Genomic DNA, 57,671 nt, shown 5'->3' with positions numbered 1-57,671 from the left:
AGTGCAATTAACGAAGCAACACCAGCAATGATATAGAAGAAATACGTTACGGTAACATTGGCGTAGTTGAGCGACTTATCTGCTACTGCGAGCTCGCGATCGGTCATCTGAATGGTGAGACGTCTTTCAAGATCCTGCTGTTCGATTCTCAGCTGCTTCAACTCATCCAAGATATAACGTTCCATCAAGGGTCTATCCAAATACTCTTGATCCGAGTATTTATTTTCTTCGCTTGCAAAACTCATCGCGCTGAACACTGAGATAACTGCAATCAATAAGATTCGAAGCATTATACAATCCTTATATATTTAGCTTTAACCTAACTGTATCTCGTTATAGGCATACAAGCTAGGAAGTCGGCAAGTTTGCCTTATCCATATTGGAATTAACACTCTAAAACATCATTGATAATTATAAAACACCTGAAGCAACATCATTAATTTCTAAATTATAAAAATACCAAGTAATACTGTTCTATATAATTAATTCGCGATGCGAATATAGAGTCATTTGATTTATTGCATCGAGATGAAACTTATATTAATAACGATCAGAGCGAGGTTAATTTGAATAATCCAAGATACGATTTAGTAAGCCGTGTACTGCACTGGGTAATGGCTTCTGTAATCATTTATGCCACAATCGCAGGTTATGTGATGCACTATGTGACCAGTCATCCAGAGCTGTTTTCATTCTTATCAGTGCTTAACATGTCATTGGCGACCGTTGCGACACCATTGCTCATGGTTCGTTATATCTGGAGCCACTTTCGCTCTTCTCCAAGCATGCCGACATCAATACCAGAGGGGCAAAAGTGTGTGGCTAAGCTAGCTCACTCTTTAATGTACCTCGCCATGTTTATGGTGTTCAGTACAGGCTACTTGATGTTGGAACAACCTTACTCATTATTCTGGTTAACCACAGTCGAAAATCTAATTACCAACTCAGCAATCAACAGCTTCTTCTTTTATTTACACCGTGCCAGTTGTATTGCCCTAGCTTGTTTGATTGTTTTACATATTAGCGCAGCACTTAAACACCACTTCGTCTCTAAGAACTATGTATTAAAAATGATGATTTAAATAATACTGTGAGACTTTGGACTTAAAGCTCGACCAACAAAAAAGCCATAGCACTTCTGCTATGGCTTTCTTTTTCGGCGTGATTAATTGGATTGGTTATCCAGCATCACTTGCCAGTATTCACATTTAGCAAGAAACTCTTTTAGGTAGAGTTCAGGGTTAGCTAGCTTCTCGCCGCCCTTAACATCAGCACCAGTCACTCGCCAGAAACTGCGAGTCACTACGTTTCTATGATAAATAAAATCGCTAAGTTCGTTTTTTTTCAGCGGTAGTTGTTCACCGAACGTCTGCTCATACAAGCTGAGCGTTGCTTCTTGGTGGCTCGCCTTCTCTCTCAAAAAAGTATCTAGGTCTAAACCTAGCTCTTTCTGAGCATCTTTTGACAAGGTTTTCGATAATTTAGAGATCACATTAAACAGCGCCAACTCTACTTTTTGGGCCGCTAGTAACGATGCACCCAAAAGTGCATGTTCATTGGAGATCTGTTGCTCTGTTGCTGAAACGGTAGCTGTTGTCACTGTGTTAACCTCAAATTGTCATAACGGATATTATTGAGCGTTTCTGATTACGCGCTTTTGCTAAGCTGAGCTCGTTCAGCGTCAACGATCACAAAGCCAGTTGCGTCTTCACTTTTCTCTACTTGCACTAAACCTTTGAAGCCAATTTGCGACAGTTTCTTCGCAAGATGCTCAGGTGCGGTTTCAAAAACCACCGACATGAAAGGTAAATGCTCTGCGGAAACAAAGCCATGCTCGTTAAACAGGTCCATTGCGTGAGATAAATGGTCTGAGTCGGTTAATTCAATGATTTCTACAACTTCTTCCAACAACATTTTCGATTCCATATTCGCCAGAAAGTGACTGACACAAGCACGTAAATTTGCTCGCATACATCCCGATGCCCAAAGACACCCCTTTAGTAGTAGGGAGATCATAACATATTAATAATCGAAAAATATGTTTAATTTCCCTAACCTACTGGGAATATTAGAAAACAAGAGAAATTGGTGAAGCATAGACAAGACCAATTCGTCTTATTGAAAGCTACAGCCTGATTTTAGGCAATTAGGCTACCGTAGCTTGAGAATCGCCAGTTTCTACAATCGATTCTTGTAACAAGCCAGCATAAATACCATTGTGCGCCACCAGTTGTTGATGATTACCTTGCTCAACAATTTCCCCCTTTTCCAACACCAAAATGGTGTCTGAGTGACGAACAGTACTCAAACGGTGGGCAATCGCAATCACGGTTTTCTCTTTGAACAGACGCTGCATCGCTTTTTGAATGAGATCCTCGGTAATCGAATCTACCGAACTTGTTGCCTCATCCAGCATCATCAGTTGTCCCCCTTGAGCAACGGCTCTTGCAAACGAGATAAGCTGAGTTTGTCCAACCGATAGATTTGCCCCGTTCTTATCTAGTTGGAAGCCATAGCCTTGAGGCAGCTGTTCAATAAACTTATCGGCATAAACATAACGCGCCGCCTGCTCAATCTCGGTACTTGATAAATGCTCTTTACCTAGTGCGATATTGAAAGCAATCGTCTCTTCGAATAAATGCACATCTTGCATCATCATCGAGAACAGGTGTGCCGAGTCTTCACTAGAGATCTGCGACAGCTCAATGCCATTCAGCAGTATGCTGCCTTCATAGTCTTGGTAGGTTTTCGAGATCAAACGCAGAATCGTTGACTTACCTGAGCCTGTAGAGCCCACCAGTGCGATTTGATGCCCTTTCTCCAATACAAACGAGACATTCTTTAGAACGTACGGAGCATCGTCTTTGTAGCGGAAGCTTACGTTCTTAAACTCAAGGCTTTCAAACTGCTCTAACGGTTTAGCAACCTTCTCTGATGGCAGTAAGTTACGCCCCTCTTCTTCAGTCGGTTCAACAAACAGCTCTTCGATATGGTCGAACGCGGCAAATGAGCTCTGAATTGATGCAATTTGCGAAGTAAAATCTCGAATCGGCACGAACACTTTTTCTAAGGTGTTGATGAACGCAATCAGCACACCCAAGGTGAGCGCCCCTTCTATCACTTGCTCAGAACCGTACCAAATCATTACCGCGATGGTGATGGATGTGATACCAGAAATGAATGAGAACAGAATAGCGTCGTATTTATTGATCTTTTTCTGCGCTCTCAAAAACTCGTCGGTATAGCCTTGGTAACTTTGTTCGACTTGCTCTTCTGCTCGGTACATCTGTACAGTTTTCATACCAAACAGCACTTCTTGCAAGAAGCCAATACCTTGAGCCAGTGACGAACGAGTCACCTTATACAGAGCACGAAGTCGATTTCGAACATGTACAGTCAGATACATGACCGGAGGCATGATGATCAATACGATCAGCGTCAGCTTCCAATCAATTAAGAACATCATGATCAGCAGCGCAATGGTGTTAATGCTGTCTTTTACCAAACCGACAACCGACTGAACAAACGTCTCACCGATGGTTTCTAAATCACTGGTTAGACGCGATAGCGTGACACCGATTGGTGTATTGTCAAAGTAGTTGCGTGGCAATTTCAAAACACGAGCAAACAGAACTGAGCGCATGTCAGTAATCGTGTATTGACCTGTTTTACGTAGGTTATATGCGTAAGTGGTATCCACGACATAACTGACGATTAGTACAGCAACGAGGTAGAAAACGTATTCTAATAGCCCGTCCATATCACCATGACTCAACTGAACGTCGATCACTTGAATAATCAACCAAGGGAACAACAAGCTTGTGATGACAGAAAGCGGAAGCATCGCAATGCCCAAAATCGCCGAGCCTTTGTATTTCTTAGCAAACTTAAAGAAATGCTTGAGGTACTTGAGGTCAACACCTTTTAACATGCTGCTGCCTCCGTTTCATTTTGCTGTAGTAGCCATGTCTCATAGTAGTAATCGCAAGTTTTCAGTAGGGTTTTATGGTCGCCCTTAGCAATCACTTTTCCTTCATTCAACACGATAACTTCATCCATATATTCAAGTGCATTAACACGATGTGAGACAACAAGAACCGACTGATTTTCCAATCGCTTAAATAGGCCTTCTAAGATTTTTCTCTCTGTCTCATAGTCAACGGCAGACAGAACGTTATCCATAATGATGAGATCGGTTGGTTGTAATAGAGCACGAGCAATGCTCAGGCGCTGTTTTTGCCCCCCTGACAACATAATGCCCTTCTCACCGACTAAAGTTTGGTCGCCCTGCTCAAAGCGCGTCACATCACTGGCTAGTTGGCTAAGCTCTAACACTTCATCAACCTGGCTTTTTGCTAGCTCGGTATCGGCGCTACCAAAACGAATATTCGCTTCAACAGTGGCTGAAAACAAATACGGGTCTTGGGTGACCGTTTTAACGTAACGACGTAAATCGCTACGCGAGAAGCTAGTGATATCTCTCTCACCAAGCAGTACTGAACCTTGTGGAGTGTCTAAGTGATGGTTCAAACAGTTCACCAACGTCGTTTTTCCCGCACCGATACCACCTAACACACCGACTTTCTTCCCCGCGGGGATATCAAAACTGATGTCATCCAGAATCAGACGCTCCTCGCCCGGATAGCTAAAGCTAAGGTTACGAACGGAGAACGTTTTTCCTTTTAGGGATTCCACATCGAGCTCAGACAGTTTCTGCTCATCCAATTCTGGTATTTTGGCATTAAGAATAGTCTGGGCGCTTTGAATACCGACCATGCCACGCTGATAAATCGTCGCGATTCGTCCTAATTGCATAAGCGGCATGGCGAGCAAAACTGAGTAAGTTAGGAATGCAGTGATTTCACCTAGAGTCAGTTCCTGTCTCATCAACATAAAACCACCTAGACCTAGAATAATGATTTTCATCAGGTCATTGGCGTAATCGAGAACTGGCATAAAGAAGACTTGAATACGCGTGATTTTAAGGCGGCATTCAAGTAACAACTGATTCAGCTTCTCAGTCTCCGCTTTTACCCAGGGTGACATTTGCTGGCTTTTAATCAGATCAATCCCAGACAGATAACTCATCAGTTGCGCAGACAAGTTTTGTAGTCGCTTCATATGCTCTAGATGGAGCGTTTTCATACGCTTAAAGCCAACTCGGAAAATCACGAAAGCGATTGAAATCGGAATGATCGAATACAGGGTTAGTTCTGGCGATATACGCCACATGTATAGCGGCGTTAGCGATAGAGCGAGCAACGCATTAAAGAATTGCAGAAAGCCAACACCAAACATCAAACGAATACCACTTAGGTCATTGTTGATGATTGAGATTAAACGGCCAGAAGCAAAGCGCTCGTGAAAGCTGTTTGGCAAGCGATTCAGTTTTTGTAGAAGAGTGGTCTTAAGTGAAGCTTCTGTAATTCGCCCGGGGTTAAGCGCGTAAATGCGAGACAGAATCCTAACAACGACCATAGCAACCGACATACCAACGACAATCCACACATAGGACTGCAACTGTTGATGTCCACTTGAAGAGGCGTCATCAATCAGGTCTATTGCCAATTGAATATAACGAGGGATTTCTACTTGTAACCAGTTAACGAGAAAAATGAACACAACCGCAAGTAAGTACGAGGTGCGATTCATGCGCAAGTAATGGGCAATAAACTGTCTTTTATTCATAACATTCTTTATTGAGGGCAGGCGTATAGCTATTTGGTGATTTTGCTTAGAAAGCACTTCACGATATGGCAAAGATACATCAAAAACACTTAGTTGACAATATCAACCACATTCAATAATTCGTCATCGCTATTCATTTTTCGTATTGTAGAAACAACTTTGCCGCCAAATAATGGCGGCAAAGTTATTAGAAGTGATAATTAAAAGCTAAGGCTCCAATCCAGTAATGACTTTAAAGAAGCACATCCACTTTATCATTTTCAATATTATATGAGCTCTTCACTTCACTGCCCAATGCTGATGGGTACCACACCTCGACCCAAACTTTATCAACATGGTTGGGCAACAATAGCGTTGTTGAAAAGTCAGTGTCTTCATTAATAGGCATTCTTAACACTTGTGAGGTGTAGTCGACAACGTCCCCATCAAACTCAGTGTACAAGCTCATAAAGCCCCGCGAACTTTGTGAACTTGCGACATCGACCGTCACAGCGACTTCCCTCTCAGTTGAGAAATCAAAGCCTTCCGGTATGGTCAGCTCGACCGAACTCAACACTTGTGCCGCAGGCGCGATGCTAGACGTCACTGTGTTATTAGCAGATGACGAGTTACCTGATGAAGAATCATCCGCTGGTGGGACAGAGCTTGGAGCTGATGTGGTAGAGCCACCACCACCGCCGCCTCCGCCACACGCAGCAAGGAAGACAAGAGTCACACTACTTAGCATTAGTTTTGATAGTTTCATAAATCCTCCTTGATTAATCTTCAGTAGACCAAGTTTTGTCTGAGTTAGGGTTTAGATACCAAGTCGGTTTAGAAGAACCGCCAGACGTCGCCCACTCCGCAAAATCTGGGAACGCTTCACTGATATCAATGTACTCGGATGGGTGATTCCAAGGAGATGAAATCAAAATACCCCAAGGCATGTTTTGCGTAGTTCGGTAGTATTTTCCACTATCTGGGTCTGAATCATCTTGTGCCACACCGTAAAAGTCGCTTACTAACGTACCACGTGACGTTGGTGGAAGATCCGCTGTGTGAATTTCAAGATCTTTACCCGGAGAGCCAGTAAAACTAGAGCCATGATAATAGCCTTCACCTGGACCAAAGATGAACGGGTCGAAGCCACTCAATGGTAGCAGTGAACTTACCGTTGGTTGATCGTCGTCGTTAAACGGTAGTGAGATACTGAACGTCATTTGGTCAGACTCAAGAGACGGATTACAAGATGGATTCGTACGGTGGAACATACACTCATCGTTAATCGGGATATCATTTTTTAAGTTCAACGAAGCGACAACAACAAGGTCACCTCCTGGCGATGCAACCGATTTATCTTCGCCCGTAAACGGTGAGATATTCACACGAGTTGCGCCGTTTTTCTGCACTCTGGCGGTCTGCAAGTCGACATCCGACTCATCAAAGCCACTCAATTTCCAACCTAAGCCGTTACCATAAGAGGCACCGTAGGCCATAATGCTACCGCTGATATCCATACGCAATACAGCATCGTCTTTACTCAGAATGGTGGTTCGGTAATAAACAACAACATCGTTTAAATCGAAGTCACCAACTTCAGGCCAGTTATCTTCGAACGCTGCAGTGTAGTAGTTAGAGTGTTGAATTGTGGTTCCCGGATCAGTCACGTTAAACACGTAATCCTCGACTTCCCCGTCACCAACGTAACCATCACTTGGGATGTTAGGGCTGCTCGCTAGACGGAAACGTGTCTGTACAGTCCCCACACTCGCATCATCAGCCACTCGAATTGGAACCACTTGGCCCCCTTCAACAACCGAATGGTTTTTCAAGATTTGTTCATCATCATCGAAAGTACCACTCAAGTCCCAGTCAGCCCAAGCTTGTAGGTAACCATTACCCACAACGTTAACGTTGATGAGACTATCCAACCCAATTTCTAAGTTAGTAAGTAGCGTAATACCGTCGTCATCATTCCCGTCAACATCTAAGTCATCACCGTTTGATAAGGCGCCCGGTTGTCCGTCAGAGTCTGTATCGATACTGGCCCCTAGATAAAGCGTTGAAGAGACAGCATGTTCAGCACCATTGCTTGCTTGTAACGTTCCATAAGTGTCCGGCGCATCACCAAAATCAGACTCGTCAGAACTCTCAATTGGCGTAGTAAAGCCACTTAAGTCCCAGTTACCATCAAACGCTGAAAAGATTGGGTTAGGGAAACCACTGCCACTCGTAGTAACAGTTTCAAACTGAAGCGTAACAATAGAGGTATTTTTGTAGGTAAACTTAACCGCACCTGACGTATCCGTTTCAGAATAATTGGTGCCTGGTCCGGTGAAGAGGACTGAATTGCCATCAGCACTCTCTTCGGCGGTCAAGCTGGCACTTGCACTCCCCAATTGATAGCTGAAAAAGCCTTCACTTTTGAATACTCGTACTTGCTCTGACTGAACGGGCTCGCCATCAATGTCATAACCGATCATTTCAAATTCAGGAATAGTGTAAGGGACCGAGAAAGTACCTGACAGACCATCTGTTCCGTCAAAGAACTCAAAGGTATAAATCAAACCTGCAGAACCGGCAGAGTTAGTCTGATAGAGGAATCCAATATCACCAGAGGGCTGAGTTGAGCCTTCTTTGTAATTAGGTGCATGAAACACAAATGTCGCATCACCAAATACGCTACTGGATACCTTGGCATCAATGGTCTTTCCATCGTGTGTACCGACATTTAGGAAATGCATGGAGGCGCCATCGTAGGTCGGCCCCGCCCAACCACTACTTCCGTTCGTTGACTCTATGTGGTTTGAAAAATCCAAATCCACGATGGTTGCGTGGACTGGGACGCTAACTATTGCGCCAATGAGATAGATAAGTTGCTTGTATTTCATAGTAAACCTCGACTTCTTCTTCGCTTGGGCGATTTCCTTGAAAAGTACGTAAACTCTGAACGGCAAAGCTAAATAAATGTCTCCCTAAAATCTGATGCTGCGAGACAAAGGATGTCTACTTTTTTATTTTGGTGCCGACAAAACGAGCTGCATAAGACAAAGAAGCAAGAGAAGAGCCAAGTTTTTGAACACTTAGAAAATAAACCTAAGCCATTGAAAGTATGTCTTTATTTCTCTGTAGACTTATTAAGATCAAAAATAAACAAACACTTTCTTCAAAATAGGAATCAATTTGATGAAGGAATAAGTCAACTTGACAACTTGTCATTGAAAGGAGTGTGATAAGTAGACTCCAAGCAAATAAACATGTCGCTCAAACAGCAGGGAGCTGCGTGAAACTGGAGAAATAATGACTATTGGCTGTAAGCAAAGTTGGGGGGACTGAAAGCGCTAACGATGAACTGCTTAAATGCGGGGTGAAATTAAACAGTTCAAAGATCAATGTCGGCTGCAGTACAGTTACAGCTGAACAATTACTGCTGTGCTATTACTGCAATATAAGCTTGGGTGAGATTAAAGCATTTCTTTTGCGATCAAATGCAACAAAAAAGTCTCGCGCTCAATGCTCATACCCTTTTTAGGACTTTCGGCCATCGTCTTTTCATTATGAGCAATCGCTTCATGGATGTTCATCCACACAGGCTTCATTCCGTTTTTAAATTCGTAATCTTCGTAAGCTGTCTCACCCAGCTCGCGGTCAATCTTGCACGAATAGCAGTAGGAAATCATATGCATTATATCTGCATCATCTTTGTACCAAGGGCGAAACTCTTCAAAAATGCCAAACGGCTTAATGCCATGAATGTTCTTTGCACCCGTCTCTTCTTCAAGCTCTCGGACCATGCCCGCAATCACATCTTCGCCTTCATCTAAACCGCCACCAGGGATGGTGTAGTCGTGGTAACGCTCGGTATACAGCATCAGAATATCTTCACCATCTAAGACAATCGCTCTGGCGGCATTACGCTTATAAACTGTTTTGTTATCTAGGTGATCGATATCTGGGTGAATGGTGGTTTTTAGGTGTCTCATGGCTCTAACTGCTCAACTGAATTTGGCGGCATCATATCATAATCATTCATAGATTCGAGGTTCATAGCGGTTCACATCAACACGCCTTCTAACTTTGTACCTCATAGCCGATAAAGCAAGAAAACATCACATAGCCTCTGAAAAGCCTTCACTCAACAATTCATGCCCTTCTATCGCCCGGCTAGCTTAGCTTGATCTAGCCCTCAAAAAGCAGCTAAACATGGCTAAATATCAACCTATTTCAATATCTTGACCAAATTAGAACAACCTTTTCTGAAATCTAAAATATACTCATTTGATAGAGCTTCTAATTGGGTTCTGTAGAACTTAACGTATTCAACTATAGAGTTATCACGTAGGAGATAAACATGAAGAAAATTGGTTTGATGGCTGTATTTGCCGTTGTATTAGGTGGTTGTGCAAACGACTATGCAGAGTATAGCGAAGGCCAACGTGTTTCAGTCGCTAATCCAGCGGCCGTTTATTGTGTTCAACAGGATGGCGAATTAGACACGGTCACAGAAAACAATCAACGCACCACTTATTGTGTTTTTGATGACGGTGAACGTATTGAGCAATGGGAATATTACCGAAATAATCATGAGCAAGACTCAGAAGCTAAAAGTGAATAGCGCTCCACTCTGATACCCACCAATCCCTTCCCCTCTTTAATTCAACCAATTACGTAAACTGGCTGCCAATTGGCAGCGGTTTACCGTATATACACACCAATTGTACACTGTTTCATTGCTGACATTTCTCTGACATTGTCAAATTCCAAGCAGATAGAATGCCGGCCTGTTAAAAACATTTACAGGTTGAATTGAAATGAAGAACCATTCCAAAACGGAAGAGCAAACTCACATGTCTTTTGAACTCCCTGAGTTCACCCTTTCTCAATCGACCTCTCAAGTGATCTACAAGCGTTGCCAAACCGCTTTAGTCGTTCTCGCTATTGGTATTATTGCTAACTTAGCGCTAAGAATTGATTTTGTATTGTTGAACGGAAATGTTGGTGAGATCTCAGTGACAGAAATGTTCCAGCAGCTGCTACTTATCGTAAGTTCAGGTTCTTTTGCTTACCTAGCGAGAAAGAGAGGTGAAGTGAAACACGCTGCGGTTCTCATTAGCGCCTTCTTCGCTGTAATGTTCATTCGTGAAATGGATTTTTGGTTCGATAAGATCGTACACGGTGCATGGGTAGTTCCTGCTGCGCTAGTTGCTGGCTGCGCTATTTTTTATGCTGTAAAAAACGGTAAGCGCACTATCGATCAACTTGCCCTTATTTTGGCTTCTCCGCACATGAACCTTTTAGTGACAGGCGTAATGCTACTGCTAGTATTCTCCCGCCTATTCGGTATGGGTAGCTTTTGGCACAATGTGATGGGCGATGATTACGTTCGTGCCGTTAAAAACATTGCAGAAGAAGGCACAGAACTACTCGCCTACTGCTTAATTGCGTTTGCTAGCCTAAAAACAGTTCTTGGCATCACCAGAAAAAAATAACGATTTATCGCCACCAGCGATGCGTATGATCCGATTCAGGGTCTAACAATCGATTCAGAAAAGTTAGGTTGGTATCTAGTAACGCTAGGTACTCCCTGACTTTTTTTGTATCCGTACCTACTGGAGTACCTCGAATACAGCCTTCCAATACCGGAAGCAGACTTTCCACAATACTAAACTGAGGTGAACTTCCTACTGAGCCTTTTGCTTGCGTCAAGGCTTCCAAGGAAAGCCTTTCTGGCTCCGCCCTCACCATCTTCAAATCTCGCTTAAACGCCCCGGCACATACACCTTCGAGATACACTCGGTACGTTGTAAGCACATCCATCAATAAAAACAGCTGACCTTGAGTCGTTTGGTGAGGGTATGGGACTGCAACATGAGCCTCCAACTTGCGATCTATCTGCAGTTCTACGCCAAGCGCCGAACACTTTTCAATGAGAACTTTGAGCAAACCTTGCTCATCCATTAGCGTTTGAATCTCAAAGATTCGTTGCAAGTGATAGTCATTCGACACAAACGTTACCTTTACATCTTGCCCACGAGTAAACAGACCACTCTCTATCATCTCAGCAGCTAAATTTTGGATGTTTTCTACAGTATTGGTTGAATGCTGCTCTAATAAAATCGCTCCCAGAGTAAACGGGACTTCGCGGAGGCTTTCCAACTCTCGAAAGTATCGGTGCATCGCATCTGCTTCCGAAACACTCTGCCCTTTGGTTACCCCACCACAAAAAGCGACCGCTGTGGACGAGTGAGACTCTGCGTTCAAGGACTCCACCAGATACTTCACCAAAGCATCAACTCGACTGACTCCTTCCTCAGTCAATTCATTCTCATTAAGCCGTTTACCCAGCACAATAAGGAGGTTATTAATGCTCATTTTATGTTCAAGTCTCGTTTTGGGGATTAGATGGAGTGAATTATGTATACAATACTTGTGAACAAAAGTATTTTGAAATTCTTATAAGTTGCTCGCAATAATGCTCACTATTGCAAAGCAACACAATAAGGTACTCGACAATCAAAGTGCAGCTTAAAAGCACAATAGCACGATCATAGGGTCCACAGGGCTACGCTAGTTAGCGTTAGTTTTAAACAGAGAACGCTTTCACACATATAAGTGAAACGAACAAAATACAAATTTTACACAGAGTTCGTCCATCGAACCGTCTTCACAGGAAGTTACTATGCTGTCTATTTTTGATATCTATAAAATTGGGGTTGGGCCTTCTAGCTCCCATACAAATGGACCAATGATCGCAGGGTTTAATTTTACCCAAAAGATTGAATCTGTACTTGACCAAGTTACCCGTATTCAAATCGACTTATACGGCTCACTATCATTAACAGGTATCGGCCACCACACTGACCGAGCAACCCTGTTAGGTCTACTTGGCAACCGCCCTGATACCATCAAAATAACCAGTGCTAATCTAGCAATGCGCAAAGCGATTGAAGACAAGTCTCTTATGGTGAGTGGTCACCATGAGATTCACTTCGATGTAGAGAGCGACTTGCTCTTTCACAAAACCAATCTGCCGCTTCATGAAAACGGTATGACAATCTCTGCGTTTGATGCGAGCGGTAAGCTTCTGGATATGGAGACCTACTACTCGATTGGTGGTGGTTTCATCGCAACTGCAGATGAGCTGCAAAACGGCAAACAAGAGTCTGAAACCCAAGTTGAATTCCCTTTCTCATCTGCTGACCAACTCCTTGAGCTCGCTGATAAGAATGGAATGAGCCTTGGCGGATTAATCCTACGCAACGAAGTATCCTTCCAAGATATGGAAGCTATTGACCAAAAAGCAGATCAAATCTGGAAGGTGATGTCACTGTGTATGCAGCGTGGCTTTGATACTGAAGGTATCCTAGATGGTGGCCTTGAAGTCACACGTCGAGCACCCGCTCTTTTGAAAAAACTTGAAGCGAATGCCTCCATTGAAAATGATCCAATGGAGATCATGGATTGGATTAACCTATTTGCCTTTGCCGTGAGTGAAGAAAATGCAGCAGGTGGCCAAGTGGTCACATCGCCAACCAACGGTGCGGCTGGCGTTATTCCTGCAGTATTAATGTACTACCATCGTTTCATCAAAGAACTGGATACCAAACAGCTCAAAGACTTTTTAGCGGTATCTGGCGCTATCGGTATTCTATACAAAACCAATGCGTCTATTTCAGGTGCAGAGGTAGGCTGCCAAGGTGAAGTTGGCGTATCTTCTTCAATGGCAGCGGCTGGCTTAACGGCCCTTCGTGGTGGCAGTAACGAGCAAATCTGTATCGCAGCTGAGATCGCGATGGAGCACTCACTGGGTATGACCTGTGACCCAATTGGCGGACTGGTTCAAGTCCCATGTATTGAGCGTAATGCGATGGGCGCCATGAAGGCGATCAACGCATCGCGTATGGCACTAAAACGCACCAGCAAGTGTCTTATCTCGTTAGACAAGGTTATTGAAACCATGTACCAGACAGGTAAAGACATGAACAAGAAGTACCGAGAAACGTCGTTAGGCGGCTTAGCGGTGATCCACATGGCGCCACCATGTGAATAGCAGACAAGAACACGAGTTCACAATGCCCTTGTAGAAGGGTCATTCTTGTAAACTTAGTTTTCAATATCAAAACAAAGCCAGCCACCAAGCTGGCTTTTTTATTGGCTCGAACCCAACCGGCAATTGAAAGTGATACTCACTTAAAAGCATTTACCGAATGAATCTCGCTAATTTTCTCTTTAATAGTTCATTACTTAGCCACAAATGAAACCGACTAATTTTCACACAATCATGCATCCACTAGCAAAATCTAATATTGCAAATTTCATTCATGAGAAATATGAATGTACTCATAAGAAAAGATATATCGAGCAAAGTCCGGTTTGGGATAGATGTTTCAGTTTATGTATTACTATCAATGGTATTATAATTGGGTAATTACACTACATATTAATACTAATGTGAGAATAAAATAATGTGGAATAGATTAAACAAATCAATGATGTTCTGCCAAATGATGTTTGGACTTTCGTTCTATGGCGTCATGGTGATCTTGACTCGTTTCTTCCTTGAGGACCTGAACTACAACGAAGCCGACACCATGATGGTGGTTGGTGCTTTCTCTGCAATCGGGCCGCTGTTTGCTATTGCCGGTGGTTTCATCGCCGACAAATTCTTAGGTGCTTACCGATCTCTAACTATCGCTTTCCTAGGATTCGCGAGTGGTTACGTTTTACTGGTACTCGGCGCAGCAGCAACCAATGTTCCTATGGCATTGTGTGGTATTGCGTTAGCAAGTTATGCACGTGGTTTGATGTCTCCTTCTTACCCAAGTCTCTACAAACGCACGTTCAAAACACAAGAAGATTTTGAAAACTGCTACCCTATCAACTACTCAGTAAACAACATTGGTGCACTGCTAGGTCAGTACTTATTCCCTATGCTAGTGCTTGTTGTTGGCTTCCACGGTGGCTTCCTTCTGTCTGCTGTTCTAGCAGGTGCAGCACTACTGATGATGTTGTTTGTCCGTAAAGGTCTTGTTGAAGCAAGTGCTGAGATCGACCAGCAACCAGTAAGCACTAAAAACTGGGCTGCTTTCCTAGGCTTATCTGCAGCAATGATCGGCTTAGTATTTTTCATGTTCTCTAACATGGATATCGGCCAAAACATCGTTTACGCGATCGGTGCTGCAGCCATTATCTACTTTGTCTCTTTGATGGTGAAATCAAAGAAATCAGACATGCTGAAAATGGGCACGATCTTAATCATCACATTCCTGACTACATGTTTCTTCGTGTACTACGGCCAAATGATGACATCGATGACAATGGTAGCGATCAACACCATGCGTGGTGACCTATTTGGCTTCATTCCTGTTGCACCAGAAGCGTCAATGGCAATGAACCCACTATGGTGTATGGTGGCTGGCCCTATCATCGCCGGTATCTTCTCTAGCCTAGAAAAGAAAAACATCAACTTCTCTACAGCAACGAAAGTAGGTTTCTCTTTCATCCTGACGGCTATCGCTTTTGGTATCCTGACAATGGCAGTGACTACCGTTGGTGAAGACGTCCTAATTCGCCCTGAAGTATTCCTAGCGATCCATTTCTTCCTAGCATTCGGTGAAGTAATTGTGGGCTCTATGGTAGTGGCGTTCATCCTGTCTGTGGCACCTAAGCACATCGAGAACTTCTCTGTAAGCTTATTCTCTGTAGCAATCGCACTATCAGGTATCGTTGGCGCGGTATTCTCAACATCAATTGCACTAGAGAAAGGTCAAGAGATCACACAAGAGATCGTTCAAACAGTTTACGGCGACTACTTCCAAATGCTGACTGTTCTTGCGGTAGTAATGGTAGGTATTGCAATGGGTGCATCTTTCATTATTCGTAAGATGCTAGAAGCAGCAAAAGCCGCTGATGAAACGATTGAACTAGAACAAGCTAACAGCTAACTACTCTCACGTTCAACCGACCTAACCCATCAAGCCCTTCAGTTTTCTGAAGGGCTTTTTTGTCTATATTTTTAATGATTTATAAAAATCCCACCTTTGGATTTTCATTATGTAAATTATAGTAAATGATAATTATTAGTATTGAGTGTTTTCTGGTTCGAGATTATTATGTGGGCATCAAAATCTAAGAGAGCCTTATATGAGCAAGCCTAGCCCTATCACATTAACTGTTACTCAAACCTCAACCATTACTCCAAACATGCAGCGTATGACGTTTAGCGGTGAGGGATTAAGTAAGTACCCTGCTGAATGTGTAGGCGGCTACATCAAGCTACTATTCTCGCCACTAGGCACCACCGACTTGAGTCAATTAGACGAAGGTGATCGTCCAACCATGCGCACCTACACCATTCGCCACTACAATCCTGTAGAGAAGTTCATCGAAGTCGATTTCGTTCGCCATATCACTAAAGATCTTCAATGTGGCTTTGCTGCGAGATGGGCAATGAGCGCACAAGTTGGTGATACTATTTCAGTGGCTGGCCCAGGTTTAATTCAGGGGCTGAACCTAGAGTCAGATTGGTTCTTCTTAGTGGCAGATATGACTTCACTCCCTGCGCTCTCCGCAAAAGTAAAAACACTGCCAAAAGACGCAACAGGGCACGCTGTTATTCAGATCAATTCAGCAGCAGACAAGCAAGAGCTAGAAGCCCCTGAAGGCATCAAGATCACTTGGCTAATTGAAGATGAAACATCAGAAACACTATCCCAAACGGTTCGTAGCTTAACGTGGTTAGACGGTCAGGTTTCAGTATGGACAGCGTGTGAATTTGAAAGCATGCGTGAACTCAGACAGTACTTCAGAAACGAAAAAGAAGTCGCAAAAGAGAACATCTACATCAGCAGCTACTGGAAACGTGGCGTCAGTGAAGATGGGCATAAGGTAATCAAGCAACAAGATGCTCAAGCACTAGCAGACTAAGCCTATCACCACATCGCCTGCCTCAAGACCAAATAAGAAAACGCCCTTAACGACAATCCATCGTTAAGGGCGTTTTACTTTCTAATGCCAGAGAGCATTTTCTATCTCTCAAAGCAAGATAGCCTAGTAGGCGCTTTTTAAATCAGTGAGGTAACTAGACCTATAAGAATCAAAACAACGCCTATACCGCGGGTCATGTGCCACTTTTCCTTTAAAAAATAGATCCCCATCACCACACCGAAGATGATACTCACCTGTCTAAGAGCAACGACCAAGCTGACGTTCTCTGTCATGGTCATTGCAAACAGCACCAACCCATAAGTCGACGCCATCATGATACCAGCCACCGTGGCTTTCTTGCGTAGTACCCAAGCATTCGTAAACTCGACTCTTTGGTTGGTTATAAATAGCCAAATACTCAGCGGAATCACTATTGCCCAAAACTGGATACCTAAATAAAAAATTGCAGTGTGTTTATTGGTAATAACCGGCGTACTTAAAGGCTCCAATAACAGAAGCGCCTCTTTATCAATGATTGAATAGCCAGTGGTGCCGATAGCGGCGATTAACGCCCAAAGTACGCCAAGGTTTAGGTAAGCCTTGAGCCTCAGGTCGGAGAACTGTTTCAATGGAACAAACAAACAGCCTAATGTGATCAGTGCAAAGCCAATCCATTGATTCAGTGACAACTCATAGCCAATCAATACTGTTCCCAAACCAACCATCAGCACTGGTAGCGCTCGTGCCATTGGATAGATAACACCAATATCAGCTTGCTTATAGGCGATGCCTAAACCAATTAGATAAATAATTTGGCAGATCCCACTCAGCAAAACTAATTGCCAAAATGGAAGAGAGATATTTGCAAAGCCAACATTCTCGACATACCAGATAAGATAAGGAGTCAATATCGCGGCAGCGGCAAAGCCAGACGCTAAGAAGAAGGATGAGCCAGAGCCTTGGTTTGATTTACCTAGAACATTCCAGCCCGCATGCAGTAGAGCCGAAATAATCACGATGATGATGGCAGAGAATTCCATTTCGTTCCTAAATCATTAGTAAATATAAAATAAAAGCAACAAGCTTAATTGAAGTGATAAAAAAGGTCTCTGGATGAGAGACCTTAAATCATTGAAACCGGACGCACCTACAGAATTATCAGGGACCCGTTAGTTAACTAACACAGTGTCAAAGTGATTAGCGTTCGAGTTGAGCTATCGATTCAATACTGATTGCATCATGACGCCAATACTCAATATCACAGTCAATCAAATCGCCGTTTTGATTGTAGTTAACACGCTCTACCACCATTGCAGGAGAGCCAGAAGTTGCACGCAGTGCTTGCGCGGTTTCACCCAGCAAAGACGTTGTACTCACACGGTAACGAATCTTCTGATACACCACACCAAAGTGCTCACGGTAGATGTCCGTTAGTGATTTAGACAGGTCATAATCGAGCAAGTTAGGAAATAGCTCTGGTCGAATGTAGTTTGTCACATACACAACAGGCCTATCTTCAAGATAACGAACTCTATCTACGCGATAAACATCCGAGAAAGGAGGCAGTTCAAGGAGCTTAGTCGCCTCCTTCGTGGCGAGCATTCCCTTGGCAGAGATCAGCTCAGTTTTCGGCTTACGATTCTGCGCCAGAGCCATATTAGTGAAGTTCAATGTTTGTGTTGGATCGTAACGAAGTGGTGCTGGCGAGATAAACCAACCTCGTCGATCTTCTCGATAAATGCGCCCTTCCGCTTCGAGCGAAGATAACGCTTCACGTAACGTAACTCGTGTTGTATCAAACGACTCAGCAAGCTTACGTTCCGCAGGCAGCTTTTGTCGCGGTGTTAACATCCCAGACTCTATCTGCTCTACGATGACATCTTTGATTTTTACGTACTGCACTTAATTTCCTTCATTCTTATTCTTGTCGTCAGCCACTCCTTGGCCAACTGCAATCTACAATGGTTCGCTAGCGCTTGCGCCAAGCTTGGGTACGCTTCTCAAATAACTTATTGATTAACATATGAATCAACTTCGCACTCGCTGCAGATATCATGATCATTACCGCCATGGCTGCTGCTGCACCGGTTTGCCCCGCGTCGTCCATATTCAGTACTGAAACTGACGCAGGTATCGTATCGGTAGAATACAAGAATACTACCGCAGATGTGGTGGTAAGTGCATTAATAAACAGGTATGTCGCAATATCTAAAATCGCAGGCAGGCAAACTGGTACCGTTACTTTAAAGAACAACTTGTATTGCGGTAAGTTTACCGAGGCTGCGGTGGCTTCAATTTCCGCAGGCAGCTGCTTCAATGCAGTTAATGCCGTCATGTGCCCAACCGTGTAATAGTGAACCACGGTATTGATAACCAAGAACGCCATTGTGCCATATAAGAAGTTAAGTGGATTGCTCAAGTCATTGAAATAGAAGATATACCCCAAACCCAACACCATCCCAGGAACGGCCATTGGCACAACACTGAGCATCTGCATCGCCTGACGAACAGGACCAAATGCTCTGCCTTTCTCAATGCAGTACGCACCTAAGAAAATCAATACGGTACCGATAATGGCAGTCCATGCGCCTAGCGTTAGTGAGTTGAAGAATGGAGTCCAACCATAGGTACTCATCTCAGCAAAGTTGTAGTTGTTCAATGTCAGCGCTTTGTTCCAAGGCCAAAAGGTGACCATAGAGCCGTATACCGCCATACCCAACACGATAACGACAGCAGCTGAGATGATCGTGCAATAAAGGAAACACAATCCATCACGCACGGTATTTGGTTCTGGTTGGTACGCGACAGAACGAGTATCAAATAAGCTCTTCTGCTTCTTTTGTACCCAGCGGTCCACTGTAAACGCAAGCAATGCAGGCAATAACAACAAGATACTGGTTACTGCACCCATTGAGAAGTTCTGCTGCCCTACTACCTGTTTAAAGATATCCGTCGACAAAACATTGTAGCTACCACCAATCACCTTCGGTACACCAAAATCACAAACCACCAGCGTAAATACCACGATAAGGGTGCTGATTAATCCGTATTTTGCTGCAGGTAAGGTAACCATAAAAAAGGTTTTGAGCGACGACGTATTCAGTGCACGTGCTGCCTCATAAAGACGGGCATCGGACGTTCTGAGTGAAGTGGTTAGAATCATCAAGGCATGTGGAAACGTCCAGAATATCAGGCCTAATGAGATGCCAATTAAGCCATATACCGAGTTGCCACCGAGGAGTTCTTTGGCAATGCCTTGGTTACCAAATAAGAAGATCAGACTGATTGCAGGAAGTAATGAAGGCGCAAGGATCGGCGCAGAGCCTAATACCTGAAATAGCCCCTTAAAAGGCATACATGACCGAGTCAACGCATAAGCGTAACCAAACGCTAAAACACCAACCACTGTCGTTACCAACAAGCCCAACGTAAAAGTGTTACCCACAGATTGCCAAAGGCTTTGAGAAGCGAAATACGTAGCGAAATTCTGTAAACCTACAAATTCACCATCAGCATTCTGAACACTTTTTTTCAACATCGCCCACAATGGCATCAAGATAAACAGTGTCATGACTACAGACAAAAATGCCAACAGCCCAAATAGAATCACGTTGTCCTTACTTAGCCGAGCCAAAAAAGGCTGTACTCGTCGTTGAATTAGCAGCTTAGGTTGCATCATTTGAGTCGATTCCATGATTCTTTACGCCGCCTCGTCTTTCATCACTTGAACACTTTTCGATGGATAAGCTCGCAAGCCTTCTTGATCAAACGCCACATAACGAATATCACTGCGGCGCAGCTTCAATCTATTGAACTCTTTGACTGGCACATCAACGATAATCTCTTTAGCGGTAGAGTCATGCTGCAATTGGCATTCGACGCGGTAAAACGCGCCCAAAAATTCGCTCGAAACGATTCTGACTGGTAGTGACTCATTAAAACGGTCAACGAACTGGATTTGCTCAGGACGCACCGCAATATCGAACACATCCCCCTGCTTTGGAGTCAGATTGTCTAATCTAGGAAGTGGTAACATAGACTCAGCAATACGCATCTTGCCTTGAACAGCCACAGAGGCTTGAATGAAGTTCATGCTGCCGACAAACTCAGCAACAAAACGACTCGCTGGCTTTTGATAGATCTCTTGAGGCGCCCCCACCTGTTCAATAACCCCATGGTTCATTACCACGATGCGGTCTGCCATAGTCAAAGCTTCGTCTTGATCGTGTGTCACCATGATAGTGGTGATGCCCAACTTGCGCTGTAATTGGCAAATCTCATCACGCAGGTGTGTTCTTACTTTTGCATCGAGTGCAGACAGCGGCTCATCAAGCAGAAGTAACCCAGGAGACAAGGCCAGTGCGCGAGCTAAAGCCACACGCTGCTGCTGACCGCCAGATAATTGATTCGGATACTTCTGACCAGACGTTGGCAAGCCGATGGTTTCTAGCCAAGACTCCACCGTTTCTAGTGCTTCTTTGGTCGACATGCCTTGGTTTTTCAACCCGATTGCTATGTTTTCTTCCACCGTCAGGTTAGGGAAAAGAGCGTAAGATTGGAACACAATGCCGAAGTCACGCTTTTCTGGCGGTAAAAAGGTCGTGTCGCTACCATTTTGCTCAATGGAACCTGAGGTTGGTAAGTCTAAACCTGCAATCGCACGTAATAAGGTGGTTTTTCCACAGCCAGATGGGCCAAGGAAGCAGACGAACTCGCCTTTTTCAATCGATAGGGAGATGTCTTTTAGCGCTGTAAATTGGCCAAATTGCTTTACAACGTTTTCAATATTCAAATAAGTTTGGTTGCTCATACTACAGCACTCTTTATATGGTATATACCAAATTTAAACTTTGAATATTTCAGTTGAGTGACAAATTTATAGAAGCTAAATGACAGTTATATTGCAGAAATAAAATTCATTCTAACTGAGGGTGACGAGATCAAAACAAGTAATAATATTCAATATCTTACAGAAACCCACTAGTCCTCAGATAGGTATTTGGCGATGAAAGCCAATGTGCTTTTCACCGCCAAATATCAATGCTTGTTTATGGTTATATCTATTGTTTCTTCCAATACTGAAATCAGTAGACCGCACGCCATGGAGCAGATTCCAAGCGAGCGCTTAAACGTTCGTGTGGATTAACCAAGTGAGGGCGATCCGCCACTTCATATTGAGGTAAATCATTAATCGAGTCAGCACCATTTTGACTATGGTTGTGCGAAGGGCCGTGTTGCTCTAACCACTCATTCAAACTAACCACCTTGCCATGCGGATGACTCGGAAGCCCCAAAATCTTGGCAGAGTATTGACCCGACGATTCCATGAGTTCAATACCGACAACATTGGGAATATTGAGCCTTTTTGCCACACATGCAGGAATGAATGACACAATGGCAGAGATGATCACCATCGGCTGCCCTTGTGTTGTTGACGACCAGCTCCTCTTTGCAAGATGAGGAAAGATCTTGCTGAGAACTTTACGATTAATGCACTCTTCTAATAAGGCACACACCTCTTGATAAGTTTTATTGGCTAGTGAGCGGGTTGCAAATTCAAGGTAAATATCTTCATCGAGAATACCTTGAACATACAGCGTCATAAGCCTGCGTTCTTCGTTCAAAAAGCTAGGTTCATTTGCCAAGCCTTTCTCAACCAAAAACTCATTCCAAATCATGGCGCTGTTTCCATCCATGAGTGCTTCATCTAAATCAAATACATACAGCGGGGTCGTCATATCAATTCTCACTTCAAATCAAATTTAACTTCCAATTCAGTTGCCACTTGAAGATCGGATCTCGCTTAACCTGCAAAGCACAATCTACAACAAAGATTCACTCAACCTTGTCGGCTTTACCTGCCGCACCAGCTAGCTTTGCCAACTGCTTATCGAGCCACAATGGCGTGTTACCAGAATCTTCTGCGTTCTCTTTTCTTCGAACTGCATCACGCACCATCATTGCTCCTACCCAACGAAATGGCTCTGGCGGGAAATGCCCAAGCGGTCCGTTAGTTAATCCGCAACAGGTCCAACCGTTATCAGTACCGAGTGCCATGGACGACAATATCTTTCCGCCCATACGAGTTTGCGCAACACCATTACCTGAGTAACCGAGCCCATAATAGATGTTGTTTTGGCCTTTTAGATTACCGAAAAATGGCAATCCTGTTACTGAGCGATCAGAGCCCCCAGACCAGTTGTAATCGAACTCACTTTGTTCCAATTTAGGGAACAATTTTTCGAATGATTGATTTAGAATCGACAGGTAGTTTGTCTTTTGGTTAAACATGCTTTCAACTTGATTGGCAAACGAGAACTTATTGCCACCTTTACCCAACATCAGGCGTCCATCTTGGGTGTCTCGGTAATAGTGAACAAAGATACGTGAATCCACCACTGCCGCCCCTTTCTCTGGGCCAAATTGCTGAAGCTTTTCAGGGATAGGCTTAGTGACAACCATGTCTGACGAAACAACCACAATACTGCGTTTAAACTCTTTAAAGTGATCGAGCATCCATGCGTTGAGTGCCAAAATCACTTTGTCGGCAAAAACAGAGCCACCTTTGGTTTGGATTCGAGCCGGGGCTCCATAATCAAGCGAAGTCATCTCCGTGTTTTCGTGAATTTCAACCCCTAAATCAATAGCAACTCGACGTAACCCTCTCGCCAGTAATGCTGGCTGCACACTGCCCGCGGCTTCTGAGTAATAACCTTCGATATGACGCTCCGATCCTGCTTTATCAGACAAAGAGCTGTCACACTTCTTCCAGCTATTGATACCCTGCTTAACCAACTCATTCACTACGGGCTCCATTCCACCTTGTTGTGCTTCATTGGTTGCCGTGTAATAAGTCCCGCTACGATACAAATGCGCGTCGATATTATGTTCGTTACAGAAAGCTTCGATCTCGTAAATGACCTTTTCCGATTCTTTTACCAGCCATTTTGCTTGCTCTTGTCCGTAGAGCCTCTTCAACGTGGGATACTTAGTCGACCATGTCAGCATACAGCCACCGTTCGCACCAGAAGCGCCGCTGCCACACAAACCTTTTTCAATCACCACAACATGCTTTTGAGGTTGCTGCTGCTTGATCAAGATCGCCGTCCACAGCCCTGTGTAACCGCCGCCAACAATAGCGATGTCGCAATTAATGTCTTTTGGAAGTGGCTTCGCGGATTCTAGACCTGCATCTATGCTGCCAAATTCCTTTTCTAGTGCTTGTTTGAACCAATATGAGTAGTGTTTTGTCATTTGTCGTACCTTACTTAAAACCTAAAGGCGTAAAACTAAAAAAGGAAGACCGAAGCCTTCCTTTACTGATTTCTAACTTCTAATGAACTTAATAGTTAATTAACTGAGTAGCTCGATAGATTAAGATTTTGGCTCTGATTTAGCGTCAAACTTCTCAGACCATGTTTTCAATACATCTGCACGCTCGCTGCCCATACGTGCAAAGTCCATTTTTGCCATGTTCTTTTCGACGTTAGGGAAGTTTTCAATTGTTGCCGTCACATCTTGGTGACCAACAACTGGATACATTTCGATGTAAAGCTCATTTGCTGCTTTAGAGATAGACCAATCAACCACACGTTGCGCAGCATCGGACGGCTTCACAAGACCTACCGCTTCAGATTCCCAACCAATACCCTCAGGTGTAATTACAGAAAGCGGTGCACCTTGAGTTTTCAGCTTAGCGCCACGGCTCGCCATAGAAATACCGATAGCGACTTCACCCATACCCGCTTGAACACATGGCTTAGAACCAGAGTGCGTGTAGTGAGCGATGTTTTGGTCTAGCTTCTGCATGTAGTTCCAACCTTGGTCTTCACCCATGTTTTGTAGCCAAGCAGACACTTGCATATAACCCGTACCAGAAGACGCTGGGTTTGGCATCGCAATATGACCTTTGTAGATAGGCTTGGTTAGGTCATCCCAAGATTTAGGTGCTGGTAGGTTAAGTTGTTTCGCTACCGCTTCATTGAAACAAACCGCATTGAAGAATGCATCGTTGCCATACCAAGCTTGAGTAGATTGCGGATCGTTGAGGTTTGAGCGCAGCGCTTCTACACCTTGAGGAGTGTAATGCTTAAGAATGCCCTCTTCTTTAAGTAGAGCCATTGAAGAACCCGCAAGACCCCATACCACTTCTGCACGAGGGTTGTTTTTCTCAGCTAATAATTTTGCCGTCATGATCCCAGTTGAATCACGTACCCATTTGATGTTGATATCTGGGTTTTCGCTTTCAAAAGCATTTTTGTACTTCGCTAAGATGTCAGTTTCAAAAGCGGTGTAAACCGTCACTTCCTGTGCCGCATAAGCGTTACCAGCTAATAGTGTGACTAATGCTGCAAGTGATCCTTTCATAAAACGGTTTTTCATCATTTTCTCCAGTCAGGCTCAACTCTAAAGTGAGAAGTTGCCAAAATTAAAAATTGCCAAAGTTAAAGTTGTTAAGGCTAGAAGCTCCATCTAGAGGCTTCTATTTCCATAAATTCATTTAGGTTATTAGCACACACCTCCAGCTTGGTATGTACCAGATTTCGAGTATTAAGCTAACTGGCTTTTGTGACGATTAAATGAACGAAAAATGGCAGTTTAAAGATCGAAAACTTTCTCAAGACAAGTGACCATTTTTAATATGAAGCTTTTGTGAAAATGATGTTTGGGCTATTTACGACCGTTTAAATTGGTTGTTAAAGTAGTCCCAAATATTGGTATAGTCCAAAATTAAATCACGAGAGTTGAACATGAGAAACGAATACTTACTGCTGACACCGGGCCCTCTATCTACTTCTGAAACCGTTCGCCAAGCGATGTTAAAAGATTGGTGTACTTGGGATGATGAATACAACAAAGACGTTGTTGAAGTGATTCGTAACAAGCTAGTGACTTTAGCGACTAAGCAAGCGGGATATACAAGCGTATTAATGCAAGGTAGCGGCACCGCTTCGGTAGAAGCAACAATCGGTAGCGTTATCTCTAAAAATGGAAAACTTCTTGTTGTTGATAACGGTGCGTACGGCGCTCGTATTGCTCAAATCGCAGAATACTTAAACATTCCATGCCATGTCGTTTCCCCAGGTGAAACATCACAGCCTGACTTGAACGAAATCGAAACGGCATTGGCCATGGATTCAGACATTACTCACGTTGCGATTGTGCACTGTGAAACCACGACAGGCATGCTGAATCCAATTGAAGACATTGCCAAATTGGCAAAACAGCACAACAAAACCGTCATTCTCGATGCAATGTCGAGCTTTGGTGGCATCCCTATGGATATCGCTGACTTAGGTATCGATTACATGATCAGCTCAGCAAACAAGTGCGTCCAAGGTGTACCGGGCTTCGGCTTTGTAATTGCTAAGCAATCGGAACTGGAAAAGTGCAAAGGCCAAGCTCGCTCATTAAGCCTTGATCTGTTTGACCAATGGCACTGCATGGAAATCAATCACGGTAAATGGCGCTTCACCTCTCCAACTCACACAGTGCGTGCTTTCTACCAAGCCCTACTTGAACTTGAACAGGAAGGCGGCATCGAAGCTCGTCATAATCGCTACCAAACAAACCAAACCGCACTGGTTGCAGGTATGCGATCTCTTGGTTTTGAACCTCTGTTAAATGATGAACTTCACTCGCCTATCATCACCTCTTTCTATTCTCCAACACATAGCGATTACCAATTCAAGGAGTTCTATGACCGTTTGAAAGAGCAAGGTTTTGTGATTTATCCGGGTAAGGTTTCAAACGCAGACTGCTTCCGCATCGGTAACATCGGTGAAGTTTACCCTTCAGACATTGAAGCCCTCATTGGCGCAGTGAAAAACGCTATGTACTGGGACATCAAATAATGACGATAACCAATCAAGAGCCAGTTCTAAAGGCGACACACTTTCGAAGCGAAGGCGATGTGAACACCACGCCAGCACGCGAAAAATGGAACGAGTCGCTAAACGATAATGCCACTCAAGCGATGTTAAAACGCGACTCAGACGTGTTTCTTCATCAAGCGATGTCAACGCCTTGCCTAGACACACTTGAAGCAGCCGAAGGCATCTACATTCAAGATACGACCGGTAAGAGATACATGGACTTTCATGGTAATAATGTCCATCAGCTGGGTTATGGCCACCCTCACATCATTCATAAAGTGACTCAACAAATGGCGTCATTACCATTTTCACCACGTCGCTTTACCAATGAAACTGCGGTTCAGTGTGCTGAGAAACTCACACAGATCTGCGGTGGTGATTTGAATCGCGTGTTGTTTGCTCCCGGTGGTACGTCAGTTATTGGTATGGCACTCAAGTTAGCTCGACATGTCACCAACAACTTCAAAGTTGTTTCATTGTGGGACTCATTCCATGGCGCGTCACTGGACGCAATTTCAGTGGGTGGTGAAGCTTGTTTCCGCGAAGGCATGGGGCCATTAATGGCTGGCGTAGAACGCATTCCACCAGCCGTCTCTTATCGTGGCGCTTTACCGCTTAAAGGAGGTAGTTCAGGCGATAGCAATGAGACGGCATGTGATGTGCACTACGCCGATTACCTTGAGTATGTGATTGAAAAAGAAGGTGGCATTGGTGCCTTCATTGCGGAAGCAGTGCGTAACACAGACGTTCAAGTACCAAGCAAAGCTTACTGGAAGCGCATCCGTGAGATCTGCGATAAGCATAACGTCATGTTGATCATCGACGATATTCCAAACGGTATGGGTCGCAGTGGCGAATGGTTCACTCACCAAGCTTTTGATATCGAACCTGACATTCTTTGTATCGGTAAAGGTTTTGGCGGCGGCTTAGTACCAATCGCAGCCATGATCACTAAAGACAAATACAACACGGCAGCGCAAGTATCTCTTGGTCACTACACCCACGAAAAAAGCCCAATTGGTTGCGCGGCAGCACTCGCCACCATGGAAGTGATTGAGCAAGAAAACCTACTTGAAAAAGTACAAGCGGACAGCGCATTCGTGCGTGAACAGCTGCTTCAAATGAAAGAGAAATACCCAGTCATTGGTGACATTCGCGGCATCGGCCTGCTCTGGGGGGTGGAATTGGTCACCGATCATATCACCAAAACCCGAGCTTTCGATGAAGCGGAAGCAGTACTTTACCAATGTCTAAACGATGGCCTGAGTTTCAAGGTGTCACAAGGTAATGTGATTCAGTTGAGCCCACCATTGATCATCAGCCGCAGCGAACTAGAAATCGCTCTGTCTGTATTCGAAAAAGCGATAGCAAAAGTCTGCAAAGACTTTGAGTACCTTTAAACCATCATCTAACCAATAACTTAAGACAATCATTCATCTCCCAGAACAACTTGAGCTGGGAAAGAACAGAAATAGGACACGACTATGAACACAACATCACCTATCCAAGCGGTTATCTTTGACTGGGCTGGCACTATCGTTGATTTTGGATCATTTGCTCCAACCAGTATTTTCGTTGAAGCATTCAGACAAGGTTTCGACTTTGATATCGACTTAGCAGAAGCGCGTGAACCTATGGGGATCGGCAAATGGGACCACATCCAAGCAGTGGGTCGAATTCCAGCTGTTGACGCTCGTTGGAAGGCTCAGTTCGGACGCTCGATGACAAGTGAAGACATTGACGCGATCTACGCGGCATTCATGCCTCTTCAGAAAGCGAAAGTAGCCGATCACGCAGCACCTATTTTGAATGCAATAGAAGTGGTCAATAACCTAAAAGAGAAGAACGTGAAGATCGGGTCTTGTTCAGGTTACCCACGTGAAGTGATGGATGTTTTAATTCCTGCTGCTGCAGATTACGGTTACCGACCAGATAACGTGGTAGCGACCGATGACTTACCTCAAGGTGGTCGCCCTGCTCCATTTATGGCACTGAAAAACGTAATCGACCTAGGTGTAACTAGCGTTGCTGCGTGTGTAAAAGTAGACGACGCAGCACCGGGGATCGATGAAGGTCATAACGCAGGCATGTGGACAGTAGGCCTTGTATTATCAGGGAACGAAGCAGGCTTAACGTATCAAGAATATTTAGATGCAGACGAGACAACACTTGCGGCTGCACGTGAAAAAGCAAGCGTTAAGCTAAACAAATCAAACCCACACTACCTAATCGATACCATTGCAGACCTACCTGGTGTCATTGCGGACATTGAAAAACGTTTGTTAGCCGGAGAGCGCCCATAACTCCTGTAACTTCCGCAAATCAGGGCCTATAGCCCAATAATCCGCACACATAAAAAGAAACCTCGTATCACCTAAAAATGATACGAGGTTTCTTCGTTTCCAATATTTGAGACAACAATTAATTGACAAAAACCTCTGTAAATAGCACCTTAAATATATAAATTATAACAACTTCATTGACTCCAATAAGCAACTACACTAACAATGTAACAACAGTTCCAAGATAGGTTCGAACTGGATCAACGCCTTGATTTACTTACATTTGCAGTGTGCCTATCAGTAAGAAATCGTTTTAAAGGACTGATTCAGATAACAATAAGAGTTAATCCAAGGATAAGATTATGAAAAAACTCTCAAAGATTATGTGTGCCGTCATTGCAGCTTCAGGCTTTGCTGCTGCTCCTTCCATCGCTGCAACCACTTATGTTGGTGCGAAAGTCGGGATGGGGTGGCTCGATAGTGCTTGTGTAGACAGTGTGAACTGTGAAGATGATTCAGTTGCCGGTGGTCTTTACGGTGGCTACAACTTTACCGATAACATTGCACTGGAATTAAACGCAGACTATTTAGGTGACTACGACACAAGTTTTAATTACAACGGAACAACTCAGCGCTACAGCGATTCCATTATTGCAATATCGTTGAGCCCAGTGTACCGATTGGCGATCAAACAAGAGTTTGATGTCTTCTTTAAAGCGGGTCCAGCTTACATCATGCATGACGATGAAGATGATGTGGTACTGGCTCTGGGTATCGGTGCTGAGAAACAGTTTTCAGACGACTGGGCAGTGAGAGTGGAATACCAATACTTCGATGATTTTGACGATAAGATCATCCAAGATCTAAACTCCAACCTTGTCACAGTAGGTCTTAGCTACAATTTCGGCACAGGTAATACAACCGCATCAGCGGCTACAGCGGCGGCGGTTACTCAAGCACCTTCTGAACCAATCACAGAGCCAGAAACTGTGGTTGTTGAAGAGGAAGCTGAGGTAGTGGTTACCAAAGCGCAAACTGAGAGCTTCTCTCAAGGTACATTTGCGACTAACAGCACAGAGCTTTCAGACGAAGGTAAAGCCGCTGTACAGCCAATTGTGGAAGTCTTACAAACATACCCTCAGTCTACCGTTAACATTGTCGGTCACACAGATTCAACAGGTGCTGCCGAGTACAACATGATGATATCTAAGAAACGTGCTGCAGCTGTTGCAGCATACATCGAAGAGCAAGGTATTGAAGCTGACCGCATTACCGCTTCTGGTGAAGGGGAAGAAAACCCAATCGCATCAAACGATACGGCTGAAGGTCGTGCTCAAAACCGTCGTGTGGAAGCAACAATCCCAAGCTTCGAGTACCAAGAAGATGTTCAAGTTGAAGAGGTTATCGTTGAAACAGTGGAATAATCATATTCTAACGTAATAACGACTTTCTTAATAACAAGGGCGGAGCACTGTTAAGTGCTCCGCCCTTTCTTTATCTATGTTTGCTCATAAGCCGAAAAGTAATGACTCAAAGCCAAGCTATACGGCCAGAAGACTAGACTATTTCCCAGCTGTGCGTCATTTCTACGCCAGCACCTAGCATTAGGCACACTGAACAGTATTTTTCTAATGAATCAGCGCATACTTTTGCAACCAACTCAGGATCAAGGTTGTCACCTGATACTTCAAAGTGAATGTTAATCGCGGTAAAGATTTTTGGCGCGGTTTCACGACGAGTAGTTTCAAGTTTTGCGTTACAGCCTGTAATGCTTTGACCAGCAGATTTCAATCCATCCACCACATCAACGGAGCTACAACCACCAGCGGCCATAAGCACCATTTCCATCGGGCTTGGCGCCGTCGCACCACCGCTGCCATCCATAACAATAGAGTGGCCTGATTGAGATTGACCCAAGAATTTAAAACCTTCGACCCATTTAACTTCTGCTTGCATGCTGTTCCTTAGATGACCGATAACCGCCATCACTGTCTGTTATTTATTGTTAGTACCGACACCCTACTACTGGCAGCATTCATGAGCAAGATTTTCTCTGACACATATTTTTTTCATGAATGGTGCAATTTTTTCCATCTAAAACCTGTCTCTATTCGTACATTCAAAATCGAATGAAAAAGAACGTCAAGATGAGGTATCTATGAATAAATTATCTAAAATATTGGTATCACTCGTGGTTGCACTACCACTGATTTCGTTGTTTGTCAGCCAAACTGGCACTGCCAATACAATGGATAAAACGGCTAATTCAGGGAAAAGTGAAATCGCGACACTTGCGGGTGGTTGTTTTTGGTGTACAGAGTCTGACCTAGAGAAACTAAAAGGCGTAACAGACGTTATCTCTGGATATTCTGGTGGCGAGCTAGAAAACCCAACCTATAAACAAGTTTCTTCAGGTAAGTCTGGTCACATCGAAGTGATCAAGGTGACCTATAACCCTGATGTTGTTAGCTATGAACAGGTACTTGACCAATTCTTCCGACATATCGATCCAACCGATGACAAAGGGTCATTCGTAGACCGTGGTCCGCAATATCGACCTGCCATTTTCTATCATAACCAAGAGCAAAAAGACGTTGCTCAGAACTTTATGATGGAGATCGACAAGGCTCAAATCTTTGGTGCACCACTAAAAACAGAACTGATCAAATTTGAGAAGTTCTGGCCAGCAGAAGATTACCATCAAGATTATTACAAGAAGAGTAAGGTTCGTTATAACTACTACCGCTACGCTTCAGGTCGTGATCACTATTTAGATAAAATCTTCGGTGATGATAGAAAGGACAACCCTAAAACACTACGTCAGATCATCGACAGTAAAAATGCGACAGCGAATGCTAAAACATACGTAAAACCGTCTGATGCAGAGATCAAAGCGAAGCTTACAGCACTTCAATACGATGTAACGCAAGAAGACGCTACTGAGCGCCCATTTGACAACAAATACTGGGATAACAAAGAAGAAGGTATTTATGTTGATATCGTTACCGGTGAGCCTTTGTTCTCGTCAAAAGACAAATACAAATCAGGTACAGGCTGGCCGAGCTTCACCCAACCAATCAACGAAGCTTACGTAGTGACAACCACAGACTACAAACTGTTGTACCCACGCACAGAAGTTCGTAGCCGATTTGGTGATTCTCACTTAGGTCATGTCTTCAAAGATGGTCCTAAACCAACAGGCTTACGTTACTGCATGAACTCAGCGGCGATGCGCTTTATCCCAGCAGACAAACTGGCTGAAGAAGGGTATGAAGAATACGTTGAGATGTTTGAGGGCTAAGCACTCAGCGATTAACGCTACACCTATAACAACAAAGCCAGCATAACGCTGGCTTTATGTTTTCTGATTCATTAACAAACGCTAGCCTGTTAGAACAGTGTCTTCTGGGTATTTGAGCAGTGAAGGCTCTGGGCGAGCTAACATATACGCCAACGTCAAAGGACCGATACGACCAATAACCATCACAACAATCATGATGTATTTTCCAGGCTCAGTCAGGTTTGCAGTTAACCCTGCCGTCAGTCCCACCGTTGCAAAGGCGGAAATCACCTCGAACATGACTCGATCAAACGCGGCTTTTTCGGTAAGCATTAACAAAAACATCGCCGTAGTTAATAACGCCCCACTGACCACGATAATGGCCAATGACTTGGTTACCGCCTGCCATGTAACAGTACGTTTAAACATCACGACGTGCTTTTTCTGACGTAGGAATGTCCAAGTCGCGACAAAAGCAACTGCAAAGGTCGATACCTTAATACCGCCACCGGTTGAGGTAGAACCAGCACCAATCAGCATTAACACAATCATCACCAATAAAGCAGGCTGCGTGTACTGAGACAAATCCACACTGTTAAAGCCAGCGGTACGAGCGCTTGCTGATTGAAAAAACGCCGCCAGCCATTGGCCTTGAGTTGATAACCCTTCCATAGTCGCAGAGTTATTTCTTTCCAACAGCCAAAACAATACCGTACCTACCAACAATAGAGTCGGAGTTGCGGTTAGCATGATCTTGGTATGTAAATGTAGATGCTGAAAGCCTTTGCGCCAGTTACTCGATAAGTCACCGACAACCGTAAATCCTAAGCCACCAAAAATGAACAGAGCCGCTAAGGTAAAGATAACCAATGGGTCGTCAACAAAGCTCATCATGCTATCTGAAAATAGAGCAAAACCTGCGTTATTGAAGGCTGATATCGCATGAAACAGTGCATAAAAGCTTCCGGTTGCCCAGCCCATTTCGGGAACCCATCGGAAGCAGAGCAATACAAAACCAATAAATTCAGCCACTAATGCGAAGACGATTATCTTCTTGACCAATTTTCGAAGGTTAATCTTACGATCTTGTCCCAATGCTTCTTTCGCTAATGCCTGTTGCTTCAAGCTTAACCGAACACCAAACATGTAAAGCAGTACCGCAGATAAAGTCATTTGCCCTAGCCCACCTACCTGCATCAAGAACATCAGCAAGATTTTTCCAGCTAAAGTAAAGTGCTCGCCCGTATCGACGACCCCTAACCCTGTCACGCTAATCGCAGAGGTCGCGGTAAACAGCGCATCCGTAAAACTAAGCCCCGTGACAGAGAAAACAGGCAACGTCAGCAAGATGGCCGAGGGAATGAGAACACCTAAGAAACTGGTCAGGATTATCTTAGGTTCAGAGCCCTTACGAGGCTTTTCATCTCTCTTAAGGGTATAAAAAGTACCTTTTCGTTGAAACGAATTCATACTGTTACCTTATTGCAGTTACCATTACCAATTACGTAATTTTCTAGATAAGGTCTCTTTAGGCCCGGCGATGATCACCACATCCCCGATTTCTAAACTAATATCCAGCTCCGGTGCTTTAGTAAGATTAGGACCGCGCTTAAATCCAAGGACTTCGACACCTACCTCTTTGCAAAGCTTCAAATCACGAAGTTGCTTGCCCAAGAGTTTTGAGCCAATGACAATTTCAGTCATCGCCAAATCACTGCCAAGGTCAATAAATTCAAGAACACGCCTGTCCAGCATCTTACGCGCAACCCGAATTCCCATGTCTCGCTCCGGCATGATGATATGGTCAGCGCCAATTTTAGAAAGGATCTTGCCGTGAAACTTATCGTTCGCCTTAACCCAAACCATTTTAGCCCCCGACTCTTTTACGACGAGAGTAGTCAAAATGCTCGAGTTCACATCAGAACCAATCGAAACCATTACCATATCGTACTCGTCGAGCCTGAGCTCTTTAACCGTCTCTTCACTCGTACAGTTAGCAACAATCGCTTGTGAAACAAAGGCCGCGGCTTCTTTCACTCGCTCTTCATCAATATCGACGGCTAATACCTGCGCGCCAGAACTTTGCAGCTCTTTACACACAGATAAACCAAAACGCCCTAAACCGATAACTGCATATTGTTTGTCGCTCATTTGAAATCCTGTTTAGAAATTTTAATTACACGTGATAGCCAAACCTACATTAGTTTCTATCTCAAAAAAAGTCAGTTCTGCAATAAATAGAGTTATACTATTGCTATAATCGCTTGATTTATAAAGGTAGAGAACATCTCGAGTTTCTGCTAATTTCCAATTCATAATTTCTGCGGCAGCACACACAATGAATGAATTATTGACCCAAGTACAAACCTACATCAACCAGACCCATAGTGACTGGGCGAATAGCGTCCTATTCATCACTATTGCGAGTTTTCTCGCTTGGGTAGCTTGGCGAATAATCCATAATCGCTTGGAGGTTCTGGTACAGAGAACCCACTTTCACTGGGATGACCTACTTCTAGAGGCACTGAAAACCCCTGTCAGTACGTTACTTTGGTGTTGGCCAGCGACCGTATCTGTCGGGTTGATTCTTCAAGATCAGTTTGGCAATGAAATCAACTGGTTAAAAACTCTCAAGCACATATTGATCATATGTACCTTCGTTTGGTTCACCTTACGAATGATCACCAATGCTGAAGCATACGTCTTAGAGCAAAAAAACAGGGATGAGACAACTGTACAGGCGATTGCAAAAGTAGCTCGTCTGTTCTTTATGGTCATGGGCGGCCTGACAATCATGCAAGCGTTTGGACTCAGCCTATCAGGCTTGCTGACCTTTGGTGGTGTGGGTGGTTTAATTGTCGGTTTGGCAGCAAAAGACCTACTCTCGAACTTCTTTGGTGGCATGATGATCTACTTCGACCGACCTTTTAAAGTCGGTGATTGGATTCGCTCTCCCGACCGTCAAATCGAAGGTACTGTCGAACGTATTGGCTGGCGCATGACCATTATTCGCACCTTTGATAAACGACCTTTGTACGTGCCAAACTCAGTATTCAGTAACATTGTGGTGGAAAACCCATCGCGAATGCTAAACCGTCGAATTAATGAAACCTTTGGGCTTCGTTACGAAGATGCGAACAAGTTAGCTGTTATCGTGGATGACGTAAAAGCCATGCTTGAAACGCACCCAGACATCGATGCTAAGCAGACGCTCATCGTCAACTTCGATAAGTTTGGCCCATCAACGCTGAACTTCTTTATCTACACTTTCACTAAAACCGTCAACTGGGTAAGATACCATGAAGTGAAACAAGATGTGCTACTGCAGGTACTGGCGATTATTCATAAGCACAATGCGGATATCGCTTTCCCAACACAAACACTCAAAATCGACCCACAAGGTTTTAGCGAAGTTCAAGATATGGCTATTTCGAATCCATCAGGTCATCAATAAGCAGCGTCTCTACTGTTTATAGGTAACTAAATGGGTTATCGATAATTAAAAAGAGTGAAGCGTGGTAACATGGCGCCAGTATTTTAATGCACCCTGTACCACGCTATGATTTTACCTGTCATTCTAGCTGGCGGCTCTGGTAGCCGCCTCTGGCCCCTGTCTCGCGAGCTTTACCCAAAGCAGTTCCTCAATATTGCTGGCGAACAATCGATGCTCCAGCAAACCCTTATACGCCTACAAGGTCTTGAAGCGCACTTGAGTAATGCAGAATGTGCGGCTCCCTTCATTATCTGTAATGAAGAGCACCGCTTTATTGCTGCGGAACAGGCTCGCTCGGCCAACATCCAACACAGTGGTATTTTGCTAGAACCTGTCGGAAGAAACACAGCTCCCGCCATCGCACTCGCTGCATTACAGGCTTTAAATCACACCAGATGTAACCAACAAAATGAGTCAGATCCAATATTATTGGTACTGGCTGCTGATCATCACATCGCTAAAACAGCGGAATTTCAGCAAACGGTGGCGAGAGGTGTTGAATACGCAAAACAAGGTAAACTGGTTACTTTTGGTATTACTCCAAGCGCACCAGAAACTGGCTATGGTTATATAAAACAAGGAGATCCACTCTCCCACCGTGGTTTTGCCATTGAATGTTTCGTTGAAAAGCCAGATCTAGCCACCGCAGAACAATACGTTAATTCGGGCCAATACCTCTGGAACAGCGGTATGTTCATGTTTAAAGCCTCACGCTACTTAGAAGAGCTAGCAAAACATCATCCACAGATCCTTGAGGCCTGTAAAAGCGCTCTCGAAAAACAAAATACTGACCTCGACTTTATCCGTATTGACGCTGAAGCATTCAAAAGCAGTCCAAGTGACTCTATCGACTATGCCGTGATGGAAAAAACGTCAGATGCTGCGGTAATTTCGATGGATGTTGGTTGGAATGATATTGGCTCGTGGTCTGCGATTTGGGATGTCAGTGATAAAGATGAACACAACAATGTGATTGAAGGCGATGTGCTAACGGTTGATTCTCAGCACAACTACATCCACGCTGAAAACAAACTGGTTGCGACTGTGGGTGTCGAAAATCTCATTATTGTCGAAACAAAAGACGCCATACTCGTCGCGAACAAAGACAAAGTTCAAGGCGTGAAATCGATAGTCAGTCAGCTGAATCAAGCAAATCGCACAGAACATGTTCATCACCGCGAAGTGTTCAGACCTTGGGGTAAATACGATGTAATTGACCTAGGCAAACGCGACAAGGTTAAACGCATCACTGTAAAACCCGGTCACAAGTTATCCCTACAGATGCATCACCATAGAGCAGAACACTGGGTTGTTGTAGCAGGAGTTGCGAAGGTGACCAATGATGAGAAAACCTATCTCGTTGAAGAAGACCAATCCACTTATATTCCGCTAGGACACATACATAGCCTAGAAAATCCAGGGGACGCTCCACTCGAAATGATCGAAGTACAAACCGGTAGCCATTTGAGTGAAGACGACATTATTCGATATCAAGATAGTTACGGGCGAAGCGAACAACCTAGCTCACCTCAAATCAACAAATCGAACTAAAGCAGCGACGATAGAATGAAACAGGATTTAGATCTCAGCTGCTTTAAAAATAACGATATCCGAGGAATCATTGGTAAACAAATCAATGAGCGCCTAGCTTACCTGCTTGGTATAGCATTTGGCGAATATGTCCTTGCAGAAACATCTAAAACGTCACTCAATAGCTTGGCTAAAGTAGCCATTGGTCGTGATAATCGTGAAACCTCATTGCTCCTGCAGAAAGCGATGACCAAGGGTTTGATTGAATCAGGGATAACCGTGGTAGATCTCGGTATGACAGGCACAGAAGAAGTCTACTTTGCGACTCGCCACCTACAAGCCATTGGCGGAGTCCAGATTACGGCAAGCCACAATCCAATCAATTACAACGGCATGAAGTTAATCGGTCTAGACGCTAATCCAATCAGTAAAAACAATGGGTTAGATGTAATTAAACAGCGTATTGAAGCTCTACAGTATGAGGGCGTCAGCGAACAACCGATCAGCCATGAACAAGCCGATAATTCCGTTAGAACGACCAGTATCCTAGCTCCTTATGTGGAGCACCTACTCTCTTACATAAAGCCGTCAAAGCTATCACCGATGAAGATTGTGGTTAACGCGGGAAACGGCGTTGCTGGGCATGTCATTGATGCGTTAGAGACCAAATTCAATGAACTGAATGCTCCAATCACCTTCATCAAGGTTCACCACATTCCTGATGGGATGTACCCAAATGGCATCCCTAACCCTTTACTCAAAGAAAACCAAGCTGCGACTCGCGATGCCGTTTTAGAGCACTCCGCAGACCTTGGCATCGCCTGGGATGGTGATTTTGATCGTTGTTTCTTCTTTGATGAAAAAGGCAATTACATTGAAGGTTACTACATCGTCGGTTTGCTAACCGAAGCCTTCTTGCTGAAGGACTCCAATGCAACAGTACTACACGACATGCGCATGACATGGAATACAGTAGAAGTTGCACAAAAACTGGGTGGAAACGCTGTAGGCGTAAAAGCAGGGCATGCTTTGATCAAAGAGAAAATGCGAGAGCTCAACGCAGTGTACGGTGGAGAAATGAGCGCACATCACTACTTTCGTGACTTTGGGTACTGCGACTCAGGGATGATTCCTTGGCTACTCGTCATTGAACTCATCAGTAAGACTCAACAATCTCTTAATCAACTTATCAGCTCTAGCGTAGAAAGATTCCCCTCTTCTGGAGAGATCAATCGTAAGGTAGCAGACCCAGAACAAGCTATCGCTCGTGTACTTTCATGCTACCAAAAGCGTGCTGTAAACATAGATCATACCGACGGTATTAGCATGGATATGGGTACTTGGCGCTTTAACTTAAGGAAATCCAATACCGAGCCACTAATCCGCCTTAATGTAGAAACCAAGCAAGATAAAGATTTGTTGTCACTTAAAGTCGACGAGCTAGTGTCTTTCCTAGTTTAAAAATACAGGTCACTTCCTATTAGCGATTAGGGACTATTAAAAAGCCCTTACTCACAAAAGCGAGTAAGGGCTTCAATTGTCTAAGTCGTTCTAGAGACTAATTAAAGTCACTAATTTACTTGTTACGGCGAGCTTCAACTGCATCTGCCAGTTGACGAAGTACTGTTTCAGTATCTTCCCAACCAATACAAGCGTCAGTAATTGACTGGCCGTATGTTGGAGCTTTGCCGTCAACCAAATCCTGGCGACCTTCAACTAGGTGAGATTCGATCATCACACCAAAGATAGCTTTATCACCACCCGAGATCTGTGCACTTACGTCATCAGACACATTCATTTGACGCTTGAATTGCTTAGAACTGTTTGCATGGCTGAAGTCGATCATTACTTTCTGCGGTAGACCAGAAGCTTCTAGCTCTTGCTTGATCTTACCAACGTGCTCTGCGCTGTAGTTTGGCTCTTTACCACCACGTAGGATGATATGACAATCTGGGTTACCAGCCGTTTCAACGATAGCTGAGTGACCGTACTTAGTTACCGATAAGAAGTGGTGAGAAGCACTTGCAGAACGGATTGCGTCTGTTGCGATCTTGATGTTGCCATCGGTACCATTCTTAAAGCCAACAGGGCATGAAAGACCAGAAGCTAGCTCACGGTGAACTTGAGATTCGGTAGTACGTGCGCCAATTGCACCCCAGCTAATTAAGTCTGCTACGTATTGAGGCGTGATCATGTCTAGGAATTCACTTGCTGTCGGCATACCCATGTCTGTTAGATCAAGAAGTAGCTTACGTCCAAGGCGCAGACCATCGTTTAGTTTGAACGTGTCGTCCATGTAAGGGTCATTGATCAGACCTTTCCAGCCAACCGTCGTACGTGGTTTCTCAAAGTAAACACGCATTACGATTTCAAGCTTATCGCCTAGCTCATCGCGTAGTACTTTCAAACGCTTACCGTATTCAAGAGCCGCTTCTGGATCATGAATAGAACATGGGCCAACGATAACCAATAAACGGTCGTCACTTTCTTCTAGAATGTTGTGAATTGCTTTACGGCTTTCAAAGGTTGTCGAAGAAGCAACTTCTGTCGCTGGAAACTTTTCTAAAACAGCAACAGGGGGTAATAACTCTTTTACTTTGTTAATTCTTACATCATCAGTCTGGAACATTGCTTACTTCTTCCTATTTTCTAACCTTGGGCTGAATGTACGTTATCTCACGTAACTTTCCATCAGCACATATCTTCTTGTTCCCTGTAACTTAACTAGTAAAAACGCCAGTTTCAATCACTATTTTAAAAAGAACGCAATTTTTTTTGTGTTTTATATTTAAAACACCCTGTATAACTTTATTTACACGCTATCGATTGCGCAATTTCAGGTAGACAAGGTTGAAGGTTTTTCATCCACCACTTGTTAACAAATCTCCTCTACCAGCAGAAACAAAAAAGCCCACGCTGTTAACGTGAGCTTTAAAGTTAATTACATTCTTTTCAATGGCTTGACGACACTGTCGAGCCCTTCTATTTTTAGCGCGAGGCACAGCTTGAGCAGGTCACCTAGCTCACCAGACGGAAAGCCTTTTTTATCAAACCACAATAAATATTCTTCAGGTAAGTCAATCAGTGTGCGGCCCGCATACTTTCCAAATGGCATCTGCATTCGAGCCAACTTAATCAGATTCTCTTTCTCTAGCATTGTTCGGTCTTTCTATGCGTCATCGATGTTCTGTAGAGTATCACCTAAACGTTCAACCCAATAGTTGATTGCATCTTTGGCGTCGTCAAGTGAATCAATCATAGTCGAAAAGTCCTTATTCCCCGCCTCACGATCGATCGCTGCGAACAGTGGTGTGCCATCTTGAGCGTCACTCACCAACAGCTCGACACTCGCACTACCGACATTGGTGTGCTCACCTGTCGCAACTTTGGAGATGGTCGACATAGCAAGCCCAAAAGGCAAAACGCTGCTGGTTACAGCTAAGATAGGATTTGGCGTTTCAACGTTACTCAATGCGATACTTAGGCGTAACGTTTTGCCCGTCGGCTCGCCAACGATCACTTTGTGAGGTGATATTTTCTCTTCTAATCGGTTCACCATGTGGTCGGTAAGTTCCTGAATTTCTTCTTGATCTAACGAACCTTCTTCGGCGAGCACAAAAATTTGGTCAATGACGACAGAATCATAATCATCCAACTTACTCTTCAAGCGATCGGCGTCACGCAGTCCTAACCTTGCCCAAACGAGATCAACTCCCCCGTCAGGACCTGGCTGAAAATCTTCATAAGTGGTGAATTTGGTAGCAGTCTTGATTGGGCCGCCTGCACAACCAAACAAAAAGATGCTGGTTGCGACAAGCAAAAATAGTTTTAGAGGATTCATAGCGCACTTAGATTGGAAGAAAAACACCCAAGTATGCTATACCATATGTGAAAAGTTTGTAGAAAAAGGGGCTATAACTCAGAGCTAACTCTAAAATTAGTTGTGTTGAACAGTGTGAGCATACTCTACGATAACTTGATTTCCTTCGATATAAGCATTTTGGATCTCTCCATCAACACTCATTCTACTTTTCAAGTAGACCACTTTAGGACCAGAGTCATTTCCTTCTTTAAGTGACGGGAATACGTTTCTTGGTTCCAAATGAAGTAAACGACAGAAATGGCTCACAAATGACATAGTTAGCGGTGACTCCCCTCGCAACACATTTGAGAAATCAAGCTGACTCATACCAAGCTTCTTTGAAAACTCCATTTGTGTGATTCGCATTCGTGATTTTTGTGACATCCACGTTTGGTATAACGCTTCTCTATCTTGTTCAGTGAATTCCATACTGACTCCTTTATATAATTCATACCAATTAATTGTCCGGTTTTTCATACATAGCGTGTCAGGGTTCGGTTAGTGGAAGCCAAAGGTTTGGTTTTGATATGCGTTCAATTGTTATCCAGCACAAAACTAAAAAGACGAAACCATTCACAAAAACAATTAGAGCAAATACTTTCTTAATTTATTTCAATCACTTATAGGTAAATAAAGAATACATTTAGCAAGTTAATTTGTGACAAGAATTAAAAGTTCGAGATTAGCATTCCACATTTCAATCTATTCATTCGCATTTATAAAACGCGTTGACTACATTTCGCTTGCTTAAACGCACTTCTGGCAAACTATTTGAAAGAATAGGACGCAAAGCCACCGGTCTGTCGACAATTATTCTGTCTATGATAGCGGAGCTGCCACTTAATAGGATTTAAGTGCAAATGCGTGCCGGAGTGTTCTCTTTTTTGTCGGCCAAATACAGTAAGGACAAATAATGAAACAACTCCCAAAAAAATCACTCATCGCTCTATCGCTACTAAGCGTTAGTGGTGCAAGCTTCGGTCACGGTTATGTCTCGGCATACAATAATGGCGTCGCTGAAAGCCGTGTAGCGCTGTGTAAGTTCCCTGCGAGTGATACACAAGAGAAGAACACCAACTGTGGAGGTATCCAATACGAACCGCAAAGTGTCGAAGGTCCTGAAGGCTTCCCAGAGGTTGGCCCTGCAGATGGAAAAATCGCTAGTGCGCAATCTTCTTTAGCTGCTGCGCTAGACGAGCAAACAGCAGACCGTTGGGTTAAACGCCCTATCCAATCTGGCTCTCAATACTTTGAGTGGACATTCACAGCAAACCACGTGACTCACGATTGGAAATACTACATTACAAAACCAGACTGGAATCCAAACCAGCCTTTGGCTCGCAGTTCTTTTGATCTAACGCCATTCTGTGTAGTCGAAGGCAATATGGAACAGCCACCAATGCAAGTAAGCCACTTGTGTAATGTCCCTGAGCGTGAAGGCTACCAAGTGATTCTTGCTGTTTGGGATGTGGGTGATACTGCAATGGCTTTCTACAACGTTATTGATGTGAAATTTGATGGCGATGGTCCGATCATTCCTGATTGGGATCAAGGTGGTCAAATCAACCCAACTCGCGACCTAAACATCGGTGATGCAGTTTACACTCGTGTCTTCGACCAATCTGGTGAGAACGCGTCATACAGCACTGAGCTAGTGATTGAGAACAACGAGCAAGGTAAAGCGAATAACTGGTCTTATGCATTGGCATCAAAGATCAACCAAGAGCAGACGCAAATCAAAGCGGGTCAATTGAATGACCAAGGTGATTTCGCTCCTGTATACGGCTCAAACCCGGTTTACTTAAAAGCAGGTTCAGGCTTTAAGAGTGTTGAGATCGGCTACAAGATTGACACTCCAGAGCCAGAGCATGAAGTTGAAGTAACAGGTTTAGAATCAGAGTACATTATCGATGAGAGCCAGCCTACACAGCTTGATCTTACTCTAGCAGCAACGGGCAATGTTCAAGCAGAACTCACGGTATACAACCACCATCGCGAAGCGCTTGCATCGCAAAAATCTGAGCTACAAGACGGACAAGTTGAAGGTGTTCAACTGACGCTTTCTAAATCTGAAGCTGGCCACCACATGCTTGTGGTTGTGACCAAAGATGACCAAGGTAACTTAGTGGATCAGAACACGCTTGATTTCCACCTGATGGACGAGCAAACACCGCCACCAGCGGGCGATTACGACTTCGTATTCCCTGAAAGCATTGAGTCTTACACCGCGGGAACGAAAGTACTAAGCAGCGATGGTAGTGTTTATCAGTGTAAAGAGTTCCCATACTCTGGTTACTGTGTTCAATGGGCACCAACGGCAACTCAGTACGAACCTGGCGTAGGTTCACACTGGCAAGATGCTTGGAACAAAGTGGACTAATTATTAGTAAGGTACTTACTTTCAAGTACGTAAGCTTGTGTAATTAGCCAAACGAAAACGGATGCCCAGTGCATCCGTTTTTTTATTCAGTATTCATCTACAAATTTGATATTAAAGTAGGTAATGGTCTACCAACAAAGCCACAAACAAGATCATGAGATGATAAATAGAGAACTTGAATGTCTTCATCGCCATGTTCGGCTCGTCGCGATATTTCAATACCCAGGCATGATAAACAAACCCACCGTTGAGCACCAAAGACGCGCTCAGGTATATCCAACTGCTCATTCCAACTAACACTGGCAGCACACACACGATGCTCAGCAATAGTGTATACAGCAGAATTGAAGTCTTGGTGTAAGTTATCCCATGTGTCACAGGCAACATCGGGATATCTACCTTGGCATATTCGTCACGACGATGAATCGCAAGCGCCCAAAAGTGAGGAGGTGTCCAGATGAAGATGATCATCACCAGTAGCCATGCGTTGGAGTGCAACTCGTTAGTCACTGCCGTCCAACCCAATAAAGGTGGCATTGCCCCTGCGATCCCTGCAATGACAATGTTCTGTGGCGTCGCTCGTTTTAAATACATGGTATAGATAACCGCATAACCTAATAAGCTCGCAAAGGTTAGCCAAGCCGTAAGCGGGTTAACTAACAAGGCTAAAGTCACAAAGCCAAGTAAACCGATACCGGCTGCAAAGGCGAATACTCGTACACTGCTGAGCTCACCCGATGGTAAAGGACGACGATTAGTACGAGACATTTGCCCGTCGATCTTCTTGTCGATCAAGTGATTAAATGCAGCGGCTGAACCCGCCATCAACCCTATCCCTACCATGCCAAATAATGCTTGCTGTAATGGCAATCCATTAGGCACCGCTAAACACATGCCGACTAATGCTGTTAACAACATCAAAGCAACCACTTTAGGCTTAGTCAGTGTTAAATAGACCTTCCAAGCTGCTTTGTTTTGAGTAGCAACTTCATGACTTGAAGCGGTATCTTGAACCACAATTTGATGCTGTGTTGAAGTTCTACTGACCATGATTACCTCCTTGTAATACACTGTTCTTTGCCAAGCGCTCACTTGGTTTTCGTTGCCACACTACAAAGTTTGTCGCAACCAGACTGACAAGCAGCATCGCCGCAACTAAGTTATGAAGCACTGCCACTGAAATCGGTAGATGGAACCACACGTTACTGATCCCTAAACTGATTTGCACGGATAATACCAATGCCACAATGACACCCAGTTTTTGGTGCGCTGTTTGACCAAGCTTCCACAACTGATACACGACCATTAGCACCGTTATCGTTGCCACGATAGCGCCAAACCTATGCATGACATGTATGGTGAGCCTTGCGGGATACTCGAGCACACCAAACTCATAGTTATCATGCCCATGCTGTGCAAAGTCGAACGCATTCTTAAAATCTAGGTAGCTTGTCCAATTCCCTTCACAGATAGGTAGTTGAGTACATACCAGCGCGGCATAATTTGAAGACGTCCAACCGCCAAGTAAGATCTGTCCAATTACAACCATTAGGCCAAGTAACGCAGCAAACTTGCTCGTCGCCGAGTATCTCGTTTCACCGAACCGAGTCTGGAAATTAGAGAGGCGACAATAGAGCAGGCAGAGCAGAGACAGCAGAGTGAACCCTCCCATCAAGTGCGCCATCACCACAACCGGCATCAGCTTGAGAGTCACTGTCCACATCCCTAACAAAGCTTGAAAGAGCACCGTTGCCGAAATAAGTAGCGGTAGCCCAGCAGAAGTGATGTTCTTCTTAATACACCAAACGACCACAACAAAGATAAGAAGCCCTAATGAACCAGCAAAGTAGCGATGTATCATCTCTATCCATGCTTTATCAGCCTCAAGAGCGCGTTCAGGGAATTGGAGATTGGCTTGGTTCACCGCTTGGGCATCTGAAGGTACCGTGAGCTTTCCGTAACACCCTGGCCAATCAGGGCAACCAAGTCCAGCATCCGATAATCGGGTATAGGCACCGAGCACAATCACTGTCAGCGTCAGTAAGATAGTCACTCGCATCACGAGCATGAGCAAATCAGGGGCTTTGTTCTGCATCGTTTATCTCCCTATAAGTATTCCTTGTCGCTGCTAGAGTTCAGTCACCGCGGTCAAACCGAATCACTTATCAGCTACCCAACACGCGACAGTTTAAGAAGCTTTCTCAAATCATGAATCATGCCTTTAGACTGCCCGACTAACTGCGATGGTTCTGAGACACTTTTGTATTCCATAACGAGTTGCCCAAGAGGATCAATGATAACAATCGAAGCTGGTGCGAACTTGGTGCTCAACTGCTCCCCACCGGACAGAAACGATAAATCAGGTTTGTTAAATGCTCCTGGTAATGCATCCCCTTCAGAGACAAAAACCACAGCAGTCACTCGTTCTTTGTTCTTCCCCAGCGCTAAATAGCTTTGGTTCAAGTAATGGAGTTGTTGTTCACACAAGCTATCGCAGTCTGTTGGCGCAATGTACCCCACCAACCACCCTTCTCCTTCCACCGGCGCCGTCAGCCCAAAATCTTGTAGAGTCACTCTTGGCTCAACTAACTCCCCACTGTTTGTCACGCCAGATGTGTACCAATTCTGCTCTAATACAGTTTTAGCGATAATGGCAGGTAAGGCGAAGACCAAAATCAATCCGATAAGTACAAGTCGACCACGTGAGCGGCGCTGTTTAAACGCAGCAAGATTAGCATCGGTACTTTCCTTTTTAGTTTGTGTTTGAGACTTATCCATTTTGATTCCCTGTATTAGTCGCTGCCGTTCGCTAACCGTGTTTATGTCGTTGCAAGCATTTACTTCTTATTCATGTGACTATGTTTCTTCGAGTATCTGAACCCCATCAACAACATCAGCGAAAGCAATACCGCAGCCATCACAAACCATTGAAAAGAGTAACCAAAGTGCTTCTCAGACTTCATCGCCGTAGGGCGCCACAACATCTCATAAGGCCATGAATCTAAGCTCTGAGGTTGAAAGATAAACGGCAACACCTCTTGTCCTGTGTATTGTGATAGCGCTTCTATGTTGATGTTTTGAATCCTTTTCGGCGTCGTGTTTTCTAGACCAAGTTCCTGACTTAACGGATTCACCGAACGAGTGTACAATCGCCCAGAAATCTGGATAGGTAGCGTGATCTTTCCTATTTGTGGTAGCTCCCTTCTGTCATTACTTGCTGCAACGAATCCAAGATCGATCAAAAGCTGTTTTCTTCCACCTTGAGTTTGGACTTCGCTCAGCATGTAAATAACATACCCCACCGTTCCTTGATTGATTTGATTGTCTAGCAAGAGAATTAAACCACTCGATTTCACTAATTCGACGTCAGCTTTCAAGCCATTTAAGGTCGAAGGGGGCACCGGCTGCTGAGTTCCAACGCTTGCCTCTCGCCATTCATTGAGCACTGCATCTAGTGGCTTAGGAGGTTGCAGAGCTCTCTGCGATAGCTGCTGCTCATAACGCAGTTTCTCGTTACCTCTGTCTAACTGCCATAAACCCAACTTGATTAAAGTGCCGACTGAAACCAAAGTTAAAGCAACCGCAAACCAAAAACCTTTACTGCGGAACTTTCGCTCATCATGATTCAAACGGTTTGGAGTTATCACTATGGCATCACCTACCTTTATCCTGTTATTCAAAGTTGTGTTAGTTGCCCTGCTGTTTTTCATTGCATTCAACTTAATGAAAGGGCTCATTCAAATCGCGTCTAGCAAACACAATGGCAAAAAGCTGAGTCACTTCTTGGGGCGTCGAGTCATGTGGTCAGCCGTTGCTGTGTTACTGCTATTGCTTGCTTTAGGGTCAGGAGTGATAACTCCCAACCCTCGTCCTTATTAAGCCCTTTAGCTCTGTCGCTTCACTAAAGTACGTATACAAACACGAATAATCCTAACCAAACCACATCAACAAAATGCCAATACCAACTGCCTGCTTGGAACGCAAAATGGTCTTTGGGTGTAAAATGATCTTTGGCAACCCTAGCCAAAAGGACGATTAAAAAGATCGTCCCTAAGCAGACATGTAAACCATGGAAACCCGTCAGTAAGAAGAAGGTGTTGCCATAGATTCCCGATTGAAGAGTAAGGCCCATATCTTGATAAGCATGGATATACTCTTCAACTTGGAAAAATAGGAAGAACCCAGCCAGAACGATGGTGATCTCTAACCAAACGATTAATGCCATGCGCTTGTTTTGTTCGAGGCTTAGATGGGCCATATGCAGCGTGATAGATGAGAGCAGTAGGATAATGGTGTTTTTGAGTGGAATTCCTTGCCATGGCATAGCTTGTGTTGTTACGCCATCCGGTGTCGTAGTCAACGGCCACATTGATTGGAACATTGGCCACAACACTTCATGAGTCATTTCATTGTTGCCCGCCCCGCCAATCCATGGGACAGAGATCATCCGAGCGTAGAACAGCGCACCAAAGAAAGCGCCAAAGAACATGATTTCAGAAAAGATGAACCAACTCATACCTTGCCTGAAAGAGCGAGATATTTGCTCAGAATAGAGGCCACTCAAGGATTCCGTTATCACGTTGCTAAACCAACCCGCAAGCATGTAAAGCAACACCGCAAATCCGACGAACAACACAGCCTTACCGAACACACCACCAGCGGCATCAGTGCCCATGTTTTGCACGGTTAACCCTGCTCCAACCGCAACAAGAAATAGCGCAACGGCACCGACTAATGGCCAATGGCTTTGATGTGGAACGAAATATACTTCCTTTTTAGAACTCATCGCTCAACTCCTTTTGTTGATTCTGGTTCCTAGTTACTCGCGATTACATTAGGCTCGGCACTACTTGATTCCCCGACCGCCTCACTCGTAATGTTAAATAGCGTATAAGAGAGCGTCAGTGTATGAATCGATTCTGGAATATCTGGCTCTATGTAAAATATCAAACCCATTTCAGCGCTTTTATGCCCCTCTAATGGCTGCTGGTTAAAGCAGAAGCATTCCATCTTATTAAAGTAAGTCGCCCCCATCCCTGGAGATACTGAAGGCACAGCCTGCCCCACTAGAGAGTTTCCTGATAAATTTTTGGCGATGTAATTCGTTTGAATTACCTCACCAGGGTGAACCTCTAACACACGATCTTCAGGAACGAACTGCCAGGGCATATCAGGTTTGATGTGCGACATAAACTCCACACGAACCGTGCGAGAATAATCTGGCTGCATCCCCCGCGGCTGTACCGCAGACACGGTATTAGTTTTGCCGTTGATTCCCAAAGCCTCGCACATCACATCGTAGAGTGGCACCAAAGCAAAACCGAAGCCAAACATCGCTACCACACTCAATACCAAGTAACCCGTTAGCTTTTTAGTTGATCGCTTCTTGGTTGACTGCTTGGGTTGGTTTTCATCTCTACGTAGATCGCTTTGCTTATCGCTCATCGCCCATCTCCCTAATCGACTTTAGGCGGATGAGTAAAAGTATGATGAGGCGCAGGGCTTGGTACCGTCCATTCTAGCCCTTCAGCACGTTCCCATGGCTTGCTTGATGCTGGCTCACCACCTCTTACACACTTAATAACCAACCACAAGAAGATCAATTGAGACAAACCAAAGGCGAAGCCCCCTATCGACACCACTTGGTTAACGTCAGCGAACTGGATAGCGTAGTCTGGAATACGACGTGGCATCCCCGCTAAACCTAGGAAGTGCATAGGGAAGAAAAGGACATTCACTGAGATTACTGACGTCCAGAAATGCCATAGACTGAGCTTGTGGTCGTACATATGTCCTGTCCACTTAGGCAACCAATAATAGGCGGCGGCCATTATCGAGAACACGGCACCAGTCACCAGGACATAGTGGAAGTGAGCTACTACAAAATAGGTGTCGTGGTATTGGAAATCTGCAGGGACAATAGCCAACATCAATCCAGACAAGCCGCCTATCGTAAACAAAACAATAAAGGCAATGGTGAACAGCATTGGGGTTTCGAAGGTCAAGGCGCCTCGCCACATGGTTGCGACCCAGTTAAAGACTTTCACCCCAGTGGGCACCGCAATCAACATGGTGCAGTACATGAAGAACAGCTCAGCAAAGACGGGCATCCCCGTAGTGAACATGTGGTGTGCCCAAACTAGGAAAGACAAGATTGCGATACTACAGGTCGCGTACACCATGGAGTGATAACCAAACAAACGCTTACCACTAAATGCCGGGATAATTGCTGAAACAATACCAAAGGATGGCAAGATCATGATGTACACTTCAGGGTGACCAAAGAACCAGAATATGTGCTGGAACATGACGGGGTCACCGCCACCAGCCGCATCGAAGAAGCTTGTCCCAAAGTACTTATCAGTCAACACCATGGTCACTGCCCCAGCGAGAACGGGCATTACGGCTATCAGTAAGAAGGCTGTGATTAACCAAGTCCAAACAAACATTGGCAATTTAAACCAAGTCATACCTGGAGCTCTCATGTTCACGATAGTCACGATGACGTTGATCGCCCCCATGATCGAACTGATACCCATAATATGAACAGAGAATACAAATAGTGCTGTACTATCAGGGCCATACGTCGTTGAGAGCGGCGCGTAGAATGTCCAACCAAAACTCGGTCCGCCTCCCTCAGTAAACAAAGAGCCAATCAAGATTAAGAAAGCAAAAGGTAAAATCCAGAAGCTGAGGTTGTTCATTCTAGGTAACGCCATATCTGGAGCGCCGATCATCATAGGGATCATCCAGTTAGCGAGCCCTGTAAATGCAGGCATTACCGCGCCAAATACCATGATCAAGCCATGGACAGTGGTCATCTGGTTAAAGAAGTCAGGCTCAACAAGCTGTAGACCCGGTTGGAATAACTCCGCACGGATCACCATCGCCATCGCACCGCCAGTTAGGAACATTGCGAAACTGAACCACAGATATAGCGTACCGATGTCTTTATGATTGGTTGAATACAGCCAACGCGCCCACCCTTTTGGAGCGGCATGGGAATCGTGATCATCCGTAGGTAAGTCATGGCTGTCTAAGGTGCCGTCTAAAGTATGACTTAGAGCCTGATCTTCTGCAGGCGCCGATTTCACCGGCTTTTCAATTGGTGAACTCATAGCTGCTCCTTAGCATCACTTTGTGCTTCATCCGTTGAGCCTTCTGCTCCACCCGATTGTTTGACCTTATAGGCATTAACATCTGAAGCTTGAACCACATCGCCAGTATCGTTCCCCCAAGCATTTCGTTGGTAGGTTACGACTGCTGCAATCTCTTTTTCTGTTAACTGATTATCGAAGGCTTGCATTGCCGTGCCCCCTCGACCATAAACAATAGTGTCGATATGAACATCCACATCTCCAAGAGCAACTGGGCTACCTTTGATTGCAGGAAACGCTCCAGGGATACCTTCGCCGTTAGCTTGGTGACAAACCGCGCATCGAGTTTTGTATACCTCTTCACCTATGGTGTTCAACTCTTCCAAAGAAAGTGACGCGTCTAATGCATCTTGAGCCGCTTGTTTCGCCGCTATCGTTAACTCTTTCTGTTCCGCTAGCCATGCATCAAATTCGTTCTCTTCCATAGCATGAACAACTATCGGCATGAAGCCATGAGCACGACCACACAGCTCTGCACATTGTCCTCGGTAAACACCTGGTTCATCGATTTTGGTCCACGCTTCGTTAATAAATCCCGGAATGGTGTCTTTCTTAACAGCAAAAGCCGGCACCCACCACGAATGGATAACATCATCTGAAGTCATTAAAAAACGTACTTTCCGGTCTATGGGCAGCACAAGTGGTTTATCAACCTCCAACAAATAGTGCGCACCTTTTACTTCAATACCTTCAATTTCTTTGTCGCTGGTTGCTAGCAAACTGAAGAACTCAACATCTTCATCGAAATAGCTGTAGTGCCATTTCCATTGTGAACCAGTAATCTTAACGGTGAGTTCGGATTGAGAAGTGTCTTCCATCGCTATCAAGGTTTTAGTAGCGGGAATCGCCATAGCGATGAGAATAATGATAGGGATAATGGTCCAGAGGATTTCGACTTTGGTACTTTCATGAAAATGAGCAGCCACAGCGCCCTTCGACTTTCGGTGCCTTAGAATCGAATAAAACATAACACCGAACACAACGAAGGCGATTGCACAGCAGATGTAGAAGATCAACATGTGAAGTTCATACACTTGACCACTGATCTCTGTTACACCTTGTGTCATGTTATATTCGCTACTCGCATTCACCCACGGCGAAATCGACAGCACAACAAAACTGTTCAAAAGCCACGCTAGCCTAACCAGTAATCTTTTCAAAAGATCTCTCCTTATCCTTCCTAATTGGATACATGCGACCTAAATGTCGTTGCGAACCCAACAGCACTCATTGCAGTACCGGCTTCGCATGAAAAGGCTGAATCTCAATCTACTACTCGCGTCGGCACAGCCTTCAAGGGACTGAACACTCCTGTCTTACTTGTCGACTTATACGTCTATCAAAGTCTGGAGGTTTCAACGAAAGATTCAAAAACGGCGAAATTGTTCAATTTTGTTATATTTATGTAAAAGGCTAGTTAGTGATATCCAATTGTTCAAGGTAAGTTTACTTACAAAATAGTCAATTATTTAGAATGGCTTAGCCCACTTGTCTTTGTCGTTGGAATTTATTTTTAATCGAGTTTTACGATTGCTTTCATGGAAATGATAATCAATATCACTTAAATTAATCCCAACAGTAAGTCATACCGACATAAAAAGGTTCAGTGATTATGCAAGATGCTATGAATTGGTTAGCGAGAGACCCAGATCCAAGAACTCGTGAAGAGCTACAACACCTCATTGATGAGGGAATGCACGACGAATTGAAAGACCGCTTTACGCAGCGATTAGAATTCGGAACAGCGGGTCTTCGAGGTAAAGTAGGATGTGGCCCAAACAGAATGAACCGCTTAGTCATTCAAGAAACCGCGACTGGGCTTGGTCACTATCTAATTGAACATGTAGCAAACGCGACCATGAGAGGTGTCGTTGTGGGCTATGATGGCCGATTAGATTCAAAGCAATTCGCGATTGATACCGCTTCAGTACTGACGGCTTTAGGCATCAAGGTTTATCTAACATCGAATGTAGCTGCGACCCCTATCGTTGCTTTTGGTATCGAGCATTTCAACGCAGCAGCGGCCGTTGTGGTAACTGCTAGCCACAACCCACCGGAATATAATGGCTTCAAGGTATACTGGGAAAATGGCGCACAAATTATACCGCCTCATGATGCAGGTATTGCAGCTGAAATTGACTCCGCAGCGACTAAGCCTATCCCTTTGATGAGCCTCAGTGATGCAGAAACGCAAGGCAAGCTAGTGTGGCTCACCGAGGGTTACTATCAAACCTACCGCGCTGCGATCAACAAAAGCCCATTTGTAGAGAGCGATATCGAGCCTGCTAATACCACCATCGCTTATACAGCAATGCATGGGGTGGGCGCGCAGATGGCAGAAGATCTTCTGCACGACTCGGGTTTCCATAAGGTATTCAGCGTTGCAGAGCAAAGAGAACCTGATGGCCACTTCCCAACGGTGAACTTCCCTAACCCAGAAGAAAAAGGGGCCATGGATCTCGTGATCAAGCTGGCGAAAAGTGTCGATGCTGATATCGCTTGTGCCAATGATCCAGATGCGGACCGATTTGCCGCTGCAGTAAGAACAGATAGCGGCTCATACAAAATGCTAACGGGTGACCAAGTAGGCGTACTATTCGCACATTACTTACTGTCAAAGCCACACACTAAGAACCAATTGGTCGGTAACAGTATCGTATCGTCTACCCTGCTTGAGAAAGTCGCTAACTCTCATGGTGCTACCTACTTCCAAACTCTGACCGGGTTTAAATGGTTGGCGAACATTGGCATGCAGTTGGAAGATGAACAGAATGAATTCCTATTCGCCTATGAAGAAGCGCTTGGTTATACGATTGGTACTCAAGTCCGCGATAAAGATGGGTTGTCAGCCATTGTCGTTTTTGCACAATTGGTCGAAGAGTTAAAATCTCAAGGTCGAACAGTGTGGGATCTTCTGGCTCAGATTTCCTTTGAACATGGTGTTCATACCAATGCACAACGCAGCATTGCGCTGGATCCAGATTCACCTTCAATCGGCTCTAAACTTCGCGCAGAACAACCAAAAACAATCAATGGCATCGCGATATCTGTGATTGAAGATCTTCAGTCTTCACTACGCTTTATTAGAGGTGGTGCAGCAGAGGCGATAAACCTCCCGGCAAGTGATGTGCTTATCTATCACCTCGAAGACGGTTCTCGCATTATCGTCCGCCCTTCGGGCACAGAGCCAAAGGTTAAGGTTTATTACGAGACCGTGACAAAGTTTGAGGGGACAGAAACCTATGACGACACTCGTCAGCGAGGTGAAGAATATATGGATAAGCTCATCGAACAACACCAGAAAGAGCTGAACTCTTAACGGATTAGCGCATTAAGAATGCATCAGTTAAATTAAAAATGGACGCTCTAAGCGTCCATTTTTCTTTAAACATCTGGTTGCGGATAATCGCGTTTGGTTGTTACTTATGAAGTGAAGAAAGAAGACAGCATCCAAACCGCTAATACAACAAATACGCCACCCATCACTTTCTGTTGATAGGTACGAAACTTAGCATTTTCTACCAGTGACTTACCGATGGTACCTACCAGAGCTACAAGCAAGAAGTTGAACGTTAAGCCGAACACATTCAGTAATAAGCCTAGCACCAACATCTGCTCGCCCGATGTAGCCTCAATATTTGTCGACACAAACTGAGGTAAAAACATCACAAAAAACACTAGAGCTTTAGGATTAAGCAGGTTACTGATCAGCGCTCTTTGGTAGTAAGCCTTTGCGGCAAAATTATCAGTCAGTTCAGGTGCGTTTCCCTGCTCTGTTCGCAGGCAGTCCCACCCCATTTTTAGCAAGTATGTACCACCTAATAGATGGAGAGCATTCAAAGCAACAGGGCTCATTGCGATTAATGCAGATACACCCATCGCCGCTAAAACAGTAAGAATGATCCCAGAAGTCGCGTTACCTAAGCTCGCAAAGACACCAACCTTGCGACCATAACTCATGCTTGAGCTAGCAATCAGCAACATATCAGGACCAGGTAAAAGAAGAAGAGCGACGACGGCAGTCAAGTAAACAGGCAGAATGGTTAAATCGATCATGAGGTTCAGCATTGATAAAAATGGAGGCGGATTTTATATCAATTACTGGCGCCCTTCCAGATGCAATCAGTTGTACCAAGGCTAAAATTTCGAATTAAAAACCAACATCATAAAGTTAGCCCAAATTATTAACTAAACAGATAACAATAGTTAACTCGCGACCCACTCTATCTCTATCAATGTTGTCTCACCACACTTAAGGCGGCCAAGGAAAATATCACCTTGGTGCACTTCTCCGACGCCTTTCGGGGTGCCTGTCATCACAACATCGCCATCCAGCAAGGTCGTGTAAGAAGAGAGCTCTTCGAGGATAGTTTTCGGGGAATATAGCATCTGCTCAACGTGCCCTTTCTGAACACGAACACAGTTAATAAACAGCTCTAGATTCAAGTCTTCAAGACCCAAATCTGTTGTGGGTACAAAGCGGCTAAGAACAGCAGAACCGTCAAACGCTTTAGCGCGCTCCCAAGGCAAGCCTTTTGCTTTCAAGCTACTTTGCAACTCGCGCTTAGTCAGGTCTAACCCTAAACCTACCGCTGAGTATTGACCGTTTTCAACGATGAAACAGATTTCAGCTTCATAGTGTAGGGCTTCTTGATGAAAAGAAGAGAGAGAAGAAGTTACGCTAGTAGACGGCTTGTTGAACACCACCATAGCATCTGGGATCGCGTTGTTAAGCTCTTCGATATGATCGACATAGTTACGCCCAACACACAGCACTTTCGTCGGTGTCGCTGTTCGTTTCGAATTCATTAACTGTTCCTGATCTACAACGCTGCTCATAGTTTATCCCTGAACTATTTTTGGAATGCAGAGTTTACCTCATCACAAAGAGAGAATCTTCGACAAGCTGACTACTGATCTCTAAATTCTGATCTTTAGCTCAATTCGCTCATTGGGAAGTTTTTGTAAGGAGATCGCTGCATTAAGAAATGGCCATTCAAAACAGAAGCACAAAACGAAAAAAGCCCTCTCCAACCAAAAGGTTTGAGAGGGCTTAGCATGGTGTCTAGGACAGTATCCTAAAAGGTAAACCTAAGGAGTAAACACTATGCTAAATCAATCTGCGACTTATAGGTAGTAACGAGCACCAAGAGTCCACTTGTCATCAGTAGTGCGACCGTTGTCATCGTTTAGGTCAAATTGGTAACCAGTGTAACCTACAAAGTTGCTAGTGAAGTTGTACTCAGCTTGTAGAGCTAGCTCTTCACGAGCTGTAGTAGTTGTGCCACCTTTGAATACTTCGCCTTCAACTACTTCGTAGTTCACGCTAAGGTTTAGGCTGTTTGCAAAAGCGTATGCAGCTAATAGTTCGTAAGCATCGCTCTCTTCAAGAGTAGTACCGCTTACAAGGCCAGCATTCATATTCTCGTTGAAGCCGTAGATACCGGCAAGGTATAGACCTGAGCCGTAAGAACCGTATGCTGCAGATATTAGGTGAGATTCAGCAGTCTTAGAAACACCAGAATCCGTGAAGTCACCAGTGTTGAATGCGTAGCCTAATTTAACGCCAGCAATAGAGTAACCAAGAGTTGCTTGAACACGGTCACCGTAAGAAACAGTTGAGCGAGTTGTAACAATTACACCGCCAACGTTTCTTTCTGTATCAGTAGTAACATCGTTATCACCTTGCCAACCTAGACCAAAGCTAAACTCACCAGCTTCACCTAGCTCAAATGCATTGCGGTAGCTAAGCATTTTGTCTGCACGACCAGTACCAAGAGCACCGTGGTTATCGTATAAGAAGTCATTCGCAAACGCGATTGGCATATCTGTCGCTGCCGCTACATCGTAGTAAGGAGACCATTGTGTACCTGCAACTGCACGACCAAACTCATCGTGAGTTAGACCAACGTAACCTAGACGAGTTGTGAATGTCTCATCACCACCATCTAGGTAGTTAAGTGCCCATTCGCCTTTAGCGTCAGCAGTGAAGCCGTTGCCTAATTCTTGAGTAGCGTTAAAGTTGATACGTGGAGAGTTAGTACCAACATCAGTCTCGCCTTCTTCTGAACCATTAACGTTCACTGAAACGTGGCCGCCAACTGAGAATGTTGTGCCGTCTTCGTTGTAAAGTTCTACTGCAACTGCCTGTGTACCAAATACTGCACCAGAAATCGCTAGCGCTAAAAGTTTCTTATTCATTGTCATATCCATTTGTAGCTGGGTGAGTTATTCACTAACAACCTCGTGCTTACGGAGAAGTTGTTACCTGCATTTAACAAGTAGGCAAACACTAATCGATGAATGACAAAAAAGTTGCATTAAAATATATAAAATAAAGAAAGCAATGCTATAAAAAACAAAAAATCAATTTAAAACAAAACCTTAACTTAGGATAAGTAAATCCTCATTGTGATTTATTTACAAAAAATGAAACTTATTTTTGCTTTTTAAATCACTAAAAAAGCATTAAAAATCAAAACACCAAAACTACTCATCAGACCAATACATCACACCACCTCAAAGCTGAAACATCTTGTAACATCTAGAATCCAGCCGAAATATTTAGCTTCTCGAACTAATTTCGACTTTAGAGTCCGGGCAGCTACTCCGTTAGCTAATTTGGTCTTTTCGAATACAAAAAAAGGGCAACTAATCAGAAATCAGTTGCCCTTTATCACGCGTTATTTCACTCTTATTTGAAACATACCTCAGCCCAACGAGCTAAACCCGCCGTTACGGAACCAAAATAGTTGCCACTCACAATAGGCACATTCGGTACGGCTTGTTGAACCGCTTCTCGAAGGATAGGTGAACGTGCAGAACCACCCGTCATATAAATAACATCTGGTTTCTTTTGACCTTGTTGAATGGCCTCTTTAACCAACTCAATCATCTTAGACTTTGGCGTATCGATAGCATCGACCATCTGTTCAACTGAGATATCGACTTCGATCAACTCGGAGGCAACATTCATCGCTGCGCGATACTCAGAAGACTCCGCCAACGCAATCTTGGCTTCTTCGGCTCTACGTACGATGCCGTAACCTAAGGTATCGTGATATACCTTAAGTAAACGGTCTAGCTTCTGTGGCTCTGCGGCTTCTTTACGAAGTAACTTAAGCGCTGCAAGGTTTTCTCGAGAATAAAAATTCTTCTGAGCTTCTACATTGTTGATAGCAATTGGATTCCAGAATTGGGTTAATGGCATATCAATACC

52 protein-coding genes and 1 riboswitch (2 of these 53 cut by a window edge) are annotated in these 57,671 nt (G+C 44.3%); of the genes, 17 read left to right on the top strand and 35 right to left on the bottom strand.

The genetic code is table 11. The features are described from left to right. A protein-coding gene (locus tag OH460_RS14140; protein WP_171731828.1) for a tetratricopeptide repeat protein crosses the window boundary here: on the bottom strand, positions 1 to 290 show its 5' portion. It extends 550 nt beyond the left edge of the window; only the first 290 of its 840 coding nucleotides appear in the window; its start codon is at positions 288 to 290; the stop codon falls past the left edge of the window. Between the two features lie 276 nt (positions 291 to 566). Here OH460_RS14140 and OH460_RS14135 point away from each other — a divergent pair, with 276 nt between their 5' ends. Beyond that, positions 567 to 1,082 (top strand): cytochrome b, encoded by a 516-nt coding sequence (locus OH460_RS14135; RefSeq protein WP_269998015.1) that lies wholly within the window; start codon positions 567 to 569, stop codon positions 1,080 to 1,082. 83 nt (positions 1,083 to 1,165) lie between these two features. Here OH460_RS14135 and OH460_RS14130 read toward each other — a convergent pair whose 3' ends face one another. From OH460_RS14130 to OH460_RS14100, 7 genes are all read right to left on the bottom strand, one after another. Continuing rightward, a complete protein-coding gene (locus OH460_RS14130; protein ID WP_269998013.1) occupies positions 1,166 to 1,600 on the bottom strand; it encodes a hypothetical protein in 435 nt (144 codons plus the stop codon). Positions 1,601 to 1,647: 47 nt separating this feature from the next. Next, on the bottom strand, positions 1,648 to 1,914 hold the full coding sequence (locus tag OH460_RS14125; protein ID WP_061031198.1) for a hypothetical protein: 267 nt from the start codon (positions 1,912 to 1,914) through the stop codon (positions 1,648 to 1,650). A 232-nt stretch (positions 1,915 to 2,146) separates the two neighbouring features. Next, entirely contained in the window at positions 2,147 to 3,931 is a 1,785-nt protein-coding gene (locus OH460_RS14120; protein WP_269998011.1) for an ABC transporter ATP-binding protein, read from the bottom strand. Beyond that, a complete protein-coding gene (locus OH460_RS14115; protein WP_269998009.1) occupies positions 3,925 to 5,688 on the bottom strand; it encodes an ABC transporter ATP-binding protein in 1,764 nt (587 codons plus the stop codon). The genes OH460_RS14120 and OH460_RS14115 overlap by 7 nt, the downstream gene beginning before the upstream one ends. Before the next feature lie 232 nt (positions 5,689 to 5,920). Beyond that, positions 5,921 to 6,433: a hypothetical protein gene (locus OH460_RS14110; protein ID WP_269998007.1), complete on the bottom strand. Its 513-nt coding sequence runs from the start codon at positions 6,431 to 6,433 to the stop codon at positions 5,921 to 5,923. Between the two features lie 13 nt (positions 6,434 to 6,446). Further along, entirely contained in the window at positions 6,447 to 8,558 is a 2,112-nt protein-coding gene (locus OH460_RS14105; protein ID WP_269998005.1) for an LruC domain-containing protein, read from the bottom strand. Positions 8,559 to 9,131: 573 nt separating this feature from the next. Beyond that, positions 9,132 to 9,650, bottom strand: a complete 519-nt coding sequence (locus tag OH460_RS14100; protein WP_269998003.1) for an NUDIX hydrolase — start codon at positions 9,648 to 9,650, stop codon at positions 9,132 to 9,134. 368 nt (positions 9,651 to 10,018) lie between these two features. Between OH460_RS14100 and OH460_RS14095 the strand changes: the two genes are divergently transcribed. Beyond that, complete coding sequence (locus OH460_RS14095; protein ID WP_061031205.1) at positions 10,019 to 10,282, top strand: putative hemolysin; 264 nt, start codon at positions 10,019 to 10,021, stop codon at positions 10,280 to 10,282. A 196-nt stretch (positions 10,283 to 10,478) separates the two neighbouring features. After that, positions 10,479 to 11,156: a hypothetical protein gene (locus tag OH460_RS14090; protein ID WP_269998001.1), complete on the top strand. Its 678-nt coding sequence runs from the start codon at positions 10,479 to 10,481 to the stop codon at positions 11,154 to 11,156. 4 nt (positions 11,157 to 11,160) lie between these two features. Here OH460_RS14090 and OH460_RS14085 read toward each other — a convergent pair whose 3' ends face one another. Beyond that, positions 11,161 to 12,039 carry a YdcF family protein gene (locus OH460_RS14085; RefSeq protein WP_269997999.1) on the bottom strand — a complete coding sequence of 293 codons (879 nt, stop codon included), beginning with the start codon at positions 12,037 to 12,039 and terminating at the stop codon, positions 11,161 to 11,163. Between the two features lie 307 nt (positions 12,040 to 12,346). Here OH460_RS14085 and OH460_RS14080 point away from each other — a divergent pair, with 307 nt between their 5' ends. The 3 genes from OH460_RS14080 (at position 12,347) to OH460_RS14070 (ending at position 16,593) form a co-directional block, all read left to right on the top strand. Continuing rightward, the gene (locus tag OH460_RS14080) at positions 12,347 to 13,717 is read left to right on the top strand and encodes an L-serine ammonia-lyase (RefSeq protein WP_019820442.1); all 1,371 of its coding nucleotides are present in this window, start codon (positions 12,347 to 12,349) and stop codon (positions 13,715 to 13,717) included. Between the two features lie 415 nt (positions 13,718 to 14,132). Beyond that, positions 14,133 to 15,611, top strand: a complete 1,479-nt coding sequence (locus OH460_RS14075; protein WP_081090286.1) for a peptide MFS transporter — start codon at positions 14,133 to 14,135, stop codon at positions 15,609 to 15,611. 199 nt (positions 15,612 to 15,810) lie between these two features. Next, positions 15,811 to 16,593: a siderophore-interacting protein gene (locus tag OH460_RS14070; RefSeq protein WP_269997995.1), complete on the top strand. Its 783-nt coding sequence runs from the start codon at positions 15,811 to 15,813 to the stop codon at positions 16,591 to 16,593. A gap of 137 nt (positions 16,594 to 16,730) precedes the next feature. Here the strand turns inward: OH460_RS14070 and OH460_RS14065 are convergent, their stop codons facing one another. From OH460_RS14065 to OH460_RS14035, 7 genes are all read right to left on the bottom strand, one after another. After that, positions 16,731 to 17,633 carry an EamA family transporter gene (locus tag OH460_RS14065; protein WP_269997993.1) on the bottom strand — a complete coding sequence of 301 codons (903 nt, stop codon included), beginning with the start codon at positions 17,631 to 17,633 and terminating at the stop codon, positions 16,731 to 16,733. A gap of 157 nt (positions 17,634 to 17,790) precedes the next feature. Beyond that, complete coding sequence (phnR, locus tag OH460_RS14060; protein WP_061031211.1) at positions 17,791 to 18,495, bottom strand: phosphonate utilization transcriptional regulator PhnR; 705 nt, start codon at positions 18,493 to 18,495, stop codon at positions 17,791 to 17,793. Between the two features lie 67 nt (positions 18,496 to 18,562). Beyond that, positions 18,563 to 20,272, bottom strand: coding sequence for a putative 2-aminoethylphosphonate ABC transporter permease subunit (locus tag OH460_RS14055; RefSeq protein ID WP_269997991.1), 1,710 nt, complete (start codon positions 20,270 to 20,272; stop codon positions 18,563 to 18,565). Between the two features lie 21 nt (positions 20,273 to 20,293). Then, positions 20,294 to 21,403 carry a putative 2-aminoethylphosphonate ABC transporter ATP-binding protein gene (locus tag OH460_RS14050; RefSeq protein ID WP_186171364.1) on the bottom strand — a complete coding sequence of 370 codons (1,110 nt, stop codon included), beginning with the start codon at positions 21,401 to 21,403 and terminating at the stop codon, positions 20,294 to 20,296. Between the two features lie 274 nt (positions 21,404 to 21,677). Further along, the gene (locus OH460_RS14045) at positions 21,678 to 22,331 is read right to left on the bottom strand and encodes an HAD-IB family hydrolase (protein ID WP_269997988.1); all 654 of its coding nucleotides are present in this window, start codon (positions 22,329 to 22,331) and stop codon (positions 21,678 to 21,680) included. Positions 22,332 to 22,428: 97 nt separating this feature from the next. Continuing rightward, a complete protein-coding gene (locus OH460_RS14040) occupies positions 22,429 to 23,847 on the bottom strand; it encodes an FAD-dependent oxidoreductase (protein WP_269997986.1) in 1,419 nt (472 codons plus the stop codon). Between the two features lie 120 nt (positions 23,848 to 23,967). Beyond that, the gene (locus OH460_RS14035) at positions 23,968 to 24,978 is read right to left on the bottom strand and encodes a putative 2-aminoethylphosphonate ABC transporter substrate-binding protein (RefSeq protein WP_269997985.1); all 1,011 of its coding nucleotides are present in this window, start codon (positions 24,976 to 24,978) and stop codon (positions 23,968 to 23,970) included. A 365-nt stretch (positions 24,979 to 25,343) separates the two neighbouring features. Between OH460_RS14035 and phnW the strand changes: the two genes are divergently transcribed. The 4 genes from phnW to OH460_RS14015 all read left to right on the top strand — a co-directional run bounded on the left by phnW (position 25,344) and on the right by OH460_RS14015 (position 30,174). Beyond that, positions 25,344 to 26,447 (top strand): 2-aminoethylphosphonate--pyruvate transaminase, encoded by a 1,104-nt coding sequence (gene phnW, locus OH460_RS14030; RefSeq protein WP_269997984.1) that lies wholly within the window; start codon positions 25,344 to 25,346, stop codon positions 26,445 to 26,447. Further along, entirely contained in the window at positions 26,447 to 27,868 is a 1,422-nt protein-coding gene (locus OH460_RS14025; protein ID WP_269997982.1) for an aspartate aminotransferase family protein, read from the top strand. The genes phnW and OH460_RS14025 overlap by 1 nt, the downstream gene beginning before the upstream one ends. A gap of 84 nt (positions 27,869 to 27,952) precedes the next feature. Beyond that, positions 27,953 to 28,771: a phosphonoacetaldehyde hydrolase gene (gene phnX, locus OH460_RS14020; protein ID WP_269997980.1), complete on the top strand. Its 819-nt coding sequence runs from the start codon at positions 27,953 to 27,955 to the stop codon at positions 28,769 to 28,771. A gap of 341 nt (positions 28,772 to 29,112) precedes the next feature. Next, positions 29,113 to 30,174 (top strand): OmpA family protein, encoded by a 1,062-nt coding sequence (locus OH460_RS14015; RefSeq protein ID WP_269997978.1) that lies wholly within the window; start codon positions 29,113 to 29,115, stop codon positions 30,172 to 30,174. Positions 30,175 to 30,307: 133 nt separating this feature from the next. Here the strand turns inward: OH460_RS14015 and OH460_RS14010 are convergent, their stop codons facing one another. Beyond that, positions 30,308 to 30,706: an OsmC family protein gene (locus tag OH460_RS14010; protein WP_017071630.1), complete on the bottom strand. Its 399-nt coding sequence runs from the start codon at positions 30,704 to 30,706 to the stop codon at positions 30,308 to 30,310. A gap of 202 nt (positions 30,707 to 30,908) precedes the next feature. Here OH460_RS14010 and msrB point away from each other — a divergent pair, with 202 nt between their 5' ends. Then, positions 30,909 to 32,051 (top strand): peptide-methionine (R)-S-oxide reductase MsrB, encoded by a 1,143-nt coding sequence (gene msrB / locus OH460_RS14005; RefSeq protein ID WP_269997974.1) that lies wholly within the window; start codon positions 30,909 to 30,911, stop codon positions 32,049 to 32,051. Between the two features lie 81 nt (positions 32,052 to 32,132). On the opposite strand, the gene OH460_RS14000 is transcribed toward msrB, so the two are convergent. Together OH460_RS14000 and OH460_RS13995 are read right to left on the bottom strand one after the other, a co-directional pair. Beyond that, positions 32,133 to 33,500, bottom strand: a complete 1,368-nt coding sequence (locus OH460_RS14000; RefSeq protein WP_137407085.1) for a TrkH family potassium uptake protein — start codon at positions 33,498 to 33,500, stop codon at positions 32,133 to 32,135. Between the two features lie 24 nt (positions 33,501 to 33,524). Next, the gene (locus OH460_RS13995; RefSeq protein ID WP_269997970.1) at positions 33,525 to 34,181 is read right to left on the bottom strand and encodes a potassium channel family protein; all 657 of its coding nucleotides are present in this window, start codon (positions 34,179 to 34,181) and stop codon (positions 33,525 to 33,527) included. Between the two features lie 187 nt (positions 34,182 to 34,368). Between OH460_RS13995 and OH460_RS13990 the strand changes: the two genes are divergently transcribed. The 3 genes from OH460_RS13990 to OH460_RS13980 all read left to right on the top strand — a co-directional run bounded on the left by OH460_RS13990 (position 34,369) and on the right by OH460_RS13980 (position 38,514). Beyond that, positions 34,369 to 35,484 carry a mechanosensitive ion channel family protein gene (locus OH460_RS13990; RefSeq protein ID WP_269997968.1) on the top strand — a complete coding sequence of 372 codons (1,116 nt, stop codon included), beginning with the start codon at positions 34,369 to 34,371 and terminating at the stop codon, positions 35,482 to 35,484. A 105-nt stretch (positions 35,485 to 35,589) separates the two neighbouring features. After that, positions 35,590 to 37,074, top strand: coding sequence for a mannose-1-phosphate guanylyltransferase/mannose-6-phosphate isomerase (locus tag OH460_RS13985; protein ID WP_269997966.1), 1,485 nt, complete (start codon positions 35,590 to 35,592; stop codon positions 37,072 to 37,074). A gap of 15 nt (positions 37,075 to 37,089) precedes the next feature. Next, positions 37,090 to 38,514 (top strand): phosphomannomutase CpsG, encoded by a 1,425-nt coding sequence (locus tag OH460_RS13980; RefSeq protein WP_269997964.1) that lies wholly within the window; start codon positions 37,090 to 37,092, stop codon positions 38,512 to 38,514. A gap of 115 nt (positions 38,515 to 38,629) precedes the next feature. On the opposite strand, the gene aroG is transcribed toward OH460_RS13980, so the two are convergent. The 4 genes from aroG to OH460_RS13960 form a co-directional block, all read right to left on the bottom strand. Then, positions 38,630 to 39,682, bottom strand: a complete 1,053-nt coding sequence (gene aroG, locus OH460_RS13975) for a 3-deoxy-7-phosphoheptulonate synthase AroG (RefSeq protein ID WP_008217211.1) — start codon at positions 39,680 to 39,682, stop codon at positions 38,630 to 38,632. Positions 39,683 to 39,994: 312 nt separating this feature from the next. Beyond that, entirely contained in the window at positions 39,995 to 40,210 is a 216-nt protein-coding gene (locus OH460_RS13970; protein WP_004730103.1) for a DUF3820 family protein, read from the bottom strand. A 12-nt stretch (positions 40,211 to 40,222) separates the two neighbouring features. Continuing rightward, positions 40,223 to 40,894, bottom strand: a complete 672-nt coding sequence (locus OH460_RS13965) for a DUF3313 domain-containing protein (protein WP_105057995.1) — start codon at positions 40,892 to 40,894, stop codon at positions 40,223 to 40,225. Positions 40,895 to 40,990: 96 nt separating this feature from the next. Next, on the bottom strand, positions 40,991 to 41,344 hold the full coding sequence (locus tag OH460_RS13960; protein ID WP_008217214.1) for a transcriptional regulator: 354 nt from the start codon (positions 41,342 to 41,344) through the stop codon (positions 40,991 to 40,993). Between the two features lie 322 nt (positions 41,345 to 41,666). Further along, a riboswitch (cyclic di-GMP riboswitch) is annotated at positions 41,667 to 41,756 on the top strand. A 72-nt stretch (positions 41,757 to 41,828) separates the two neighbouring features. Here OH460_RS13960 and gbpA point away from each other — a divergent pair. After that, positions 41,829 to 43,295, top strand: a complete 1,467-nt coding sequence (gene gbpA, locus OH460_RS13955; RefSeq protein ID WP_269997958.1) for an N-acetylglucosamine-binding protein GbpA — start codon at positions 41,829 to 41,831, stop codon at positions 43,293 to 43,295. Positions 43,296 to 43,406: 111 nt separating this feature from the next. On the opposite strand, the gene cyoE is transcribed toward gbpA, so the two are convergent. From cyoE to OH460_RS13935, 4 genes are all read right to left on the bottom strand, one after another. Beyond that, positions 43,407 to 44,345 carry a heme o synthase gene (gene cyoE / locus OH460_RS13950; RefSeq protein WP_269997956.1) on the bottom strand — a complete coding sequence of 313 codons (939 nt, stop codon included), beginning with the start codon at positions 44,343 to 44,345 and terminating at the stop codon, positions 43,407 to 43,409. Then, positions 44,335 to 45,390 carry a COX15/CtaA family protein gene (locus OH460_RS13945; protein WP_269997954.1) on the bottom strand — a complete coding sequence of 352 codons (1,056 nt, stop codon included), beginning with the start codon at positions 45,388 to 45,390 and terminating at the stop codon, positions 44,335 to 44,337. Before OH460_RS13945 ends, cyoE begins: the two co-directional genes overlap by 11 nt. Before the next feature lie 74 nt (positions 45,391 to 45,464). Further along, entirely contained in the window at positions 45,465 to 46,073 is a 609-nt protein-coding gene (locus OH460_RS13940; protein ID WP_269997952.1) for an SCO family protein, read from the bottom strand. 59 nt (positions 46,074 to 46,132) lie between these two features. Continuing rightward, the gene (locus OH460_RS13935; protein ID WP_333482708.1) at positions 46,133 to 47,032 is read right to left on the bottom strand and encodes an SURF1 family protein; all 900 of its coding nucleotides are present in this window, start codon (positions 47,030 to 47,032) and stop codon (positions 46,133 to 46,135) included. On the opposite strand from OH460_RS13935, the gene OH460_RS13930 reads away from it, so the two are divergent. After that, positions 46,944 to 47,174 (top strand): DUF2909 family protein, encoded by a 231-nt coding sequence (locus OH460_RS13930; protein ID WP_061031236.1) that lies wholly within the window; start codon positions 46,944 to 46,946, stop codon positions 47,172 to 47,174. The genes OH460_RS13935 and OH460_RS13930 overlap by 89 nt on opposite strands. A 22-nt stretch (positions 47,175 to 47,196) precedes the next feature. Here OH460_RS13930 and OH460_RS13925 read toward each other — a convergent pair whose 3' ends face one another. From OH460_RS13925 to coxB, 4 genes are read right to left on the bottom strand one after another with little or no spacing between them, the layout of a single operon-like run. Next, positions 47,197 to 48,081, bottom strand: a complete 885-nt coding sequence (locus OH460_RS13925) for a cytochrome c oxidase subunit 3 (protein WP_105057991.1) — start codon at positions 48,079 to 48,081, stop codon at positions 47,197 to 47,199. 29 nt (positions 48,082 to 48,110) lie between these two features. After that, positions 48,111 to 48,740: a cytochrome c oxidase assembly protein gene (locus OH460_RS13920; protein ID WP_269997946.1), complete on the bottom strand. Its 630-nt coding sequence runs from the start codon at positions 48,738 to 48,740 to the stop codon at positions 48,111 to 48,113. A gap of 11 nt (positions 48,741 to 48,751) precedes the next feature. Beyond that, complete coding sequence (gene ctaD, locus OH460_RS13915) at positions 48,752 to 50,413, bottom strand: cytochrome c oxidase subunit I (RefSeq protein ID WP_269997944.1); 1,662 nt, start codon at positions 50,411 to 50,413, stop codon at positions 48,752 to 48,754. Further along, positions 50,410 to 51,612, bottom strand: a complete 1,203-nt coding sequence (gene coxB, locus OH460_RS13910) for a cytochrome c oxidase subunit II (RefSeq protein ID WP_269997942.1) — start codon at positions 51,610 to 51,612, stop codon at positions 50,410 to 50,412. The genes ctaD and coxB overlap by 4 nt, the downstream gene beginning before the upstream one ends. A gap of 452 nt (positions 51,613 to 52,064) precedes the next feature. Here coxB and OH460_RS13905 point away from each other — a divergent pair, with 452 nt between their 5' ends. Then, the gene (locus tag OH460_RS13905; protein ID WP_269997940.1) at positions 52,065 to 53,771 is read left to right on the top strand and encodes a phospho-sugar mutase; all 1,707 of its coding nucleotides are present in this window, start codon (positions 52,065 to 52,067) and stop codon (positions 53,769 to 53,771) included. Positions 53,772 to 53,875: 104 nt separating this feature from the next. Here the strand turns inward: OH460_RS13905 and OH460_RS13900 are convergent, their stop codons facing one another. From OH460_RS13900 to yegD, 4 genes are all read right to left on the bottom strand, one after another. Beyond that, on the bottom strand, positions 53,876 to 54,508 hold the full coding sequence (locus tag OH460_RS13900; protein WP_269997938.1) for a LysE family translocator: 633 nt from the start codon (positions 54,506 to 54,508) through the stop codon (positions 53,876 to 53,878). Between the two features lie 150 nt (positions 54,509 to 54,658). Continuing rightward, positions 54,659 to 55,291 (bottom strand): fumarylacetoacetate hydrolase family protein, encoded by a 633-nt coding sequence (locus tag OH460_RS13895; protein ID WP_269997936.1) that lies wholly within the window; start codon positions 55,289 to 55,291, stop codon positions 54,659 to 54,661. A gap of 288 nt (positions 55,292 to 55,579) precedes the next feature. Next, positions 55,580 to 56,653 carry a porin gene (locus OH460_RS13890; protein ID WP_116870890.1) on the bottom strand — a complete coding sequence of 358 codons (1,074 nt, stop codon included), beginning with the start codon at positions 56,651 to 56,653 and terminating at the stop codon, positions 55,580 to 55,582. A gap of 493 nt (positions 56,654 to 57,146) precedes the next feature. After that, positions 57,147 to 57,671, bottom strand: the 3' end of a protein-coding gene (yegD, locus tag OH460_RS13885; RefSeq protein ID WP_269997933.1) for a molecular chaperone. Its footprint extends 828 nt past the window's final position; only the last 525 of its 1,353 coding nucleotides appear in the window; the start codon falls outside the window, past its right edge; its stop codon occupies positions 57,147 to 57,149.

The sequence above is a fragment of the Vibrio sp. Makdt genome (assembly GCF_027587015.1).
GTDB classification, from domain to species: Bacteria; Pseudomonadota; Gammaproteobacteria; order Enterobacterales; family Vibrionaceae; genus Vibrio; species Vibrio chagasii_B.
This window is presented reverse-complemented; position numbering and strand designations above follow the sequence as displayed.

Coding starts and splice junctions, on each gene's coding strand:
- OH460_RS14125 (WP_061031198.1), bottom strand. CDS start 1,914: ATGTTGTTGGAAGAAGTTGTAGAAATCATTGAATTAACCGACTCAGAC.
- OH460_RS14120 (WP_269998011.1), bottom strand. CDS start 3,931: ATGTTAAAAGGTGTTGACCTCAAGTACCTCAAGCATTTCTTTAAGTTT.
- OH460_RS14115 (WP_269998009.1), bottom strand. CDS start 5,688: ATGAATAAAAGACAGTTTATTGCCCATTACTTGCGCATGAATCGCACC.
- OH460_RS14110 (WP_269998007.1), bottom strand. CDS start 6,433: ATGAAACTATCAAAACTAATGCTAAGTAGTGTGACTCTTGTCTTCCTT.
- OH460_RS14105 (WP_269998005.1), bottom strand. CDS start 8,558: ATGAAATACAAGCAACTTATCTATCTCATTGGCGCAATAGTTAGCGTC.
- OH460_RS14100 (WP_269998003.1), bottom strand. CDS start 9,650: ATGAGACACCTAAAAACCACCATTCACCCAGATATCGATCACCTAGAT.
- OH460_RS14095 (WP_061031205.1), top strand. CDS start 10,019: ATGAAGAAAATTGGTTTGATGGCTGTATTTGCCGTTGTATTAGGTGGT.
- OH460_RS14090 (WP_269998001.1), top strand. CDS start 10,479: ATGAAGAACCATTCCAAAACGGAAGAGCAAACTCACATGTCTTTTGAA.
- OH460_RS14085 (WP_269997999.1), bottom strand. CDS start 12,039: ATGAGCATTAATAACCTCCTTATTGTGCTGGGTAAACGGCTTAATGAG.
- OH460_RS14080 (WP_019820442.1), top strand. CDS start 12,347: ATGCTGTCTATTTTTGATATCTATAAAATTGGGGTTGGGCCTTCTAGC.
- OH460_RS14075 (WP_081090286.1), top strand. CDS start 14,133: ATGTGGAATAGATTAAACAAATCAATGATGTTCTGCCAAATGATGTTT.
- OH460_RS14070 (WP_269997995.1), top strand. CDS start 15,811: ATGAGCAAGCCTAGCCCTATCACATTAACTGTTACTCAAACCTCAACC.
- OH460_RS14065 (WP_269997993.1), bottom strand. CDS start 17,633: ATGGAATTCTCTGCCATCATCATCGTGATTATTTCGGCTCTACTGCAT.
- OH460_RS14055 (WP_269997991.1), bottom strand. CDS start 20,272: ATGATGCAACCTAAGCTGCTAATTCAACGACGAGTACAGCCTTTTTTG.
- OH460_RS14050 (WP_186171364.1), bottom strand. CDS start 21,403: ATGAGCAACCAAACTTATTTGAATATTGAAAACGTTGTAAAGCAATTT.
- OH460_RS14045 (WP_269997988.1), bottom strand. CDS start 22,331: ATGACGACCCCGCTGTATGTATTTGATTTAGATGAAGCACTCATGGAT.
- OH460_RS14040 (WP_269997986.1), bottom strand. CDS start 23,847: ATGACAAAACACTACTCATATTGGTTCAAACAAGCACTAGAAAAGGAA.
- OH460_RS14035 (WP_269997985.1), bottom strand. CDS start 24,978: ATGATGAAAAACCGTTTTATGAAAGGATCACTTGCAGCATTAGTCACA.
- phnW (WP_269997984.1), top strand. CDS start 25,344: ATGAGAAACGAATACTTACTGCTGACACCGGGCCCTCTATCTACTTCT.
- OH460_RS14025 (WP_269997982.1), top strand. CDS start 26,447: ATGACGATAACCAATCAAGAGCCAGTTCTAAAGGCGACACACTTTCGA.
- phnX (WP_269997980.1), top strand. CDS start 27,953: ATGAACACAACATCACCTATCCAAGCGGTTATCTTTGACTGGGCTGGC.
- OH460_RS14015 (WP_269997978.1), top strand. CDS start 29,113: ATGAAAAAACTCTCAAAGATTATGTGTGCCGTCATTGCAGCTTCAGGC.
- OH460_RS14010 (WP_017071630.1), bottom strand. CDS start 30,706: ATGCAAGCAGAAGTTAAATGGGTCGAAGGTTTTAAATTCTTGGGTCAA.
- msrB (WP_269997974.1), top strand. CDS start 30,909: ATGAATAAATTATCTAAAATATTGGTATCACTCGTGGTTGCACTACCA.
- OH460_RS14000 (WP_137407085.1), bottom strand. CDS start 33,500: ATGAATTCGTTTCAACGAAAAGGTACTTTTTATACCCTTAAGAGAGAT.
- OH460_RS13995 (WP_269997970.1), bottom strand. CDS start 34,181: ATGAGCGACAAACAATATGCAGTTATCGGTTTAGGGCGTTTTGGTTTA.
- OH460_RS13990 (WP_269997968.1), top strand. CDS start 34,369: ATGAATGAATTATTGACCCAAGTACAAACCTACATCAACCAGACCCAT.
- OH460_RS13985 (WP_269997966.1), top strand. CDS start 35,590: ATGATTTTACCTGTCATTCTAGCTGGCGGCTCTGGTAGCCGCCTCTGG.
- OH460_RS13980 (WP_269997964.1), top strand. CDS start 37,090: ATGAAACAGGATTTAGATCTCAGCTGCTTTAAAAATAACGATATCCGA.
- aroG (WP_008217211.1), bottom strand. CDS start 39,682: ATGTTCCAGACTGATGATGTAAGAATTAACAAAGTAAAAGAGTTATTA.
- OH460_RS13970 (WP_004730103.1), bottom strand. CDS start 40,210: ATGCTAGAGAAAGAGAATCTGATTAAGTTGGCTCGAATGCAGATGCCA.
- OH460_RS13965 (WP_105057995.1), bottom strand. CDS start 40,894: ATGAATCCTCTAAAACTATTTTTGCTTGTCGCAACCAGCATCTTTTTG.
- OH460_RS13960 (WP_008217214.1), bottom strand. CDS start 41,344: ATGGAATTCACTGAACAAGATAGAGAAGCGTTATACCAAACGTGGATG.
- gbpA (WP_269997958.1), top strand. CDS start 41,829: ATGAAACAACTCCCAAAAAAATCACTCATCGCTCTATCGCTACTAAGC.
- cyoE (WP_269997956.1), bottom strand. CDS start 44,345: ATGGTCAGTAGAACTTCAACACAGCATCAAATTGTGGTTCAAGATACC.
- OH460_RS13945 (WP_269997954.1), bottom strand. CDS start 45,390: ATGCAGAACAAAGCCCCTGATTTGCTCATGCTCGTGATGCGAGTGACT.
- OH460_RS13940 (WP_269997952.1), bottom strand. CDS start 46,073: ATGGATAAGTCTCAAACACAAACTAAAAAGGAAAGTACCGATGCTAAT.
- OH460_RS13930 (WP_061031236.1), top strand. CDS start 46,944: ATGGCATCACCTACCTTTATCCTGTTATTCAAAGTTGTGTTAGTTGCC.
- OH460_RS13935 (WP_333482708.1), bottom strand. CDS start 47,032: ATGAGCCCTTTCATTAAGTTGAATGCAATGAAAAACAGCAGGGCAACT.
- OH460_RS13925 (WP_105057991.1), bottom strand. CDS start 48,081: ATGAGTTCTAAAAAGGAAGTATATTTCGTTCCACATCAAAGCCATTGG.
- OH460_RS13920 (WP_269997946.1), bottom strand. CDS start 48,740: ATGAGCGATAAGCAAAGCGATCTACGTAGAGATGAAAACCAACCCAAG.
- ctaD (WP_269997944.1), bottom strand. CDS start 50,413: ATGAGTTCACCAATTGAAAAGCCGGTGAAATCGGCGCCTGCAGAAGAT.
- OH460_RS13905 (WP_269997940.1), top strand. CDS start 52,065: ATGCAAGATGCTATGAATTGGTTAGCGAGAGACCCAGATCCAAGAACT.
- OH460_RS13900 (WP_269997938.1), bottom strand. CDS start 54,508: ATGATCGATTTAACCATTCTGCCTGTTTACTTGACTGCCGTCGTCGCT.
- OH460_RS13895 (WP_269997936.1), bottom strand. CDS start 55,291: ATGAGCAGCGTTGTAGATCAGGAACAGTTAATGAATTCGAAACGAACA.
- OH460_RS13890 (WP_116870890.1), bottom strand. CDS start 56,653: ATGAATAAGAAACTTTTAGCGCTAGCGATTTCTGGTGCAGTATTTGGT.